The organism is Dyadobacter sp. BHUBP1, assembly GCF_050587785.1.
Classification (GTDB): Bacteria; Bacteroidota; Bacteroidia; order Cytophagales; family Spirosomataceae; genus Dyadobacter.
The window spans coordinates 979226-1036896 of the sequence record NZ_JBOBIH010000001.1 but is presented as its reverse complement, the minus strand read 5'-3'; the positions used below and the strand labels follow the sequence as shown (position 1 = coordinate 1036896).

General features: G+C 49.7%; 48 protein-coding genes (2 of these 48 running past the window's edge). 34 read left to right on the top strand and 14 right to left on the bottom strand.

Annotation, left to right across the window (positions count from 1 at the left end; all coding sequences use genetic code 11):
- A protein-coding gene (locus tag ACQ4MZ_RS04320) for a hypothetical protein (protein WP_430843303.1) crosses the window boundary here: on the bottom strand, positions 1-89 show its start. Its footprint begins 655 nt before the window's first position; only the first 89 of its 744 coding nucleotides appear in the window; the start codon lies at positions 87-89; the stop codon falls past the left edge of the window.
- 130 nt (positions 90-219) lie between these two features.
- Here ACQ4MZ_RS04320 and nuoB point away from each other — a divergent pair, with 130 nt between their 5' ends.
- The 5 genes from nuoB (at position 220) to carB (ending at position 8029) form a co-directional block, all read left to right on the top strand.
- Positions 220-750 carry an NADH-quinone oxidoreductase subunit NuoB gene (gene nuoB / locus ACQ4MZ_RS04315; RefSeq protein ID WP_430843301.1) on the top strand — a complete coding sequence of 177 codons (531 nt, stop codon included), beginning with the start codon at positions 220-222 and terminating at the stop codon, positions 748-750.
- A gap of 8 nt (positions 751-758) precedes the next feature.
- On the top strand, positions 759-1301 hold the full coding sequence (locus tag ACQ4MZ_RS04310) for an NADH-quinone oxidoreductase subunit C (protein WP_430843299.1): 543 nt from the start codon (positions 759-761) through the stop codon (positions 1299-1301).
- Between the two features lie 97 nt (positions 1302-1398).
- Positions 1399-3078 (top strand): hypothetical protein, encoded by a 1680-nt coding sequence (locus ACQ4MZ_RS04305; RefSeq protein WP_430843297.1) that lies wholly within the window; start codon positions 1399-1401, stop codon positions 3076-3078.
- A gap of 62 nt (positions 3079-3140) precedes the next feature.
- The gene (locus ACQ4MZ_RS04300) at positions 3141-4976 is read left to right on the top strand and encodes a hypothetical protein (RefSeq protein ID WP_430843295.1); all 1836 of its coding nucleotides are present in this window, start codon (positions 3141-3143) and stop codon (positions 4974-4976) included.
- A 209-nt stretch (positions 4977-5185) separates the two neighbouring features.
- On the top strand, positions 5186-8029 hold the full coding sequence (carB, locus tag ACQ4MZ_RS04295; RefSeq protein ID WP_430843293.1) for a carbamoyl-phosphate synthase large subunit: 2844 nt from the start codon (positions 5186-5188) through the stop codon (positions 8027-8029).
- A gap of 103 nt (positions 8030-8132) precedes the next feature.
- On the opposite strand, the gene ACQ4MZ_RS04290 is transcribed toward carB, so the two are convergent.
- Both ACQ4MZ_RS04290 and bshA read right to left on the bottom strand, forming a co-directional pair.
- Positions 8133-8390 carry a DUF4834 family protein gene (locus ACQ4MZ_RS04290; protein WP_430843291.1) on the bottom strand — a complete coding sequence of 86 codons (258 nt, stop codon included), beginning with the start codon at positions 8388-8390 and terminating at the stop codon, positions 8133-8135.
- Between the two features lie 127 nt (positions 8391-8517).
- Entirely contained in the window at positions 8518-9660 is a 1143-nt protein-coding gene (gene bshA / locus ACQ4MZ_RS04285; protein WP_106598535.1) for an N-acetyl-alpha-D-glucosaminyl L-malate synthase BshA, read from the bottom strand.
- Between the two features lie 181 nt (positions 9661-9841).
- Between bshA and ACQ4MZ_RS04280 the strand changes: the two genes are divergently transcribed.
- From ACQ4MZ_RS04280 to ACQ4MZ_RS04235, 10 genes are all read left to right on the top strand, one after another.
- Positions 9842-10723: a geranylgeranylglycerol-phosphate geranylgeranyltransferase gene (locus ACQ4MZ_RS04280; RefSeq protein ID WP_430843288.1), complete on the top strand. Its 882-nt coding sequence runs from the start codon at positions 9842-9844 to the stop codon at positions 10721-10723.
- A gap of 89 nt (positions 10724-10812) precedes the next feature.
- Complete coding sequence (locus ACQ4MZ_RS04275; protein ID WP_430843286.1) at positions 10813-11508, top strand: TapB family protein; 696 nt, start codon at positions 10813-10815, stop codon at positions 11506-11508.
- Between the two features lie 133 nt (positions 11509-11641).
- On the top strand, positions 11642-12211 hold the full coding sequence (locus ACQ4MZ_RS04270) for a phosphoribosylglycinamide formyltransferase (protein WP_430843285.1): 570 nt from the start codon (positions 11642-11644) through the stop codon (positions 12209-12211).
- 5 nt (positions 12212-12216) lie between these two features.
- Positions 12217-13131 carry a hypothetical protein gene (locus ACQ4MZ_RS04265; protein ID WP_430843283.1) on the top strand — a complete coding sequence of 305 codons (915 nt, stop codon included), beginning with the start codon at positions 12217-12219 and terminating at the stop codon, positions 13129-13131.
- A 24-nt stretch (positions 13132-13155) separates the two neighbouring features.
- Entirely contained in the window at positions 13156-14211 is a 1056-nt protein-coding gene (locus ACQ4MZ_RS04260) for a hypothetical protein (RefSeq protein WP_430843281.1), read from the top strand.
- A gap of 204 nt (positions 14212-14415) precedes the next feature.
- Complete coding sequence (locus ACQ4MZ_RS04255) at positions 14416-15057, top strand: porin family protein (RefSeq protein WP_430843279.1); 642 nt, start codon at positions 14416-14418, stop codon at positions 15055-15057.
- Positions 15058-15144: 87 nt separating this feature from the next.
- Entirely contained in the window at positions 15145-16542 is a 1398-nt protein-coding gene (locus ACQ4MZ_RS04250; RefSeq protein ID WP_430843277.1) for an ArnT family glycosyltransferase, read from the top strand.
- Between the two features lie 105 nt (positions 16543-16647).
- Positions 16648-17190 carry a hypothetical protein gene (locus ACQ4MZ_RS04245; RefSeq protein ID WP_430843275.1) on the top strand — a complete coding sequence of 181 codons (543 nt, stop codon included), beginning with the start codon at positions 16648-16650 and terminating at the stop codon, positions 17188-17190.
- Positions 17191-17259: 69 nt separating this feature from the next.
- Complete coding sequence (locus tag ACQ4MZ_RS04240) at positions 17260-18597, top strand: DEAD/DEAH box helicase (protein WP_430843273.1); 1338 nt, start codon at positions 17260-17262, stop codon at positions 18595-18597.
- A gap of 50 nt (positions 18598-18647) precedes the next feature.
- On the top strand, positions 18648-20438 hold the full coding sequence (locus ACQ4MZ_RS04235) for an ABC transporter ATP-binding protein (RefSeq protein ID WP_430843271.1): 1791 nt from the start codon (positions 18648-18650) through the stop codon (positions 20436-20438).
- 261 nt (positions 20439-20699) lie between these two features.
- Here ACQ4MZ_RS04235 and hemA read toward each other — a convergent pair whose 3' ends face one another.
- Complete coding sequence (gene hemA / locus ACQ4MZ_RS04230; protein WP_430843269.1) at positions 20700-21959, bottom strand: glutamyl-tRNA reductase; 1260 nt, start codon at positions 21957-21959, stop codon at positions 20700-20702.
- Positions 21960-22232: 273 nt separating this feature from the next.
- On the opposite strand from hemA, the gene ACQ4MZ_RS04225 reads away from it, so the two are divergent.
- Positions 22233-23516, top strand: coding sequence for a sensor histidine kinase (locus ACQ4MZ_RS04225; RefSeq protein ID WP_430843267.1), 1284 nt, complete (start codon positions 22233-22235; stop codon positions 23514-23516).
- A 4-nt stretch (positions 23517-23520) separates the two neighbouring features.
- Here the strand turns inward: ACQ4MZ_RS04225 and ACQ4MZ_RS04220 are convergent, their stop codons facing one another.
- Entirely contained in the window at positions 23521-24075 is a 555-nt protein-coding gene (locus ACQ4MZ_RS04220; RefSeq protein WP_430843265.1) for a hypothetical protein, read from the bottom strand.
- Positions 24076-24126: 51 nt separating this feature from the next.
- On the opposite strand from ACQ4MZ_RS04220, the gene ACQ4MZ_RS04215 reads away from it, so the two are divergent.
- The 5 genes from ACQ4MZ_RS04215 (at position 24127) to gloA2 (ending at position 29555) form a co-directional block, all read left to right on the top strand.
- Positions 24127-25182, top strand: coding sequence for an acyl transferase (locus ACQ4MZ_RS04215; RefSeq protein WP_430843803.1), 1056 nt, complete (start codon positions 24127-24129; stop codon positions 25180-25182).
- 226 nt (positions 25183-25408) lie between these two features.
- Complete coding sequence (locus ACQ4MZ_RS04210) at positions 25409-26008, top strand: gluconate 2-dehydrogenase subunit 3 family protein (protein WP_430843263.1); 600 nt, start codon at positions 25409-25411, stop codon at positions 26006-26008.
- 63 nt (positions 26009-26071) lie between these two features.
- On the top strand, positions 26072-27790 hold the full coding sequence (locus ACQ4MZ_RS04205) for a GMC family oxidoreductase (RefSeq protein ID WP_430843261.1): 1719 nt from the start codon (positions 26072-26074) through the stop codon (positions 27788-27790).
- Positions 27791-27917: 127 nt separating this feature from the next.
- Positions 27918-29123: an acyltransferase family protein gene (locus tag ACQ4MZ_RS04200; protein WP_430843259.1), complete on the top strand. Its 1206-nt coding sequence runs from the start codon at positions 27918-27920 to the stop codon at positions 29121-29123.
- Between the two features lie 42 nt (positions 29124-29165).
- On the top strand, positions 29166-29555 hold the full coding sequence (gloA2, locus tag ACQ4MZ_RS04195) for an SMU1112c/YaeR family gloxylase I-like metalloprotein (protein WP_430843257.1): 390 nt from the start codon (positions 29166-29168) through the stop codon (positions 29553-29555).
- Positions 29556-29570: 15 nt separating this feature from the next.
- Here the strand turns inward: gloA2 and ACQ4MZ_RS04190 are convergent, their stop codons facing one another.
- Positions 29571-30053: a hypothetical protein gene (locus ACQ4MZ_RS04190; RefSeq protein WP_430843255.1), complete on the bottom strand. Its 483-nt coding sequence runs from the start codon at positions 30051-30053 to the stop codon at positions 29571-29573.
- A 345-nt stretch (positions 30054-30398) separates the two neighbouring features.
- Between ACQ4MZ_RS04190 and ACQ4MZ_RS04185 the strand changes: the two genes are divergently transcribed.
- From ACQ4MZ_RS04185 to ACQ4MZ_RS04170, 4 genes are all read left to right on the top strand, one after another.
- The gene (locus ACQ4MZ_RS04185; RefSeq protein ID WP_430843253.1) at positions 30399-32690 is read left to right on the top strand and encodes a peptidylprolyl isomerase; all 2292 of its coding nucleotides are present in this window, start codon (positions 30399-30401) and stop codon (positions 32688-32690) included.
- A 95-nt stretch (positions 32691-32785) separates the two neighbouring features.
- Complete coding sequence (locus tag ACQ4MZ_RS04180; RefSeq protein ID WP_430843251.1) at positions 32786-34159, top strand: foldase protein PrsA; 1374 nt, start codon at positions 32786-32788, stop codon at positions 34157-34159.
- A 56-nt stretch (positions 34160-34215) separates the two neighbouring features.
- The gene (locus tag ACQ4MZ_RS04175; RefSeq protein WP_430843250.1) at positions 34216-35178 is read left to right on the top strand and encodes an AAA family ATPase; all 963 of its coding nucleotides are present in this window, start codon (positions 34216-34218) and stop codon (positions 35176-35178) included.
- A 103-nt stretch (positions 35179-35281) separates the two neighbouring features.
- A complete protein-coding gene (locus ACQ4MZ_RS04170) occupies positions 35282-36877 on the top strand; it encodes an aldehyde dehydrogenase (NADP(+)) (RefSeq protein WP_430843248.1) in 1596 nt (531 codons plus the stop codon).
- On the opposite strand, the gene truA is transcribed toward ACQ4MZ_RS04170, so the two are convergent.
- Positions 36867-37616 (bottom strand): tRNA pseudouridine(38-40) synthase TruA, encoded by a 750-nt coding sequence (gene truA, locus ACQ4MZ_RS04165; RefSeq protein ID WP_430843246.1) that lies wholly within the window; start codon positions 37614-37616, stop codon positions 36867-36869. The two genes, ACQ4MZ_RS04170 and truA, sit on opposite strands and share 11 nt — an antisense overlap.
- Before the next feature lie 104 nt (positions 37617-37720).
- Here truA and ACQ4MZ_RS04160 point away from each other — a divergent pair, with 104 nt between their 5' ends.
- The 3 genes from ACQ4MZ_RS04160 (at position 37721) to ACQ4MZ_RS04150 (ending at position 40622) form a co-directional block, all read left to right on the top strand.
- On the top strand, positions 37721-39391 hold the full coding sequence (locus tag ACQ4MZ_RS04160; protein ID WP_430843244.1) for a glutamine--tRNA ligase/YqeY domain fusion protein: 1671 nt from the start codon (positions 37721-37723) through the stop codon (positions 39389-39391).
- Positions 39392-39638: 247 nt separating this feature from the next.
- The gene (locus ACQ4MZ_RS04155; RefSeq protein ID WP_430843242.1) at positions 39639-39986 is read left to right on the top strand and encodes a hypothetical protein; all 348 of its coding nucleotides are present in this window, start codon (positions 39639-39641) and stop codon (positions 39984-39986) included.
- 111 nt (positions 39987-40097) lie between these two features.
- Positions 40098-40622: a ferritin gene (locus ACQ4MZ_RS04150; RefSeq protein ID WP_430843240.1), complete on the top strand. Its 525-nt coding sequence runs from the start codon at positions 40098-40100 to the stop codon at positions 40620-40622.
- A 53-nt stretch (positions 40623-40675) separates the two neighbouring features.
- Here ACQ4MZ_RS04150 and ACQ4MZ_RS04145 read toward each other — a convergent pair whose 3' ends face one another.
- Positions 40676-41269 (bottom strand): HPP family protein, encoded by a 594-nt coding sequence (locus ACQ4MZ_RS04145; RefSeq protein WP_430843802.1) that lies wholly within the window; start codon positions 41267-41269, stop codon positions 40676-40678.
- A gap of 245 nt (positions 41270-41514) precedes the next feature.
- Between ACQ4MZ_RS04145 and ACQ4MZ_RS04140 the strand changes: the two genes are divergently transcribed.
- From ACQ4MZ_RS04140 to ACQ4MZ_RS04130, 3 genes are read left to right on the top strand one after another with little or no spacing between them, the layout of a single operon-like run.
- A complete protein-coding gene (locus ACQ4MZ_RS04140) occupies positions 41515-43755 on the top strand; it encodes an FUSC family membrane protein (RefSeq protein ID WP_430843238.1) in 2241 nt (746 codons plus the stop codon).
- 1 nt (position 43756) lies between these two features.
- Entirely contained in the window at positions 43757-43966 is a 210-nt protein-coding gene (locus ACQ4MZ_RS04135; RefSeq protein ID WP_430843236.1) for a YwbE family protein, read from the top strand.
- Positions 43967-43975: 9 nt separating this feature from the next.
- Entirely contained in the window at positions 43976-44866 is an 891-nt protein-coding gene (locus ACQ4MZ_RS04130) for a DMT family transporter (protein ID WP_430843234.1), read from the top strand.
- On the opposite strand, the gene ACQ4MZ_RS04125 is transcribed toward ACQ4MZ_RS04130, so the two are convergent.
- From ACQ4MZ_RS04125 to ACQ4MZ_RS04115, 3 genes are all read right to left on the bottom strand, one after another.
- Complete coding sequence (locus ACQ4MZ_RS04125; RefSeq protein WP_430843232.1) at positions 44845-47244, bottom strand: PAS domain-containing sensor histidine kinase; 2400 nt, start codon at positions 47242-47244, stop codon at positions 44845-44847. The two genes, ACQ4MZ_RS04130 and ACQ4MZ_RS04125, sit on opposite strands and share 22 nt — an antisense overlap.
- Before the next feature lie 51 nt (positions 47245-47295).
- Positions 47296-47745, bottom strand: a complete 450-nt coding sequence (locus ACQ4MZ_RS04120; RefSeq protein ID WP_430843230.1) for a response regulator — start codon at positions 47743-47745, stop codon at positions 47296-47298.
- Positions 47746-47882: 137 nt separating this feature from the next.
- Positions 47883-50348: a TonB-dependent receptor domain-containing protein gene (locus ACQ4MZ_RS04115; protein WP_430843228.1), complete on the bottom strand. Its 2466-nt coding sequence runs from the start codon at positions 50346-50348 to the stop codon at positions 47883-47885.
- Between the two features lie 176 nt (positions 50349-50524).
- Between ACQ4MZ_RS04115 and ACQ4MZ_RS04110 the strand changes: the two genes are divergently transcribed.
- The 3 genes from ACQ4MZ_RS04110 (at position 50525) to ACQ4MZ_RS04100 (ending at position 54129) form a co-directional block, all read left to right on the top strand.
- Positions 50525-51853 carry an MATE family efflux transporter gene (locus tag ACQ4MZ_RS04110; protein WP_430843226.1) on the top strand — a complete coding sequence of 443 codons (1329 nt, stop codon included), beginning with the start codon at positions 50525-50527 and terminating at the stop codon, positions 51851-51853.
- 110 nt (positions 51854-51963) lie between these two features.
- Entirely contained in the window at positions 51964-53589 is a 1626-nt protein-coding gene (locus ACQ4MZ_RS04105; RefSeq protein ID WP_430843224.1) for an NADP-dependent glyceraldehyde-3-phosphate dehydrogenase, read from the top strand.
- A gap of 141 nt (positions 53590-53730) precedes the next feature.
- On the top strand, positions 53731-54129 hold the full coding sequence (locus ACQ4MZ_RS04100) for a hypothetical protein (protein WP_430843222.1): 399 nt from the start codon (positions 53731-53733) through the stop codon (positions 54127-54129).
- A gap of 54 nt (positions 54130-54183) precedes the next feature.
- Here ACQ4MZ_RS04100 and ACQ4MZ_RS04095 read toward each other — a convergent pair whose 3' ends face one another.
- From ACQ4MZ_RS04095 to ACQ4MZ_RS04085, 3 genes are all read right to left on the bottom strand, one after another.
- Positions 54184-54924 carry a thioredoxin domain-containing protein gene (locus ACQ4MZ_RS04095; RefSeq protein WP_430843220.1) on the bottom strand — a complete coding sequence of 247 codons (741 nt, stop codon included), beginning with the start codon at positions 54922-54924 and terminating at the stop codon, positions 54184-54186.
- A 55-nt stretch (positions 54925-54979) separates the two neighbouring features.
- Positions 54980-56803 (bottom strand): sulfatase-like hydrolase/transferase, encoded by a 1824-nt coding sequence (locus tag ACQ4MZ_RS04090; RefSeq protein WP_430843218.1) that lies wholly within the window; start codon positions 56801-56803, stop codon positions 54980-54982.
- A 129-nt stretch (positions 56804-56932) separates the two neighbouring features.
- Positions 56933-57671, bottom strand: partial view of an arylsulfatase gene (locus tag ACQ4MZ_RS04085; protein ID WP_430843216.1) — the end only. It continues 1571 nt past the right edge of the window; 739 of the gene's 2310 nt are visible here — the last part of the coding sequence; the start codon falls outside the window, past its right edge; the stop codon is at positions 56933-56935.

Below are 57671 nucleotides of genomic sequence, written 5' to 3'. Positions count from 1 at the left end.
AATATCCTGACGGTGGAGTCCGATTGGGCCGACGCTCCGCCGATACAAAAGGCCGAAAGCAGGAAACAGATGAGTAATTTTCGTTTCATATAGTTGATGGTTTGTGTTTGTTTTGTAACGCCGCCTGAAACGGTTTCTTGCCAAATATGGTTAGTTTTGCAGACGAACAATGTATTTTAAAGCAATATCCGTACCAAAATCCGGCATCTTCAAATATTCATGAGTGAACGAATCAAAACCGGCGACGGCGGTATTATCCTGACCAATGCAGAGGACCTGATGAACTGGGCCCGCCTGTCGTCGCTATGGCCAATGGGCTTCGGTTTGGCGTGCTGCGCGATAGAGATGATGGCAACCTACGCGGCCAACTACGATCTCGAACGCTTCGGTATTATGCCGCGGCCTTCGCCCCGGCAGTCGGACGTGATGATTGTGGCCGGGACGGTTACTTTCAAAATGGCCGACCGTATCCGGCGGCTGTACGAACAAATGCCGGAACCGCGCTATGTGATCTCGATGGGCAGCTGCTCCAACTGCGGTGGCCCTTACTGGGAGCATGGGTACCACGTCGTGAAGGGCGTCGACCGCATTATCCCGGTGGATGTATACGTACCCGGATGCCCGCCCCGGCCCGAGGCGCTTATCGGAGGCTTTATGAAGTTACAGGAAAAAATCCGCGGCAAACAGGAGGCCGTCCCGGGCCTCTTCCTTGAAATGGAAGCCGCAGGGTCACAAGCTGTTTTATCCTAATCCTACCTATGACTTTTCAGGAAATCGTCGATATTATTGCCGCCCAGTTTCCGGAATACGCCATCACGGCCGAAACCAGGAACCTGCAATCTGCGCTGAATGCCCCCGCGCAAGGTATCGCATCCATCTGCCGTTTTTTACATGAAGACGAAAGGCTGTATTTCGACTACCTGGCCTGCATTACAGCCATCGATAACGGTGCCGCAGCCGATACGATGGAACTGATTTATAACCTCACATCCATTCCCTACGGCCGGGACCTGACCCTGAGAACCGTTTTTCCAAGAAATACGACCAAGACGACCCTGCCGTCCGTGCCCACTGTGAGCCACATCTGGCGCACAGCAGACTGGCATGAGCGCGAAGCGTTCGACCTGATGGGCATTACCTTTGAAGGTCACCCGGATCTCCGGCGTATCCTGCTTCCCGAAGACTGGGAAGGCCACCCGCTTCGCAAGGACTACAATGCCCAGGAAAGGTACCATGGCATTTATGTTCGCTACGAAGATGGTAAGGCGCTGGAACCGTCCACTGATCCGGATAGGGCATAGCATATGTTTTCCGTGCATTCGGGCAAATAATCACGCATATTTGGTAGCATGAAAAAGCCTCGTTATTTTTCGTTACTAAATTTTAATGATCACCCGCATGCGCTTCATCATACTGACGGCCCTCTTTCTCGGCTCTTTGCAATCAGCACTCGCAGTCACCGACTCACTTATTATCAAGGGTCGGATCAATAACCTCAACGGACGGCTTTACCGTCAGGCTCCGTTTATCACCTTTTCACGAAACAATATCCTGCAACCCCAATCGGAACTGAGCAAACAGGCCGATTTACAGGCTGACGGGACTTTCCGCGTTTCTCTTCCTATGCTTTTCCCGCAGGAAGAAATTTATATGGATTACGGTGGAAAAGCGTTCACTACTTTTCTCGGATCGCCCGGGACCGTCGAAATTACTTTCGATGGAGATTCTATTGGCAGAGCTAAAAAGCTGTTCTATTTCGCAGGAGCCAATGCAGACGCCAACAATCAATATCCTTTATATCTGGCCGCGGAAAACCAGCGTTTGAACAGCAGCAGGACACTGGGGACCGATTTTTTCAAAACATTTTGGGAGAAAAGCCCGTCCGACGCCCGCTTTATCGCCGAGAGCCGCGGTGAACTGCGGCTCGGATCAGTCAAAGCGGCTACGCAAAGTACAGTAACATCGCCTGTTTTGTATAATTGGGTCAAATCGGTTACGGACGAGGAACAGTTGCAGATTTTGTATGAACACGCATTGAGCAATCAGTATCAGGTCAGCAAGGCGCTGCTCGACAGCCTTAAACGCCTCGACCGGGCACCGTTGACCGGACAGCGGGTGATTTGGGCCAACCGGTTCGGCAACTACGCCGACCAGTTGGTAGAAGGAAAAAAATTCGACAACCCCAGCAGAACCAATTCATTGCCGGTGAAATTAATGGCAGCGCTGATCCGCGACAATTCCAAAAGCCTTTCTGCGGACGACCGCCAGCACCTGAACCAGATCGCATCGAACGGCCTGGCCGAAAAAGGTGAGCTCGATTTCATGAACAAGCTTTTTGCCCGCAATGAAATGGTGTTGAACCTGCTTTTCAACTACGAGCGAGAGAGCCGCATTTACGGGGATTTGTTCGACAGCACCGCCACCGAGTTTCTCAAAGTCCGCTACCTCGCCAAAAACCTTTACAAATACACCTATCAGCAGCAGTTGTTACTCAATAAGCACATTCAATCCCGGACCGGCATACCGCAGTTCAGGCAATCGCTCGACGAGATCGTTCAGCTCGAAGTGAAGGACAGCGCAGATATCCGCAAGCTGGTGGATTTCAAAAATGCACGTACCGCACCGGTCGAGGCATTGCCCGGCTATTACCTCAGCGCTTCCAACGACCGCGGTACTTCCTGGTTCAACGGGATTGTCGATGGACTGAAAGGAAAAACAATCTACCTCGTCAAGTGGAATATCGAGGATGCCAAGAGCCGCGAGGAACTGGATTTCATCCCGACGTTGCAAGCCAGGCTGCCGGAAGATATCGTCTTCCTGTTCGTGCACTTTTCAACCGAAAATTATACGGTTTCGGATGCTTTGCTGCGGCAATACATTGTGCGGCACAGGTTAAAAGGCATTCACATGTCAGTAAACGATAGTCAGGCGATGGACCTGCTGTTCCGTCTCAATCCGCTGGATTTCGCGACATTTTCCATTATCCGGCCAAACGGCAAGTTCGCCACCAAAAATGCCCCGGCACCAAGCGAAACGGAAAAGACGGCCAAGGCGCTGATCGAGGTCAACAGCCAGTAGTTTTATACCTCGCATTGGTGCGTTTGCGTTAAGAAACAGTTGATTTGGAATCCGGATAGCCCATGTGCAAATATTTGCTGTTGTTTCTGATGCTTTCCTTCTGCGCGTCGGCACAAAACCCCGACAGCCTGGAAGTGCACAGCCGCGACAGTATCCGGTACACCAATCTCAAAGCCCGGATGTCCAAAACCAAGTTCTCGCGGGCGGTTTACCGGCTGCTATTCAGGGATGTGTACAACCAGGGCAAGGTAACCGAGGTCAAGGAGATTGAAACTAACCCGTTCACGCCCTACGAAGGCATGGTAATCCGGAAAATCTACATCCGACAGCTGAATATCCTGGGCGAATCGGTTTATGATACCACCCGGAAAGGCAACCAGCTTGAAAGGTTTTTAAGTAAAAGTGTCCATACCAACACACGGGAAGGTATTATCCGGAAATCTTTCCTGCTGTTTTCGGAGGGCGACGATATCCAGGCGCATGTGCTGAAAGATACCGAACGTCTTTTACGCTCCAACCGGATGTTCGTCGATGCGCGTATCATTGTCATTCCCCGAAAGGATGTGACCTGGATGGCGGACATTATCGTGCTCATTCAGGATTCGTGGTCGCTCAATTTCTCGGGGAGCTTCAGTTCGTTCAATAAATTCGGCATAGGACTTGAAAACATCAACGTGCGGGGAACGACGCATTCCCAGCGAACGGCTATTCGCTGGGATTCGAGGGACTCCGTGCGAAAGTTTCAGTTCCGTGCCATTTACACAGTCCCTTATATTGGTAAAACTTTCATCACTGCCCAAGCCAGCCTGATCTTCGAGCGCGACCTGCAAGAACAATCCATCCGGTTCAACCGCCGGTTTATTACAACCGAGACAAAGTACGCGGGTGCTTTGGAAATAGGTCATTACAATACAAGGCAGATCAAGCGGGAATTGCAATCGAAAGACTCGCTTACCCTCCTGCTGACCGATTACAAATACTACGATTTCTGGATCGGGCGGGCATTCAAATTCCCCTTTCCCGACAGTAAGCTGGCCCAGAACTCCCGGATCGTGACGGCATTCAGGCACAACAAATACAATTACGACGAACGCCCTGAGGTAGCCCCGAACCTCAATAAGAATTACTGGAACCGCACTGCGACGCTCGTCAGCCTGGGCTTCTCCAACCGGAACTATAAGCGCGACGTTTTGATTTACGGCTTCGGACGGACAGAGGACGTTCCGGTGGGTAGCTTGTTCGCGCTCACGATCGGGCGCGAGAACACGGAGTACGGCGCGCGTGGCTACGGCGGCCTTCAATTCGCGACAGGCAAATACCTGCCTCATAACCTGGGCTATTTCTACGGGCTGGCCAATTTGGGCACCTATTCCAAAAACGGTGTGGCCCAGCAGGGGGTTATCAATGGAGAGGTTACCTACATCAGCAATTTGATCCCATTCCGGTACAGCTTTTTCCGGCAGTTTGTCAACATCAGGTTTGCGAAAGGCATCAACAGGGACCCGCTGGATTATCTTAATATCAGCGGCGACAGAGGCATCCGCGGCATTAACAATGACCGGCTGATCGGTACCAAGAAGCTGACCATCGGAACGGAAACCGTATTCTTCTCCGACAAGAGTCTTTTGGGATTCCGTATCGCCTATTTTGTGTTCGCGGATTTAGGTCTCGTCAATGGCGTGCCGCATCTCTGGAAAAGCCCGCTATACCAGGGTTATGGGCTGGGCTTGCGGCTCCGGAACGAAAATCTTACCTTCAACACCCTTCAAATACGCTTCGGGTATTACGTCAATATTCCCGAGCTTTCCTCACCTACTCGTTTTGCTGCTTCGGGCAACGTTCCCCTGCGCCTGCGCGACTTCGACATCTCCGCACCGGCCATTGCGCCGTTTCAGTAGCGAACAAATCACTTCCACAACTATCTGATTACTTGGTCATTAATGATCTGATTTCAAAATTTTACAGTTATTTCAACCCACTTCCTGTCCTTTTTCGGATATGAGAATTAACTTTGTGGAATTTTTGGACGTACCCCTGCTCAAAATCGTCAGGCAACTGCCAAAAGTTGTTCAAGTATTTCCTTCATTTCTACAAATTACCATTTACTGTGCCCAAAAATACGAGTATCAAATCCGTTCTGATTATCGGTTCAGGCCCCATCGTCATCGGTCAAGCGTGCGAGTTTGACTATTCTGGCTCTCAGGCAGCCCGTTCACTACGCGAAGAGGGGATTGAGGTAGTTCTGATCAACTCCAATCCTGCAACCATCATGACTGACCCTATCAGCGCAGATCATGTGTACCTGTTGCCACTCGAAAAAAAGTACATCGTTGAGATTCTGGAAAAACACAAGGCGATGGGCAGGCCCATCGATGCGGTACTTCCCACCATGGGAGGCCAAACGGCGCTGAACCTGGCGATCGATTGCGATAAGGCAGGTATCTGGAAAAAGTATGACGTGGATATTATCGGGGTGGATATCAAAGCGATTGAAACGACCGAGGACCGGGAGAAATTCCGTCTGAAAATGCTCGAACTAGGCGTAAACGTGTGCCAGGGCCGCACAGCCCGCTCTTTCCTCGAAGGAAAAGAAATCGCACAGGAGATCGGCTTCCCGTTGGTAATCCGTCCTTCATTTACCCTCGGCGGTACTGGCGGTGGATTTGTGGAAAAAGAAGAAGATTTCGACAAAGCGCTCAACTACGGCTTGCACGCATCGCCTGTACATGAAGTATTGGTGGAGCAAAGTGTAATGGGCTGGAAAGAATACGAACTTGAATTGCTTCGCGACAGCAAGGGTAACTTCATCATCATCTGTTCGATCGAGAACTTTGACCCGATGGGTGTGCACACCGGCGATAGTATCACCGTGGCACCTGCGATGACACTTCCGGACACATTATACCAGCAAATGCGCGACCTTTCGATCAAAATGATGAATGGTATCGGCAAGTTTGCGGGTGGGTGTAATGTACAGTTCTCGGTGAACCCCGCGGACGACAAGATCATCGCGATCGAAATCAACCCGCGTGTATCCCGTTCATCGGCATTGGCTTCGAAAGCGACGGGTTACCCTATCGCGAAAATTGCCGCGAAAATGGCGATCGGTTACGATCTCGATGAGCTTATCAACCCGATCACCGGCAGCACTTCCGCATTCTTCGAGCCTTCGATCGACTACGTGATCGTGAAAGTTCCGCGCTGGAACTTCGATAAATTCAAAGGCGCCGATCGCTCACTGGGACTTCAGATGAAGTCGGTGGGAGAAGCGATGGGTATCGGACGTAACTTCCAGGAGGCATTGCAAAAGGCTTGTCAATCGCTGGAAATCCGCCGCAACGGCCTGGGCGCCGACGGTCGCGAGCTCCGCGACCAGGAAGCTATCAAGCACAGCCTGGCACATCCGAGCTGGGACCGCCTGTTCCACATTTATGATGCATTCAAAATAGGTCTGTCGTTCAAAACGATCCAGAACCTGACTAAAATAGATGCGTGGTTCCTCCGTCAGATCGAAGAGTTGATCGAACTGGAACACGAAATCGAGAAATACGACCTGGAAGACCTGCCGAAAGAACTCCTTTTGACAGCAAAACAGAAAGGTTACGCCGACCGTCAGATTGCACATTTGCTTGGTACTAAGGAAAGCAAAGTCTACGATCGTCGGAAAGCACTGGGTATCAAGCGTGTATACAAATGCGTTGACACTTGTGCGGCCGAGTTCGAAGCTAAAACGCCTTACTACTACTCTACTTTCAATACCTCCCAGGAATTCCCTGATAACGAGTCGATTGTCAGCAACCGCAAGAAAGTGATGGTACTGGGCTCAGGACCTAACCGTATCGGCCAGGGTATCGAGTTCGACTACTCCTGCGTACACGGGGTACTGGCCGCGAAAGAGGCAGGTTACGAAACGATCATGGTGAACTGTAACCCTGAAACCGTTTCGACCGACCCGGATATTTCCGACAAACTGTACTTCGAACCTGTTTTCTGGGAGCACGTTTTCGACATTATCGAGCACGAAAAACCAGAGGGTGTGATTGTGCAGCTGGGTGGTCAGACTGCCCTGAAAATGGCTGAGAAACTGGAAAAGTACGGTGTAAAAATCATCGGTACCGACTTCCACTCGCTCGACTGGGCGGAAGACCGTGGACGGTTCTCGTCGCTGCTCGAAGAGCTCGGCATTCCTTATCCGAAATTCGGAACCGTACGGACTTCCGACGCTGCCGTTGAACTTTCACGCACGCTGGGCTTCCCGCTGTTGGTTCGTCCAAGCTACGTTTTGGGTGGACAGAGCATGAAAATTGTGATCAACGAGAAGGAGCTGGAACAACATGTGGTGAAAATCCTGCAAGATATTCCGGACAACAACATTCTCCTCGACCACTTCCTCGAAGGCGCATTGGAAGCAGAAGCCGATGCAATCTGCGACGGCGAGGACTCTTACATCATCGGTGTCATGGAGCATATCGAGCCTGCGGGTATCCACTCGGGCGACTCTCACGCTGCATTGCCGCCATTCGACCTTACTGCCGACGAAATCCGTCAGATCGAAGAACATACCCGCAAAATCGCGAAAGCGATGAATGTAAAAGGATTGATTAATGTTCAATTCGCGGTGAAAGACGGCGTCGTGTACGTGATCGAGGCTAACCCTCGCGCTTCCCGCACGGTACCATTCATTTGCAAGGCCTATGAGGAGCCTTATGTGAACTACGCGACCAAGCTGATGCTTGGCGACAAGAAGGTGAAAGACTTCAACTTCAACCCGAAGAAAAACGGCTGGGCGATCAAGATTCCTGTATTCTCATTCAACAAATTCCCGAATGTGAACAAGGAGCTCGGCCCTGAAATGAAATCGACCGGTGAAGCGATTTACTTCATTAAGGATTTGGAAGATGAGTTCTTTCAGAGAATTTATGGCGAAAGAAATCTGTATCTGAGCCGGTAAGAATAACATTTACAAGGTGATCAAGCAGTAAAACACTTTCATACCAAAACAAATAAGCCCGGATCGCTCCGGGCTTATTGCATTATATCTATTTCTATTTCTTCTACTTCACTTCTTCATAATCCACATACTCCCCCCCTTTGAACCTCGACGACTCGCCGTTGTTTTGCGGAGCACTGTCAACCCGGATGCCCCCCGGTTTGGTGCGGGCACGCTCGGCCTGCTGTTGTGCACGGTATGCTTTCTCCTGTTGCTTGATCAGCTGCCTGCCCACAAGCAGGTGGAAAAGGAAGCGCCGGAAAAACGGCACGAATGCGATCAGGAGCAGGAATATGAATAATATATTAAATAGCACTTTCATCTTTCAACAATGTTTTTTACCTCAATCAATAACGTAAACCTAACATAATTAGCACACGAATATAAGGAAAACCGCATGAAAGACGAAACCGCAAACTGAGCGGCGCTATCCGTTTACCAACGGTTGCCTATGCAAGATCGACCGCTTTGCTGTTCTCCACGACGCGTTCGTAATAGGCTTCGTAATGCGGCAGGATCTTCGCCACATCGAATTCGCGGGCCCTTGCCAATGCATTCGCTTTAAAGGTAGGCAGGTTGGCATCGTCGAGAATGTAGGCAGCGTGTTTTACCATGTCTTCTACATCGCCCACGTCGCTCAGGAAGCCGGTTACGCCGTGCACGTTCAGCTCGGGCAAACCACCTGCATTGGAGGTGATGATGGGTACTTCGCAGGCCAATGCTTCCAGGGCAGCCAACCCGAAGCTTTCAGATTCGGAAGGCATCAGAAACAGGTCGGCTACGGAAAGTACCTCTTCGATTGCATCGAGTTTACCCAGGAAACGAACGTCCGAAAGCATATCCAGATCTTTACAAAGGCGTTCGATGCGCATCCGGTCGGGGCCGTCGCCTACGAGGAGCAACTTGCTCGGCAGCAATTTGCGCAGCTTTTCGAAAATCATGATCACATCGTCGATCCTTTTGACCTTCCTGAAATTGGAGGTATGGACGATCAGTTTCTCGTTATTAGGACAAATGGCGAGTTTGAAGTGATCTTTCTTCTGCCTGTTGAAACGGTCGAGGTCGATAAAATTGGGGATTACCTCAATATCCTTGGTGATCTTGAAATGATCGTAGGTATCCTTTCTGAGCGAGTCGGAAACCGCAGTAATACCATCCGACTGGTTGATACTGAACGTTACCACTGGCTCGTACGAAGGATCTTTTCCAACGAGGGTAATGTCGGTGCCGTGCAAGGTGGTGATCACCGGAATATGAATGCCCTGCGCAGCGAGGATCTGCTTTGCAAGGTACGCCGACGACGCGTGCGGGATCGCATAATGTACGTGAAGTAAATCAAGGCCCGCATTGGCCACTACATGTACCATTTCGCTCGACAGCGCCGACTCGTAAGGCGGGTACTGGAACAATGGATACGCAGGTATATTTACTTCATGATAATAGAGGTTCTCATTAAAAAAGTCCAGTCGTTGAGGCTGGGAATAGGTAATGAAATGAACCTGGTGGCCCGCTTTCGCAAGCGCTTTCCCAAGCTCGGTAGCTACCACACCGCTTCCTCCGAAGGTAGGATAGCATACGATACCAATTTTCATATTAGGTCAGCAAATGGTTGAATGTCCGGTATGAACAACCGTCCGGACAACGGTACAAATTAGCTAACAACAAATGCGCGTTTTTTATCCCACAAATGGATAAAGAAGTGAAGAATTGTCGTTAATGGTATAAAATGAATAATTTTATTGCCTAAACCTTCTTTTTCCAGCGTCAAACTTCATGAATGTGTCGGCCAGACCCAAGATTACAGCGTGGGATTATGTAACCGGGAGTGCGCGTCTTGTGCGCATGACCAACCTCGTCATTGTAGCTCTGACACAGTACCTTACACGCATCCTACTCATCGGTCCGAGGCATGAATGGAAATCGATCGTGTCGGACATTGATATGTTCGTTCTTTCGCTGTCAACGGTTTGCATTGCCGCTGCCGGATACATTATCAACGATTATTTCGACGTCAAGATCGACATCGTCAACAAGCCGGAAAGAGTGGTGGTGGGCCGTTACCTGAAACGCCGCTGGGCTATGGGTGCACACCAGGTCCTGAATGTTGTCGGTGCGATACTGGGCCTGGTGGTCAGCCCGTACGTGTTCATTATCAACGTATTCTCGATCACGTTGCTCTGGTTCTACTCTGAGCGTTACAAGCGGCTGCCGTTCATCGGGAACTTCATTGTTTCGCTGCTAACGGGGCTTACATTGCTCATACTCACCGTGCACTACCCCGCCAACAGGCATTTGGTGTTCATTTACGCGGTATTTTCCTTTTTCATTTCACTGATCCGCGAGGTAGTGAAAGACATGGAAGACATTCGCGGCGATGAAGCGCACGGTTGCCGTACGCTACCGATTATCTGGGGCATCCGCCGGACCAAAACATTCCTCTATTCGGTTATTATCATTTTTGTACTGACGCTCTTCGTCATGGCGCGTGCATTGCAAAACAACTTGCTCACCCTCCTCTTCCTACTGCTCCTGATCCCGATCGCATTGCTCGTGCTTCGCCTGTACCAGGCCGACACGCGTCGTGATTTCAAGGATATCAGCAGCCTTTGCAAGATCATTATGCTGCTCGGGCTGATTACCATGATCTGGACCTGACACACCGATTAATTTAACATTCCATGCCGCTTGATTAACCGGTTGAAAAGTTATATTTGGTCACCCCAAACTAAATCGCTATTACCAATATGAAAAAGTTCATCCTATGGAGCATCGCGTGCATGATGATGCTCAGTCTGAGGGCCTATGCCCAGGAATGCGCCGGTTTTGCCTTTAAAGAAGGAGGAGGATTCGAAATGAACAACTATGACGGCAAAGGCAAGGCGCTCGGCAAGCTCACCTATAAAATTGCCAAAGTAGCCAAAGAAGGCAGCAACACTGTCGTAACGATTGACATGGAATCTTTCAATACGAAAGGTAAATCCGAGCTAAAAAACACTTACCAGATAAAATGCGACGGGAATGTACTCACGCTTGATGCGGCTTCGATGATCAACCAGGAGCAGATGAAATCGTTTCAGAATATGGAAATGAAGTTTACCTACGACAATATCGAGATCCCGTCCAAACTTTCGGTTGGCGACAAGTTGAAAGACGCGGCTGTGAAAGGCGAGGGAAAGTCAGGGCCGATGCCTGTAGTTTTCAATATGTTTATTAAAAACCGCACGGTGGCGGGCCAGGAAAAGCTTACCGTCGCGGCGGGAAGCTATGATGTTTACAAGATCAATTCGGATATGAATATGGAAATGGTGATGGGCTTTCCCGTGAAAATGGAGATGCAAACCGTTTCGTATCGCGCTCCCGGAGTGGTGTGGGACCTGAAAACCGAGACGTACCGCAAGGGGAAACTGATGGGATATAGCGAACTCTCCAAAATCTATTGATATCAGACAACTCTATATTAACATTTCCTTAAAGAACGGCTTCCGGTTCGTCGGCAAGCCGTTCTTTTATAGCTTTGCCCGGATATTTTCCCGAAGAAACTTCTTATCTATTATATATCAACTACGCTTAATAATGAAGAGAATTGCCATTTTTGCCTCCGGTTCGGGGTCCAATGCCGAAAAGATCTGCGAGCATTTCGCGGGCCGCGACGACGTGGATGTGTCGCTGATTTTCACTAACAACCCCATGGCCGGAGTGATTAAAAGGGCACTTAAATTACAGGTTCCGGTTGTGTTTTTTGACCGGAAAACCTTTTACCAAACCGGAAAAATCCCCCAGATCCTCCAAAACGAAGGGATCGATCTCGTTGTACTCGCAGGCTTTATGATGCTTGTACCACCGGTGCTGGTGGAAGCATTTCCCAATAAAATGATCAATATCCACCCGGCGTTGCTGCCGAAATACGGCGGAAAAGGTATGTACGGGCATTTCGTTCATGAGGCTGTGGTGAATGCGGGAGATACCGAATCGGGCATTACGATCCATTATGTGAACGAGCATTACGACGAGGGCGACATTATTTTCCAGGCTACGTGCGATGTCGCGCCCGGCGACACGCCCGAGGACGTCGCACGCAAAGTGCACGCACTCGAATACGCGCATTACCCGCGCGTGATCGACGAAATCCTTACAGGAAGATAAGCGCCATGCTGTTCTTCCTGCTAGCGGTTGTTTTTACGGTGATGCTCTACCTGATCATGCGCGCTTATCCGCGCTATCGGGTAGACTCGTTCCACGCCGTGGTTTTTAACTATTACTCCTGCGTGCTTACCGGCCTGGTTCTGACGCCCGACCTAGGCCTGTTCACGAAAGTGCAGTGGGCATCGGAGGGAACGATCCTTACTATGGCACTTGGAGCGATGTTTGTCATAGCATTTATGCTCATCGGGCTTACTGCGCAAAAAGTGAGTGTGACAGCCACGTCGCTGGCAGGTAATATGTCGTTGGTGATCCCGGTGCTGTTCGGGCTTTTTGTTTTCAGGAATAACAACAAGGACTTTACCCCGCTCAACTACCTCGGGCTCGTGCTTGCGCTGGTGGCACTGGCGTTAGGGGCGATCCAGCGTTCGCCCAGATCGTCCGATGCTGCCAATACGGGACAAGCCGCGAAGCAGGCATTATGGATTTTACCGATATTGACATTCTTTGCAACCGGCACCAACAATACACTGATCAACTTCTTGTCCTCCAAGTACTATCCTGCCGGGCAAATCACTGTTTTTATGATCATCGCATGCTTTGGCGCGGTAGTGATCGGCACTTCGATCCTCGTTTACCGCATCATTGCGTATGGTCATTCACTAAAACTCCGCAGCGTCGTCGGAGGGCTTCTACTCGGCGTACCCAACTTTTTATCACTCTATTTCCTTTTACTCGCACTTGCCGCGTTCGGAAATAGCGCAGCTTATGTTTTCCCGATCTATAATATCCTGACCATGCTCGTCTCAGCCCTTGCCGCCTGGGCATTGTACAAGGAGCGCCTCAATACACTGAATAAGTGGGGGCTGATACTTGCAGTGGCGGCCATTGTGCTCATTTCCTACCAGGAACTGAACCTGTAATCCCGCGAGCGCTGTTTATCGATCATGACTGACACCGCCATTCTGCATATTCCCGAGCAAGACAAGCCACTCAACAAGAAACAAAAGGAGTTTAACCTGCTTTCCGACACCATCGAGGCGCTCGACCGCCAGATTGCCGACCTTCGACAGGCGTATGACGAAATGCTGCGGCGAATGCCATCCGACCTGGATCCGCTCGTGCGGGAATACCAGGGCTATCGGGCCGATATTGTCAACCTGTGGGACCGGACCTACGAGGCGGAGCATTTCCGGAAAGCCTATCAAACCAAACTGGCCTTCCTGATTACCGAGAATGCCTACGACCTCATCAAAAACCACGCACTGTCCGAGCTGAAACCTGTTTTTAACAAATACAGCCCGGTGAACATCGACGTATTGCTCGAAGAAGAGCGAATGAGAGAAGTCTCCCGCATCAAAGACCCGGCTTTTTTGCTGGAAAGTGAATATGAACCTGAGCCCGAAGTATCATTTCATGAACTGCCGGAGGAAGAGCAGCAACGCATTAAAGCGGAAAGAAGGGAGCAGCGTCTGGACCAGCGGACGCGGGAAGCGCAGCAGGCAAAGACTACAAAATCCGTGCGGAGCGTCTACATGGAACTCGTAAAAACCTTCCATCCCGATCGGGAAACCGATGAGGCTGAAAAACTGCGTAAAACTGAGACTATGCAGCGCATTACGAAGGCCTATCAGGCCAACAATCTGCTCGACCTGCTGAAACTGCAAATGGAACTCGAACAAACCGACCGAACCGGCCTTGAAAATCTCAACAAAGATCAACTGAGCTATTACAACAAAATTCTGCGGCAGCAGATAGAAGAGCTGAATCAGCAGAAAATTGCGATCCAGCAGAGGATATCGGCCATTTGCGGCCTCCCCTATCAGCACGCCAATTCCCGGATCACCGTTATTGCGAAATTCAATGCCAATATCAACGAGTTGAAGGCTGAAATCAAGAATATTAAGCGGGTGTACAGGCACTGGCTCGTTCCATCGCAGCTCAAAGCCTATCTCAAACCCTTCCAAATCCCCAATCAGCCGGAAAAAGATTCGGATGAATAGCCGGAAAACGCCCGTTCTTTGCGGGAAACGTATACAATGCGTAGATGTTTTTCCACGATATTCACCATTCGGATAAATGTGATTTTATAAATATGGCTGTACACAATGCTAGTGTTTAGCTGGTTAAGCGAAAGGAGGCGCAAAATGCACCAGTGGCATATAATTTGTGTTTAGCGGGATTGACGCACCCAAACTCACATTTAGATGAAAAATTGCATTTTTTTGTTGCTCGCAGTCGTGTTTTGTAGCTCGCGGGCACAAGCTCAGGAAAACGTTTCCATCGGCCCGCTGGTAGGCTTATCGATTGCCAATTTCCGCGGCGATGTTTCGAACACCGACTGGAAACCCGGATTGACCATTGGCGGCTTCTACAATTACAGCTCCGAATCAGGCTTCGGTTTCAGCGGACAGCTGCTTTTTACACAGCTCGGCGCGCAAATCAACAACAAAACCAATGAAATTAACCTAAACTACATCCAGGCCCCATTGTTGGCTACTTTCTTTTTCGGGCGTTACGGTGACCGTTTACGCCCTAAGATTTTTCTTGGTCCCAACCTCAACTTCCTGGTTGGCGCAAGGGATAAGAACGGGAACAACATCAATGGAGATTCCAACAACCGAATTTACGCTCCGTTCGACCTTGGCCTTACCTTTGGCGGTGGATTGAACTACCGCCTGCAAGAGAAGATATGGCTGAATTTCGATGTACGGTATGGCGTAGGGTTGCTCGATGTAACCAGACTCGACAATTCTAAGGTTCGCAACAACAACTGGGGAATCAATGTGGGGCTGAGCTTCCCGCTCGGCACCTACAACAAACATACCGGAAGGCTACGTACGCGCTGACACACTATAATCCATGAACAGAAGGGCATCCAAATTTGAGTGCCCTTCTTTACTTTCCCTACCGGTAAGTTTTAACGCACACTGCCTATGCTTCAAAAGGATTTGCTGAAAATTACCAAATGGGGCCTGGGAACCGCCTTGCTGATCTGGATGATCGGCTGGCTGATGCTGATTCCCGAAGATTTATCTGCCCAAATAGCCGCAATCTCTGCCGAAGCGGTAAAGAATGGCCGTTTAAACGAACAGACGGGCATCTCAACGCCCGTCATTTCATTCTCCGTAGCCGCCATGCGGCTTTTCGGGATCAATCAGTTATCGCTGCACATTCCCGGCTTTCTGGCAATCCTTTTCAGCCTTTTTTGTACTTACCGTTTCACCCGTGCGCTTGCGGGTGCGGAGCCGGCCACCCTTTCCGTGCTGATATTGGGTACGTCGCAAGCCACATTCCTGGTCAATAATGAACTAGGCGATTCCAGTTACCTGGCGGCGTGCTTTGTTTTTGCAATTTGGCAACTCACCGCCTACCTCGAAAACCGGAAAATGATCAGCCTGCTGCTTTCCCTCATCGGTACCGCGGGTTTAGTATGGGTTAAAAATACGTTCCCCGACAGCACCAACGAATGGCCTGTCGACCCACTGTTGACGTTGCTGGTAACATTCTCCCCATGGACGATCTTCTTCATCCTGGCAATGATCGACCTCACCCAGAGGGTTATTTTCCCCGATCAGGGTAAGGACGAAAGGCATCAACTGATTTGCCTTCTCGCAATCATCATGCCTTTTATTTTCAGCTATCTCAACCCATTCAGGGCCACTTTTGACGTGTATATGGCCTATCCCGTAGCAGCGGTGGTTACGGCAATCTATATCATCCGTCGCCTCCAAAATGCCCCGGAAACATTCTCGGGCCTCCTGGCATATGTACACGCTGTGGCCGCATATGCCGCGCTCGCGCTGCTGTTTTGCCTGGTGTGGTTCACATTCCCGGCTGATAATTATTATGGTCTGGTCCATTTCATGGCACTCCTCAGTATCCTTACCTGGCTGATCTTCTTCTCTTCAGTCCGTAACAAGCTCATTGTCGGTTGTGTGGTATTCGCGATCGGGGCTAACATCGTGCTGACTACCTATTTTTATCCTAACATCTACGAGTACCAGGCCCCCGCCAAGCTCGGCATTATCGCCAGGGCCAATGGCGCCTCACAGGAACGGCTGTTCAGTTACCAGGCAGGGACACCTTACAGCCTGCGCTTTTACTCGGGTACGCAGGTGACCGAAATGGATGATTTTAGAAAACTTGTCGGCATGAAGAATTGCCTGGTTTACACGCACCAGAACTTCGTGGGAGAATTCAAGGCCATCCGCCCTGATCTGCAAATCCTGGGAAGCTGCGAGGAATATCCCAGAAGAATCCTCGATTTCCGCTTTCTGGATCCCAATACCAGGGCTTCGTATGTACAATCCAAAGTGTTGATCAAATTGTAAACTAAGCGATAAAAAGAATAGTCATATATTCCTGGCCAATTTCACTTTGAAATACAAAGTACTTTTATATATTTGAATTCAAAAACTTAAACGATCACTTGTCCTATGCAAACTATCAACACCAGATTATCGCGCTGGCATGTCGTTGCCGTCATTTTGCTCGTCCCCCTGCTCTTGACATCCCTCGCCTTGTGGCACTGGAAACCGGGGATTTTCGTGCTCACAGCTGCGCTTATACTTGGAGGCACACGTATCGCATACGAACTCATTATTATGAAAAAAATAGGTAACCGCGCCTACCAGCTGGCATTCGGACTGGCCATTACCGCCGTCCTGCTACTGGGTTGGATGAACGTAGCCGTCGGAGGTATTCTGGGCGACAATCCTGCCAATATGATGTATTTCGGCGTATTGCTAGTGGGTATGACGGGCGCGATCATCGCCCGCCTCGACCCAATGGGTATGTCGCACACATTGTCTGCGACGGCATTTGCCATGTTATTAGTACCGCTGGTCGCCTGGCTGATCGGAGTACCTGCATTCGCCAATGGCCTGGCGGCCGTTTTCGCATTACATGCCTGTTTCGCGTGGCTGTTTGCCGGGTCTGCATTGCTATTTCGTCGCGCGGCCCATTCCACGCATGAATAGATAAAACCGGCTGGCATAATGCGTTCATAGCGATTAGCCGTACCTTTGTAGTCTTTTACGAAATGCATTATGACTTTTGAAGATTTAAATCTCTCTAAACCGCTTCTGAAAGCGCTTTCAGAAGCGGGCTATACCACCCCTACCACGATCCAGCACAAGGTCTTTTCGGTTATGATGTCCGGAAAGGATGTATGCGGCATCGCCCAAACCGGTACCGGCAAGACTTTCGCCTATTTGTTACCTACACTCCGGCAGATTGAATATGCCAAAGATCGCCTTCCGCAGCTATTGATCCTCGTGCCTACACGCGAGCTCGTGGTGCAAGTGTTGGAGGAAGTCCGAAAGCTAGCGGCTTACACGACATTGCAAGCCGTGGGCGTGTACGGAGGAGGAAATATCAAAGTGCAAATGGCGGAGCTTCATGAAGGTGCCGATATAGTGGTGGCCACACCGGGCCGCTTGTACGATCTGGCACTGAATGGCTCTTTGAAAAGCAAAAACATTAAAAAGCTGGTGATCGACGAGGTGGATGAAATGCTGAACCTCGGTTTTCGTCCGCAACTGAAAAATATCCTCGATTTGCTGCCCCAACGGCGCCAGAACCTGCTTTTTTCAGCGACCATCACCCAGGAAGTGGAAGCGCTGATGAAGACCTATTTCAATGATCCGGTACGCATTGAAGCCGCCCCGGTGGGTACGCCGCTCGAAAATATCGAGCAGCAGGCATACGAGGTACCTAATTTTTACACCAAAGTAAACTTGCTCGACCTCCTGCTTGACCGGCACGAGGAAATGAATAAAGTCCTGATTTTTGTGGCCACCAAAAAGCTCGCCGACCAGCTCTACGGTCAGCTGGAACTCGGTTATATGAACAAAATCGGGGTGATCCATTCCAACAAGGACCAAAACCACCGCTTCAACACGATCCGACAGTTCCATGCCGGTAATTACCGCATCCTGATCGCAACCGACATTATCGCCCGCGGGCTCGATGTGGCCGAAGTATCGCACGTATTCAATTTCGACATTCCCGAAGTTCCTGAAAACTATATTCACCGGATAGGTCGCACCGGTAGGGCTGACCAGAAAGGTATTGCCATTTCCTTCATTACGGAGCGAGAGAAGCCATTTCAAGAACAGATCGAAGAATTAATGGATTTTGAAATACCTATTCTTCCATTGCCCGAAGGTTTGAAGATTTCGGAGGTACTGACGCCCGACGAAGAGCCCAAAGTTTTCATGAAAAACATCGAGCTGAAACGTCCTAAACGCGAGGATGTCGGCCCGGCATTTCACGAAAAGAAGGCTAAAAATCAGAAGGTTAATATCCGCCGCGATCATGCGAAGGAAAAAATGGCCAAATACGGCCGGCCTATCAAACGTTCGGGCAAAAAACCCAGGAAATAGTCAAGCGCCAGATATTCAAATCATTTTGCAGGATTTCGTGTTGATCCTGCATGAATATCTGGCAAATTTTTCAAAGACTGCGTCCTTTCGTACAGCCGTACCACCGGCAAATTGCGTTCGCATTATTCCTTACCCTACTCGGTGCCATCACCGCACAGGTAAACCCCTGGGTGCTCCGCTATACTGTTGACACGGTGCAATCGATGCTCGACAAGCATTGGGGCATCCTGCAAGGCAAGGAGCTGCTGTTACAAATCACGGCGATACTGTTCGTGAAAGAAATTGTGAATACTTTCATCGTTTTCGGACAGCGGTATTTTGGTGAAAAAATCCGTATTAAAGTCTCCAGCGATCTGGCTCAGAATGCCGTCAACCGCATTCTGACTTACAATCTTGCGTTTTTCAGCGACAACGATAATCAGAAAGGCAAGCTGCAAACCCGCATTGATCGTGGTGCGGAAAGTCTTACAAAACTGATCCAGAACTTTTTTATCGACATTCTGCCATTATTTGCCAATGCGGTTGTCGCGCTGGGCATTATGTTCTCGGCCAATTTCTATGTCGGCTGCATTGCATTGGCCATTCTGCCGGTTTATTTCTGGGTAAGCTACAAGCAGGCCGGTCAGTTGCAGGGCGTTCGCCGCAAATTGAAACGGCAGCGTGAGAACAAAAGCAACGGGCTGATCAACCTGATCGAGTCGGTGATTGTGATCAAATCCTTTGTGCGCGAGAAGCTGGAAGGTGAAAAACAGTATCGGCTACAAATGGAGTTAATGGATTCTCAGCTCAAAACGCGGAAGACTAACTTCACTTACGACGGCATCAAGAGCTTTATCGAGCAAATCGGCGTAGTATTGATCATTATTCTGACGGCCTACCTGGTGCTCGACCAGCAAATGTCCATCGGCGCGATCATGTTCCATATTTTGCTGTTCAATAACGTCTCCGCCCCTATTCGTCAGCTGCACCGCATTTACGACGAGATGAACGACGCACTTACCTATTCCGAAGGCTTCTTCGATATTCTCGACGCGAACGACTCCGTGGAAACAAGTGGCAAAACAGTGAAAGCACAGTTTCACGGCGATTACCATCTCCGCAACGTTTCATTTGCCTACCCTAATGGAACGAAAGCATTATCAGGTATCGATATGGAGATCAAATCGGGGCAGACCACCGCATTGGTGGGCCTGTCAGGTGCCGGCAAAAGTACGCTGATCAACCTGCTCGTAGGCTTTTATGCGCAAGATACGGGCGAGATCCTGCTCGACGGGCGACCGCTGAAATCCTACGACCTGTCCTCACTCCGAAATGCGATTGGTATGGTGCTTCAAAAGAACCACATTTTCAAAGGCTCCATTGCGGAAAACATCTGGTACGGCAAGCCCGACGCCTCTTGGAACGAGCTCGTGGAAGCGTCCAAAAGTGCCTATTTGCATGAACAGATTATGGAACTGCCCGGCGGATATGAAACGGACGCGCAACTGCTTTCGGGAGGCCAGCAGCAACGCATTGCCATTGCGCGCCTTTTTCTCAAAAATCCACCCATTATTTTCCTCGACGAGCCTACCGCCAGTCTCGACGCCATTGCCACCGAGCAGATCAAAAATAGCCTCGACGCGATCAAGAGAAACCGGACGGTCGTCATCATTTCACATAGCCTCGCACAAATTCTCGATTCCGATCAGATTTATGTCATGAAAAAGGGGCAGATCGTCGAATCCGGCAAACATGAGGATTTGTATGAGCAGAATGGTGTTTACAGACAGATTTTTAATGCTTCCGCCAGAAGCCTGAACCTCGGAAAGATGCTCGAAACCATGAGCCGCGACCAGGATTGAAAATTTTTAAAAATATTTTCTGGGATCAGTGATCTAAAGACATCCTTCCAATCGTATGTCGTTTCATACCGAGGAACAATCAATCCAAAACCGTTCAGTACAACGTTCGACGCCGGTGCGGATTTGAAGATACAATTTAATTATTGTGGAGGGTAAGGTAATACATAGAGAGGGTGGCAAATGTCACCCTCTCTTTTTTGAACATAAAAAAATCCCGGAGTGTGGTCCGGGAGTATGATATTGGAAGAGGTCTATGTGATATTAATGGCTTTCTTTCTCTTTCTCCAGATTGAACAGGTCGTTCAATACGTCGATCAGCGTTTCGGCTTCTCCTCTTTTGCAAGCGGCTTTCAATTGAAGTACCGGCAGTTTGAGTATTTTCTGCATCATGCTGGTGGTAATGCGTTCCACTTTTTCCAGCTCCGATTCAGTGAGGTTCTTCGTAAAGCGCCCCAACTCCTCTTTGCGGATCTGTTCGAGTGCCCCTTTCAGTTTCTGGATTGTCGGAGAAACGATCATCTCGCGGGACCAGTCATTGAATTCCAACACCGCTTCGTTGATGATCTCCTCCACATGCGGAACAGAATCCAGGCGGCGCTGCAATGCTTCGTCGGCTTTCGAGCGAATCGAATCGATCGTGTAAAGCATCACCCCCGGCACTTCTTCCACTTCCGGCGATACGCTGCGTGGTACCGAAAGGTCGATAAAATATTTGAATGACATGCCACGAAGACGCACCATCATTTCCTTCGTGAAGAATGGCTCTTCGCGCTGGATGGACGATACGATAATGTCGGCATTGGAAATTTCGGTTTCAATATCTGCAAAATCCGCTACCCGGAAGCCCAGCTCTGCACCGAGTGCTTCGGCCTTGCTGCGGGTTCTGTTGAGGAGCGTTACTTCCGCATTAGTATTCTGCGAAAGGTTGCGGCACACATCCGTTCCGATCTCGCCCAATCCTACTACGAGAATCTTGGGGTTTGGCATCAGCCCTTCGAGCAATTCTACGGCTGCATAGGAAACAGAAGCAGCGCCATCGCGGAAAAATGTTTCCTGCGCTACGCGTTTGTTAGCAAAAAATATCGTGTGCAGCAGGCGGTGCAAAAACGGCCCGGCCATATTGAGGTCGGCCGACCATTGATATGCATGCTTGATCTGGTTCGGGATCTGCATATCTCCTACCACTTGTGACTGTAAGCCCGTGGCTACGTGGAACAGGTGCTGCACCGCAGCGTCACCTTCCGAAAACTGCTCAAAATAGGCTTTGAAACTTTCTACATCTTCAACCCCTTTTTCGATCAACAAAAGCTTGATAATGTCTTCGTTAAGGTCGTTGGCGGAGGAGTAATATATTTCAGTGCGATTGCAGGTGGAGACGGCAAGAACGTCGGAGATATCGAAAAAATCTTTAAGACGAAGCATCATGCTCTTTGCTTCCGCCTCATTCAATGCAAGCTGTTCCCTGATAGCAAGAGGAGCATTCCGATGTGATAAACTGACTGATTTGAACTGGTTATACATCACTTGGTCTAATTCGATTCACAAAAATACTGTACAAAAATCATAATATAAATGTGGAACTATGACCGTTCACTTATTTAGAAAGCATTTAAATAAAACTGCCATAAGTCATACAAATTTCACCCCTGGAACGGTCGGAAAACATGATCCTCGTCATATTCACAACTGACCCGTGAGGGTGATGAAAAACGGTCGTGAAGCCACTAAGCTTAAATTATTTGCGTTATTTGTAAACTATAACATTAACATCGGGATTATTGTGCCCGACCCGGAATGATCAGCGAAACCCCAAAAGAAAAACCACGTTTCAAGCTGCACCCTGTAGCCATCCTGAACAGCCAGCGCCTGCGCCGTTCGTTGATGGATACTTATGACCAGAAAAGCTTTTATAAATACGTGATCGGGATTATCCTGCTCATTCTGAGTATTGGTTCGTTGTTTTACACCGACAAACTGGTAGAGGAGCTGGAAGAGCGCGAGGAAAGGGAAGTTCAACTTTATGCAGAAGGGCTACGCTATGTCGTGAACAGCCCGCTGGACGAGAATTTCAACGTGATTTACCAGGTCATTGAGGATGCCGTGAATTTCTACCAGATCCCGGCCATTTACGTGGATGAGAACAACATCCCGAACCCCAACAAGAACATTAAATTCCCTGCCAAGGTTAGTCGCCAGGAGCGCGAACGCATTATCCAGGAAAAGCTGGAAGAAATGAAACTCGAACATCCGCCCATTCCAGTAGAGCTGGGTAAAGGCCGGGCGGGGAAAATCTATTACAGCAACTCGTTTTTGCTTACTCAGCTTCGTTACTACCCATTTTTACAGCTTTCCGTCATGCTCCTGATCGGCTATCTGGCCTATCTCGCATTCAGTTCGGCACGGAAAGCCGAACAGAACCGGGTTTGGGTCGGCCTGGCGAAAGAAACGGCCCACCAGTTGGGCACGCCGCTTTCCTCGCTCATGGCCTGGGTGGAGTACTTCCGCAGCGACCCTACGATAGATCCGTCCATTGCCGAAGAAATTGAAAAAGACGTAATACGGCTTGAAATGATCACGACCCGCTTTTCAAACATCGGGTCCATTCCAACCCTCCGGCAGGAGCCTATCGCTGATATTGTGACCCATTTTATCAACTACCTCGAAAAACGGGTTTCTTCCAAAGTAAAATTCGAAGTCCATAACCAGCTTGCCGAAGAGCAAACTACCCTGCTGAACAAGAACCTGTTTGAGTGGGTGATCGAGAATATCTGCAAGAATGCGGTGGATGCGATGAGCGGTGTAGGCGAGATCCACGTTACACTCCAGGCGCCTCCGCGCGCGAAGGAAATCTGGATCGACATTGCCGATACCGGCAAGGGTATGACCAAAGCGCAGGCCAGCAAAATCTTCAATCCCGGTTTCAGCACCAAGAAACGTGGCTGGGGTTTGGGACTAACACTTGCCAAGAGGATTATCGAAAACTACCACGCCGGCAAGCTCTTCGTCAAAAGCTCTGAGGTAGGAAAAGGAACGACATTCAGGATCATCCTGAATGCCGATATTGTGGAAGAATCTTAGATGATTATGGCAGAAGCGGTACTACCACGGTGTCTGTCGTGATCTGGTTGCTGACCCTAAGTGCACGATCGATAATCCTGACTTTGTACTTCACTGTGGTGGGCACGGTGCTACGCGACTTGAGGAAACGGGCATTCAGGTCGAGCTTCCCCTTGATCGGGCCCGCCTTTCCATCCAGTTTCAATCTGGGAAAAAATTTGAATTTATCGCCGTCGAGAATGCTTTCGGACCAGGAACCGTTTTTTTGCTTAATCATCGTTATCAACTCGTAGTTACCTTCCAGATTCCAGCCGGGTGCATTCTTATATTGCTTGGTAAAACCCACAGTATCCTGTACTTCCGCATTGGTAGCCCCCAGGTCTCCATCGCCATCTTCAAAATCAATCGTTATGGTTACAACTTCCGTTTCCCCCGACGGAGCACCATTGACACTGTCGATCTGCGTATCCTGTGAAATGCCGTTATAGTAAATCACCGGCGTATCACTGAAATCGGGGATATCGACGCATCTTGCTGATGCAAACGCCAATAGTATGAACAGGGAAACTTGCAGCTTCATATGAGTTCTATTTTTAACTTTGCTTTTTTAGTATCTACGAAAGTAAGAGGATTGGAACTTCAAAACAATAAATCGATTGCCGAAATACGGGCTGGGCTCCGGGAGCAGATCGTGACCTTCGAACCGGCCGATTTTGAGTCGCTTGCGCTCAGGGTTTTCCGCTTTCAGGCTGAGTATAATCCCGTTTACAGGGAGTATATCCGGCACCTGGGCGTTGAGCCGGCACGCATCACCGATTTGACCCAAATTCCTTTCCTTCCAATCCAGTTTTTCAAGAATCATCGCGTCGCTACGGGGCAATCTTCCGACGCGTCAGTTATTTTCCAGAGCAGCGGAACAACCGGTCAGACTACCAGCCATCATTATCTTTACGACGAGCCGCTTTACAAAGCAGTTTCCTATCGTATTTTTCAGCATAACTATGGCGATCCGAACCGCTTTCATATCCTGGCGCTGCTACCGTCATACCTTGAACGAAACAATTCTTCACTCGTGTATATGATGCAGCATTTTATTGAGGAGAGCGAATCCGAGTATTCGGGCTTTTACCTTAATAACACGGGCGAAATGCTGCATGTGCTACGCCACCTCGCCGACAATCCCGATGGCAAAGGCGTTCTGCTGCTGGGCGTTACGTTCGCATTGCTGGACCTCGCAGAAAGCAGTTTTGACCTTTCATTTTTGCAAAATATCGAACATTTCACGGTTATGGATACAGGAGGGATGAAGGGCCGGCGGAAAGAACTGCTCAGGGAAGAGGTCCACGATATCCTTACCGCCAGCTTCGGCGTGCCGGCAATCCATTCCGAATATGGTATGACCGAACTCCTTTCACAAGGCTACTCGCATGGCGGGGGCTTGTTCGTGCCGGGATACACGATGCGCGTGCTGTTGCGGGACATCAACGATCCGTTTGCGATCAGCGACCACAACCTCGGTTCTTCGAAAACCGGCGGCATCAATGTCATCGACCTGGCCAACCTGGATACATGCTCTTTCATCGAAACCCAGGATCTTGGGCGCTTCGGGGAAAAAGCAGGGACCTTCTACGTCATGGGCCGCTTCGACAACTCGGACATCCGGGGCTGCAATTTAATGGTACTCTGAATCGTTAAAATGACCGTGCTGCGCATAGCCTCGCGGTTACATTTTAATATAAATTTAATCCCTCCGACTACCCTCTAAAATAGCCTGATACAGCCCTGGCACCTATATAGAATCATTCTAACCAACATATGAGTCAGAATATTTCATAAATTAGCAGGCTGTTCAAAATTGCATTTATCGAATGCGGAATTTCACTTTGGATTGTTAACCTATATTAGTATATAAGATGAAAAGACGTGATGCCCTTGGTCGTGTGGCACTATTAATGGGTGGCACACTCTCCGCGCCCACCATGCTGGCTTTTCTGGAAGGCTGTAAATCTTCCACGGAGACCGCCTCTGCAATGACTTTCCCGTTCTCCATGGACCGTAAGGCGCTTGTTTCGGAGGTGGCTGAAATTATCATTCCCAAAACGGACACCCCGGGGGCAAAGGATGCCAAAGTGGGCGAGTTTATTGAAATGATGCTGAAAGACTGCTACGCGGCGAAAGATCAGGAAAGCTTTAACAAGGGCTTGGCAGAGTTGGAGAAAAAGGATTTTCTGAAAGCAAAACCGGAAGAACAAACCAAAATCCTGAAAGAAATGGAAGCCAGCGCGAAAGATGAGCTCGCGAAGGCAGGGGAGGAAAAGAAAAAATATACCGAAGCAGGGAAGGAATACACCGACGCCGGTGTGCCCTTCTTCCGCCTGATGAAAGAGTTGACACTTCTGGGCTACTTCACATCCGAACCGGGCGCTACCCAGGCGCTCGAATACGTTGCCGTTCCGGGTCGTTACGACGGCTGCATCGACCTGAAACCAGGCCAGAAAAACTGGGCAATGTAATCCCAAACAATCATGTAAGGGCCGCCACGGCCATATTCTAAAATTTTTTGAAGCATATTCATCATGAATCTGAACATAAAAGCAACAAAACAAGCCACTTACGACGCAATTGTGGTGGGTTCGGGTATAAGCGGCGGATGGGCCGCAAAAGAACTGACCGAGAAGGGTTTGAAAGTACTGATGCTCGAACGGGGCCGGGACATTAAGCATATTGTAGATTATAAAACTGCTACTCTCGCACCGTGGGAGCTCGAACACCGCGGCAGGGTTACTACCGTGGCGAAAGAGGAATACTGGGCAGGTATCCGTACAGGCTACACTGCCAACGAAGAGCACCGTTACCTCTTCGAAAACGACAAAGAAAATCCTTACCTGGAAACCCGTAAATTCGACTGGATCCGTGCATACCACGTTGGTGGCCGCTCCTTGCTGTGGGGCCGTCAGAGCTACCGTCTCAACCCGGTTGATTTTGAAGCGAATGCCAAAGAAGGCATTGGTGTAGACTGGCCGATCCGTTACGCCGACATCGCACCATGGTATGATTACGTGGAGAAATTCGCGGGTATCAGCGGTGCCAAAGATGGTCTCGACGTACTTCCAGACGGCCATTACCTGCCCCCGATGCAGATGAACTGTGTGGAAAAGCACGTCAAAGGCGAAGTAGAGAAGAAATTTGCCGGCCGCCACATCATCATGGGCCGTGCCGCGCACCTTACGCAGCCGCAAGCATTCCATACCGAGCTCGGCCGCGCGGCGTGCCAATTCCGTAACATGTGTATGCGCGGATGTCCGTATGGCGGCTATTTCAGCACGCAAGCGGCTACATTGCCCGCAGCGCAGAAAACAGGCAACCTCACATTGCTCCCGGATTCGATCGTTTCAGAAGTCATTTTCGATGATAAGCTGAATAAGGCGACCGGTGTACGCGTGATCAACCAGAATACCCTTGAAACCAAGGAGTATTTTGCTAAAATCATCTTCCTGAATGCGTCGGCAATCGCTTCGACATCGATTATGATGAACTCGAAATCAAAACGCTTCCCGAACGGATTAGGTAACGACAGCGATCAACTAGGCCGTAACATCATGGACCACCACCTGGCTGTCGGTGCGCGAGGAGATGTGGAAGGTTTCGAAGACAAATACTATTTCGGACGCCGCGCGAACGGTATCTATATTCCACGCTACCGTAACTGGGGCAACGACAAGCGTGATTACGTGCGCGGGTTTGGCTACCAGGGTGGTGCAAGCCGCGAAAGCTGGGGCCGTGGCGTAGGAACCGACGGTTTCGGTGCTGATTTCAAAAAACAAATGTCGCAGCCCGGCGGATGGACGATGAATATCGGTGGTTTCGGTGAAATGATCCCTGACGAGAAAAACCGCTTCACGCTGCACGCCACGGAAAAAGATAAATGGGGGCTTCCGCTAGTCGTTTTTGATGCGGCTTATGGTGAAAACGAGAAGAAAATGCGTCAGGACATGATGAACGATGCTGCTGAAATGCTCGAAGCGGCGGGTCTGAAAAACGTGACGCCGTACAACGACGAATCGAAACACCCGGGTATCGGTATCCACGAAATGGGTACGGCACGCATGGGTAACGACCCAAAAACGTCCGTTCTGAACAAGTACAACCAGGTTTGGGGCGCCGAGAACGTTTATGTTACCGACGGATCGTTCATGACCTCGGCATCCTGCGTGAACCCGTCGCTGACCTACATGGCGATGACCGCGCGCGCAGCCGACCACGCTGTGAAGGAGCTCAAAAAGATGAATGTATAACGGGCGCTGATCCGCATCGCTATAAAAACCTCGCAGGTAAATCCTGCGAGGTTTTTTCTTTTTGGGTGTAACCCTTTCCGCCCATTTATCAGTATTGCCTGTAAAACGTTCCCTAAACCGCATTGCTTTGAAAGAAACCGCTACCCTGCCGCCCCAACGTGTTTCGTCGGTCGACGCCTACCGTGGATTTGTAATGTTCCTCATGATGGCCGAAGTGCTGCGGCTTGGCAAAGTGGCCGAGGCTTTTCCCGAAAGTGCATTCTGGGCATTTCTGGATTTCCACCAGAGCCACGTTCCCTGGGTAGGATGCTCACTGCACGACCTGATACAGCCCTCCTTCTCGTTCCTCGTCGGGGTGGCGCTCCCCTATTCTATGGCCAGCCGCGTGAGCAAGAATCAATCGGTGACGATGATGTGGGCACACACGATCCGGCGGTCGCTGGTACTGATATTGCTGGGCATTTTCCTGCGTTCGATGCATTCGGAGCAAACCAACTTTACATTTGAAGATACGTTGACACAAATAGGTCTCGGATACCCCATTCTCTTTGCATTAGGATTCGGTTCAGAAAAGATTCAACGGAACGCTCTGGTCTGGGGGGTATTAGCGGTGATTTTAGTGGGTTATGCAGCCTTCTTTGCATTATATCCGCTTCCGGGCCCCGATTTCGACTGGTCGCAAACCGGTACCACGGCCGACTGGGAACATAACCTCAAAGGCTTCGCAGCGCATTGGAACAAAAATACCAATGCGGCCTGGGCATTCGACCGGTGGTTCCTGAACCTCTTCCCGCGCGAAAAACCGTTCGAGTTCAACCGCGGCGGTTACAGCACGCTAAGCTTCATTCCCACATTGGGAACTATGACATTAGGTTTGATCGCCGGCAAATGGCTCAAATCGGCAACGTCGTCGACGTTGCTGTTAAAACGCTTCCTGATTACAGCCGCAGTGCTTCTGGTACTCGCCCTGGCATTTCATTTCACAGGCCTTAACCCGATCGTGAAGCGCATCTGGACACCCGCCTGGACGCTGTTCAGCGGCGGTTGTGCGTTTTTGCTCCTTTCTGCATTCTATTTTGTGGTGGACGTGAAAGATTTGAAATCATGGTTTTTACCACTGATCGTGATCGGTACCAATTCGATTGCAGCTTATGTGATCGCCGATGGGCTTGGTAGTTTTATCCGAGAGTCATTCAAAATCCATTTGGGGCAGCATTACGACGCAGTTTTTGGGGAAGGTTATGCTTCGCTCGTGAGTGGGACATTGATCCTTCTGACAGAATGGTTGATCCTCCGGTGGATGTACAAAAAGAAGATTTTCATCAAGATCTGAGCTACGCCCCTATCTTTGGGGTTATTCTCAACTATTTTTCACATGCTGAAACTTCAAGCCGTACACCATATCGCAATCATTTGTTCCGACTATCGAAAGTCGAAACAGTTTTACACAGAGGTACTTGGGTTTACCATCGACCGGGAAGTCTTCCGCGAGGCACGCGACTCCTACAAGCTCGATCTTTCGCTGAATGGTCAGTACATTATCGAATTGTTTTCCTTTCCGTCACCGCCCGCGCGCGTTTCGCGCCCGGAGGCTTGCGGGCTCAGGCACATTGCTTTCAAAGTGGAAAACGTGGAAGATGCTATTGCCGATTTGAATGCAAAGGGCATTTTTCCGGAACCGGTCCGGATTGACGAGTTTACAGGAAAAAAATTCACGTTCTTCGCAGACCCCGACGATCTGCCCATTGAGTTGTATGAAATTTAACGGATGAGAACAAGATCAGGCAGCTGCCGTGAGACCATAGCTGCGTTGGTTGCCTGATTCCAGTTTGCAAAGCATTTCATAGAATTCCGAAGTGCGCGTAAGGTGCTCGTCCATCAGGCGTTGCGCCTCAGGTTCGCGGTCAAGATAATGCCGGAGCGATTTGTAGAGTTGAATAGTAGCCGCTTCAATCCTTTTGAGGCAGGAAGCTACTTCCTCTCTGCCTTTTGCATTTTCCAGCAGTTGCATGGAGGTATGGGAAGTGAACTGGTTCTGATCTGCCAGCTCCTTATCGGTGAGGAAACACTTGAAATAATCGTATACAGCACGGATTTCTTTCTGAAACAAAACGGCACTGAGATGTCCCTGGCTTAGCACCCGCCTGAACGGGCCCATACCGTCCATTTTCAATGCTTCCAGATACAGGACCTCCCTCTTCTTCTGCTCATTCCATAATGCCCTGATCATCTGAATGAACTCTTTGCCTTTGCTCTCCTCCATATGCTGTAAACGTTAAAACTTTGTAGAAGAAGTTCTTAAAAAATTGTACCCGAATTAGTTCCTGATTCTTGATTTACCGGTATTTAAACAGTATTTCCCATTTAAGTCATAAAATCGGTTTAATAAACTTTTTTCAAAATACCAGGTACAAAATCAGCACTGTTTTGTGGGCAAATTTTGCCATAGCTGTCGCCTGTGAAATGGGGAAATGGGGAGCGTGCAAACCACATACCGGAGTGCATTTTTTTGTCCTGACCAGAAAGCCGCTAACTTTGCTGGCTTTACAATATTTGAGCGCTATCGCGGTTTTTATTGAGCAGCGAAAGCCTAATACAAATTCTGAATATGTCCAAAATCAAATTTCATATTGGTCTCATTACGATTTCTCTTGTCAGCGCGTGTAAAACTACGGCCCCACCGAAGCAAGTAGTAGCCGAAACTCAGCCGCTTCTTGAAATTGGAAAAGAGCAATTCTCCCTCGATGATTACCAGGATTCTTACAATAAAAACAAGTTCGCATCCGATTCGACCAAGGCATTAACCCCGGAAGAATACCTTCCGCTTTATACCGATCTGAAAATCAAAGTACTTCAAGCAAAATCGGAAGGAAAAGATACCACACTCGATTACCGCGAGGAAATAGCCTCCTATCGCGACCAATTGGCAAAAAACCACCTTGTGGATAAAGAATTGGTCGAAAAGCTAACCAACGAGGCCTACAACCGCCTGAAACAGGAAGTGCGGGCGTCGCATATCCTGATCGGTGTCTCTGAGGACGCTTCACCTGCGGACACGCTCGAAGCCTACCGCGCCGCGATTGCCCTCCGCGGCCGCCTCGAAGAAGGTTCGGATTTCGCCGATATGGCTGCCCGCTTCTCCAAAGATCCTGCCGCAAAGACTACCAAGGGCGATTTGGGCTACTTCACGGCTTTCCAGACGCTTTACCCGATCGAAACCGCAGCTTACACATTGCCCGTTGGCAAAATATCACAACCGGTTCGGACAAAAGCGGGTTACCACCTTATTAAAGTCAACGATCGTCGGACCAACCGCGGCATGGTGCGCGTGGCGCATATCATGGTAAAGGTAGATACGGCAGGCACGGCGGCTCAGAAAGAATCGGCCAAAGCCCGGATCGAGGAGGCATATACGCAACTACAAAACGGTACCGAATGGAATACGGTAGTCGATAAGTATTCCGACGACCGCGAATCCAGAAAAAATGGCGGGCTGCTACCGTTGTTTGGCACCGGCCAGATGGTGCCGGAGATCGAAGAGGCCGCATTTGCGCTGACCCGCATACAATCCTACTCGAAACCAGTGCTGACGATGTACGGCTGGCACATTATCCGTCTGGTCGAAAAACGCCCGATTGAAACGCTGGCTAATATGGCACCATCGCTCCGCAAGAAAGTCGTAACCGATTCGCGCGGCAAGGTGATCGAGCAGGCCAATGCAAAACGGCTGCGCGAGAAATATGCCGTGCAGGAAGCCGCAGATCAGTGGCAGCAGGTTGCAGCATTGGCGGATAGCACATTGCGGGTGGGCAAATGGGATTACCAACGCGCCGTTTCTGCCGATTGGTCGACTGTTACCCTGTTCCGCATTGAACAGCGGCCTTACGACGCATTGTCGTTCCTGAACTACGTGAAACGCAAACAGACGCCACGCCCGAAAGACGCCTCTCCGGCGATTGTCTTCCGTCGCTATTACAATGATTATCTCACCGAATCACTCGTGGAATATGAAAAGGAGCATTTGGAGGAAACCAACCCGGAATTCCGTAGTCTTATGAACGAAATCCGCGAAGGTGTATTGCTTTCGCAAATTATGGAAGAACAGGTTTGGCAGCGCTCGCTCTCAGACTCCACCGGACAGCGTAGTTTTTATGAGCGGAACAAGGCGCGCTATAACTATCCCGAACGCGCATTCGCGACCATCGTAACGGCGAAAGACACGCAAACTTTGAACAGCGTGAAAAAAACCTTAGCTACCAGTCCCTACAAGCTGGAAAGAAAGTCGAAGGAACTGTTATTCCCCGTCAATTCCGCCGAAATCGGCAATCAGCAGCTGGAAGCGCTGAATGACCTTTATATTATCATGGAAAAAAATGCGGATTATGTGGTCGAGATCGCCGGATACCGTTCTGCCGACGAGCCGGAAATCATTTCTTCGACCCGCGCCCGCAATGTTGTGAAATATTTAAATGCACGAAACATCCCAATTCTGCGTATCATAGAAAAAGACTACGGTTCTTTCAGGCAATCGGCCGAGCAAGAGCGCAACCGAAGGGTGGCATTCCAGTTTTACAGCCAGTCGAAAAGCGACGTTGAAAAGGTTTTTAATGCTGACGCCCCGGGCTCGGTGACGATCCGGGAAGGCTATTTTCCAAAGGCAGATCCACTGTTCGCAGGTTTCAAATGGCAGTCGGGTGAGCAGACGGTAACCAGCGCCGGTAGCGTCTTGTGGGCGAATGTGGCGAAGATTGATCCGCCTCGCCCTAAAACATTCGCGGAGGCGCGTGGAACGGTGATTAACGATTACCAGAAAGAACTCGAAAAACAATGGCTGGCCAGGTTGCAGGAGAAATTCCCGGTTAAAGTCAACGCGCAGGAATTAGAAAAAATTAAGCGTTAGCCGTATTTTAGCATTTATAAATTGAATCTGTTTCATTTTTAGGAGTTTAATTCAATAAAACCCGCAATAATCCAAATCAGCATACAAGGAAAAATATGAAAGTAAATAAATGGATCGGGGCTCATTTGATAGCCGCTTTCATGCTGCTGATCAGCGTGATAAGCTACGGACAAGGTCAGAAGGGAGTGAGCCTGGACAAGATCATCGCCAGGGTCGACAACCACTACATCCTGAATTCGGAGCTGGAAGACATGTATAACCAGTACAAGGCCGAAGGGCGGCAGGCGCCTGAGAAATGCCAACTGCTGGAATCCCTCATCATCAACAAAATGCTCCTTGCCAAAGCGGAAATTGACTCGGTGACCGTCGAAGACAAGCAAGTGGACGGCGAACTGAATGCGAAGATGAATTACATGATCCAGCGCTTCGGTTCGGAAAAAAACATTGTGGAAGCCTACGGCAAAAGCATTGAAAACCTCAAAAATGAACTTCGTCAGCAGGTAAAGGACCAGAAAATCGTCGAGAAAATGCAGCAGACGATTTCCGGCAATGTTAAAATCACACCGGCGGAAGTACGCAAATTCTTCAACTCTATTCCCAAAGACAGCTTGCCTTACATTCCCTCGGAAGTGGAGGTTGGCCATATCGTCAAAAAAGGAACAGTAACCCGTGAGCAGAAAGAAAAACTGAAACAACAACTGCTGGACCTGAAAGCACGCGCTGAAAAAGGCGAAGACTTTGCCATGCTGGCGCAGATTTATTCGGAGGATTTGGGATCGGCCAAAGTAGGTGGCGACCTAGGCTTTGCCAAGCGCGGAGCAATGGTACCGGAGTTTGAAGGGGCCGCATTGGCACTCAAACCCGGTGAAATGTCGGGTGTGGTTGAATCCCAGTTCGGTTTCCACCTCATCAAACTCCTAGAAACAAGAGGTGCAGAATACCACGCAAGGCACATCCTGCTCCGCCCCGATTACAACAAGGGCACGGATATGACCGCGGCTACCCGCGCGCTCGATAGCCTCCGCACGCTCATTAAAAGTGACTCATTAAAATTCGCGAAAGCCGCTTTGGACAACTCCGACGATAAGGAAACTGCCGAATCGGGTGGACTTATACAAGACAGAAGCACCGGACAATCCAAGCTGACGCTCGACGCTTCCATGGATCCGGCGCTCTACTTCGCGATCGATACCATGAAAGTGGGTGATTTGAGTATGCCTATTTCGTACCGGCTTGAAGACGGCAGTAGCGCCATGCGTATCCTTTGGTATAAAAGCAAATCAGAACCGCATACGGCCAACCTGCACGACGACTACGAAAAGATGGCGCAGATTGTACTCAGCAACAAGCGTAACAACGCGCTGGAAGAGTGGTTCAAAAAGGCGCAGGGCGACGTTTACATTAGCATCGAACCCGAATACAGAAATTGCAAAGTACTTGGGCTGGCCGCCAACGCCGACGATTTATAGCGGTAAAACGGCGGTAATCATTGCTTTTAACGAGTGAAAATCTAACCAAACATAACGTGAAGTATTCATCGGACGTAGAAGCTGCCGAAGCTATGAAAGTAGCTTATGATAAAATCCGGAGTGAAATCGGAAATGTGATTATCGGACAGGATGAAGTTGTTAAAAGATTGCTCACCGCCATTTTTTGCCAGGGACATTGTTTGTTGGTGGGCGTTCCGGGGCTCGCGAAAACGCTTCTGATCCAAACCATCGCGTCTTCACTCGACCTGAACTTCAACCGGATCCAGTTTACGCCCGATTTGATGCCTTCCGATATTCTCGGTTCTGAAACACTCGATCAAAACCGGAATTTCAAATTCATCAAAGGCCCCATTTTCGCGAATATTATCCTTGCCGACGAGATCAACCGGACGCCGCCCAAGACGCAATCGGCGTTGCTGGAAGCGATGCAGGAATATTCGGTAACCATTGCGGGCGCCAAACATCCACTCGATAAGCCGTTTTTCGTACTTGCTACCCAAAACCCGATCGAACAGGAAGGTACCTATCCCCTGCCCGAAGCGCAGCTCGACCGTTTCATGTTTATGATCCAGCTCGATTACCCTTCGTATGCCGAGGAGGTAAATATCGTCAAGAACACTACCAGCGATAACCGGTACCAGGTTAAGAAGGTGATCAGCTCGGAAGAAATCACCGATTTCCAGCACCTGGTACGCCGCGTACCGGTGACCGACCATGTGATTGAATACGCAGTAAAACTGGTACACAAAACGCGTCCGAAGGGCAGTCTGGCTATCAAAGACACCAACGACTACCTCGAATGGGGCGCTGGCCCGCGGGCATCACAATCGCTCATTCTGGCCGCAAAATGCAATGCATTGCTTTCGGGAAAATATTCGCCGGATATCGAAGATGTGAAAGCCGTTGCATTGCCGGTATTGCGCCACCGCATTATCCGCAATTTCAAGGCCGAGGCAGAAGGTATTTCTGTCGACGATATTATCGGAAGGCTACTTTAAAACCAGTAAGAATTTACTTTTTCAACATTATAAGTTTGTGTCGTTCGCGGATGGCACAAACTTTTGTTTTTTTAAGGCAAACCAATCATTCCACATCATCACAATGACGACCATTCAAGGCAAAAACTTCATAGGGTACGCTCTTTCGTCTGAAGGTGAAAGGCAGTTTATGGCATACGCTCCGGCGGCAGACAACTACCTTCCTGAAACTTTCCACTGTGCGACTATCGAGGAAGTAAATAAAACAATGGTCCTGGCCGAAAAGGCATTCGACAGCTACTCGCAAGTACCGGCAGTTGAGCGCGCAGCCTTTCTGATCGCCATTACCGAAGAAATCCTTGCACTGGGCGACCAACTGATCGAGCGGGCCGGCCAGGAAACGGGATTACCTATTGCCCGACTACAAGGCGAACGCGCCCGCACAATCAACCAGCTTACCCAGTTTGCGGAACTTCTGCGCGAAGGTTCGTGGGTGGAAGCCTCCATCGACACCGCCCTACCCGACCGCTCGCCGGTCCCGAAACCCGATATTCGTAAAATGCTGGTACCTGTCGGGCCAGTCATCGTGTTTGGTTCCAGCAACTTTCCATTCGCCTATTCGGTAGCCGGCGTGGATACCGGACCCGCATTGGCGGCGGGTAACCCGGTGATTGTCAAAGCACACCCCGCCCATCCGGGCGTAAGCGACCTCACCGCGCAGGCGATCGTGCGTGCAGCCGAGCGCACAGGTATGCCTGAGGGAACGTTTTCAATGCTGTATGATGATGGATTTGAAGTCGGGACGGCATTGGTGAAGCATCCCGCAAGTAAGGCTGTCGGATTTACGGGCTCATACCGCGGCGGAATGGCGCTGTACCGACTTGCACAGGAGCGCGAGGAGCCGATTCCGGTTTTTGCTGAAATGGGGAGCGTGAATCCTATCGTGGTTTTGCCTCAATATCTGAAAAACAATGCGGTACAGCTCGGAAAAACACTGGCCAGCTCAGTAAGTCTCGGCGCGGGGCAGTTTTGTACCAATCCGGGATTAGTGTTTATTACAAAATCCGAGGGGCTGGAAGCGTTTCAGGATGCCTATAAAACTGAAATCCTGCGTACGCCTTCGGCCACCATGCTGACAGCAGGGATTTGCAAAACCTATTATAAACTACGCGGGGAGGCATTGGAGCAGCCGGAAGTTTCGGCACTGGCGATTTCCGATATCCATTCGGAGGGTCAAAATCAGGCGGAGGCATCCATTGCATTGGTTTCAGGGAAGAACTTCATTGCTAATCCTAAATTGCACGAAGAAGTTTTTGGGCCGTTCTCGCTGCTGATTGTCTGCGAGAATACCGACGAGTTGTACGAGGCAGTCGCGCATTTGAAAGGCCAGCTTACAGCCACATTGATCGCAGAAGAAGCTGAGGTAGCCCGTTATCCTAAAATCGTGCGTCAACTTGCGAAAATATCCGGCCGGTTTATCATGAACGGCGTGCCGACCGGCGTGGAAGTGTGCCCGTCCATTCATCACGGCGGGCCATTCCCGGCCACGGCGGATTCCAAATTCACATCGGTAGGAAGGCACTCGATCCTGCGGTTCGTACGGCCGCAGTCCTTCCAGAACTGGCCGGACGCACTTTTACCTGATGAACTGAAAAACAGTAACCCGCTGCGCATTTTCAGGCTGGTAAATAATGTTCAGACCAAAGAAGCTATTCGTTAAACAGCGATTCGGGATAACCGACTTCCACCAGAAACAAACCTTCTGCCGGGGCCTGTGCTCCGGCATTTTTTCTGTTACGTGAAAGAATTATCTGCTCAAAATCGGCGACTGTCATCTTGTGGCGGCCCACTTCCAGCATTGTTCCCACCAGCGCACGTACCATCCCTCTCAGAAAGCGGTTCGCTTTGACATGAAACACCAGCATTTCACCGGATTCCACCCACCGCGACTCGGTGATGGTGCATCGGAAGTTGCTGACATTCGTGTGGATCTTGCTGAAACTTTCGAAATCATTGTGAACAAGCAGCAATGCAGCAGCTTCATTCATTAGAGCCACGTCGAGGTTTCGCCGCATTAGAGTGGCCAGGTCAGTCAGAAAGGGATTTTTGTGATAGGTAATGCGGTATTCGTACTTCCGGTACGTGGCTGCGAACCTGGAATGTATTTCATCGCTCACGCGGATAATGCGCTGAACCGCTACATCTTTGGGAGTCAATGCATTCAGCTTATAAATCAGCAGGTCGGCGTCAGCAACCGCCTCAGTTAAATCAAAATGGGCAAATTGTTGTTCTGCATGGACACCGGCATCGGTACGGCTGCTGCCGGTTAACTCGACGGGCATTCTCAGCACTTTGCCGAGGGCCTCTTCGAGCACTTGCTGGATGCCCAATGCATTGTTCTGTTTTTGCCAGCCGTTATAGGCCGTGCCACGATAGCTGAATTCTAGGAAATAGCGCATTTTGCAAAATTAAGCCAAACCTCCGGATTTACGATTTCAACGGCCCGGTTGCGGAATTTGCAGGAAGAAGGTTAACTTTGAAAATTGGAAAATTTCATTTTAGTATGATTACGGAAGAGAAAAAAGAAGAGAAAAGCCTGAATTTTATCGAGGAGATTATTGACGCTGACCTGCAATCAGGAAAATATACCCGGATTATTACACGCTTTCCCCCTGAACCTAATGGCTACCTGCACATTGGGCATGCTACGAGCATTTGCCTGAATTTCGGTCTGACCAAGAAATTTCCGGGTTATACCAATCTGCGATTTGACGATACCAATCCGGTGACCGAAGACACCGAATACGTTGAGAATATCAAGAACGACATCCGCTGGCTTGGTTTTGAATGGGAGAATGAGAACTATGCTTCCGATTACTTCGATACCCTATACGGCTATGCAATCAAGCTGATTAATGAAGGTCTGGCTTATGTAGATGACTCTACGTCCGAAGAAATCGCGGCGCTGAAAGGAACGCCTACCGAGCCAGGCAAGGACAGCCCCTACCGCAACCGCAGCGTGGAGGAGAACCTTGCACTTTTCGAACAAATGAAAAATGGCGACTTCCCCGACGGAAGCCGTACCCTGCGCGCCAAAATCGACATGGCGCACATCAATATGCTCATGCGCGATCCGATTCTATACCGCATTAAGCACGCGCATCACCACCGTACAGGCAACAAATGGTGCATTTATCCGATGTACGACTTCGCGCACGGGCAAAGTGACGCCATCGAAACCGTTACGCATTCGATCTGTACGCTGGAATTCGCGCCACACCGCGAGCTATACGACTGGCTGATCGAAAAACTGGGTATTTATCCATCACATCAATATGAGTTTGCCCGGCGTAACCTCAATTATACCGTTACCAGCAAACGCAAATTGCTGCAACTGGTGCAGGAAGGACACGTAAGCGGCTGGGACGATCCGCGTATGCCGACCATCAGCGGAATGCGCCGTCGCGGGTACACCGCATTCGCCATCCGCGATTTCTGCGACCGCATTGGCGTTGCGAAACGTGAAAATATGGTAGATGTAGGTTTGTTAGAATTCTGCGTTCGCGAGGATTTGAACAAGCAGGCATTGCGCCGGATGGTGGTGCTCGATCCATTGAAAGTAGTGATTACCAACTTCCCGGAAGGCGTAACCGAAATGTGCCACAGCGAAAACAACCCGGAAGATATTTCAACCGGCAACCGCGAAATTCCGTTCAGCCGTGTGATTTTCATCGAAAAAGAAGATTTCATGGAAGTACCGTCAAAGAAATACTTCCGCCTGGCGCCGGGCAAAATGGTCCGCCTCAAGGGCGCCTACATTATCCAATGTGATGACTTCGTAAAAGACGAAAATGGCGAAATCACCGAGGTGCGCTGCACTTATATTGAAAACAGCAAGAGCGGCCAGGATACGACCGGCATTAATGTGAAAGGGACCTTGCACTGGGTTTCCGCTGCACACGCCGCGGAAATCGAAGTGCGTTTGTACGACCGCCTGTTCTCCGTGGAAGATCCGTCATCGGAGGATGGTGATTTCAAGGACTACCTCAACCCTGACTCATTGCACGTGATCACCGGCTATGCCGAACCGGCATTGCTGGAAGCGAAAGAAGGCGAATCGTTCCAGTTCCTAAGAAAAGGATACTTTGCCAAAGACCCGGATAGCACCGCCAATAAGCTGGTATTCAACAGAACATCGACCCTGCGCGATAACTGGGCAAAGGCTGGAAATTAATTCTATTTTCCCTATTCCCGATTCCCGTCGACTTAAGTCGACGGCCCAGGATTGAGACCCTGCATTTCAAATCTTTTCAAATGATCTCCATAAATTGATCTTCTTGCCGTCGACTTAAGTCGACGGTGGTTGATTGATTGATTTCATTTGAATCCATTTAATTAGATTGCTTACAAATAAACTTGCTTGAAAAGAAGTTTGGATTTATCTTTGTGCAACAATTTCCACGATTCAAATCTTGCTGTCAGTGAATACCCAGAATGAATTGTTCAGTACCGCTAAAGGTTACAGCGTACAGTGTGATTTAACTTCCCGTATTATCCTTCACTTTGGCGATATCAAAGCTCCTTTTAAAATCCTGGATTTTTTGAATTTCCGCCGGTTTATCAACAGCATCGACATTCGCAGCAAAATTTTCGACCTGTCGGACGAATCTGACTATGAGTTCGTTGAGGTGCCCCGCCTTAACATGGGCCACAAAATGACCCTTTGCGAAGTAATCCAATTACGTGAGCTGGTAAACGGAACGCACTTCGCGATCGAGCTTAATTCCATGCTTCACGAAGTTCTCTTCACAGAACAAGAATTAGTCTAAATTACTCATTCAGACTACATTAGACCGGTTCCAAATTTCTAAAACGATTTGGATTCATGAACTTTCGCATGATATTTGCACTTGTTAATACACGAATAAACAGGCAAAATCATGAAAGACTTACTTAGAGCACGTACTTCCCTTAAAGAGGAAATAGAGATACTTTTGAACAACCAGGTGAAGATGGAAGCTGAGGCTTCCGCTAAATATCTCGCTATGGCTTCATGGTGCGACCGCAACGGTTTCAAGCACAGCGCCAAGTATTTCATGCACCAATCCGACGAAGAACGCACCCACATGCTGAAAATCTTCAACTACCTGATGACAGTAGGCGGCACGGCGATCTCCCCTGAAGTTTCAGGCGTAAAACAGGAATACCCTACCTTCAAAAGCGTATTCGAAACAGCACTTCAAAGTGAAATCGCCGTAACCCAGTCAATCAACCGCATCGTTACAGCTGCACGTAAAGAAGAGGACTACGCGACTGAAAACTTCCTGCAATGGTTCGTGAGTGAGCAGATTGAAGAAGAAGACAATGCACGCCGCGCGATCGAGCTTTTCGATGTAATTGGCGAAGATGGAACAGGTTTGTATGTGATCGACAAGGCGATCGGCAAAATCGGTTCCGAAGAATAATACCAATTTCTTATCTACAAAAATAGCTGCCCGGAAGAGCAGCTATTTTTGTTTTAAACCCTGGTGAAATACTTGCGTTCCCACACTTTGTACCAGTTTCGGTTGGCCGGGTATTTTCGGTGCGCCGCAAAACGGTTCACCATCACAGCCACAAAAAGAAGCACTAAAACACCGCTCAGCACTGGGTTCAAAACATACATATAACCCAGCGCCTTGATCTTTTCCGAACCGATATTTGCAATCAGCGCCGTAGCGCCACCGGGCGGATGCAGGGTTTTGGTCACCTGCATTAAAACAATAGATATCGAAACTGCAAAAGCCGACGAGAGCCATACCTGGTCGGGAATAATTTTGTGCACCGTCACCCCCACGAGCGCGCATAGCACGTGCCCCCCTATGAGGTTGCGCGGTTGCGCGAGCGGACTGTTCACGATCCCATATATGAGTACCGAAGACGCTCCGAAGGAACCGATCAGGAATAGCGAATCAGAATCGGCGAATTGTTTGTCGTTGAGCAGGCCAATGAGACCGATGCCGAGGAATGAACCGATGAAGGTCCAGAAATGGTCTTTGAAATCAATCAGAGTCTCTTTGTAGACGACGTAACGAACCAATCTTGCGTTACGTTTAATCCTTTTTCTCAAAATAGGAAAGCTTTTGGTTGAAGTAGCATTAGAAATAGAACTATAACGGGATCGCGATGGTTCGTAAATTACGGAAAGATTCCAAATTTCCTCGGGTTCCTCTCTCCTAATCCCTTCCAAATATATAAAAAACGGCCCACCCCGGACGGATAGAGCCCCCTGGGCGGCCATTAAATTTTGGTACGCCTTTTGTTGGGTTGCGAAATTTAAAATAGTAGTATTGCAATAACACACCGTGACTTGATTCCATGAATTATCTCGACGAGTTCAAAAAGTTTATTTCCAGCCATTACCTGTCGACCGGTGTACGCCTAACCCTCGGGACGATCATCCCTAGCCTGATTTTTCATCACTACGGCATGTTGAGCGATTGGATCGCCTTTCCGCTCGGCACACTGCTCATCGGCGGTACCGACAACCCCGGCCCCTACCACAGAAGACGCAATGCCCTGCTCGTCGCTATTGTAACATGCTTTGTCGTAGCCTGCGTCACGGGGTACCTACGGCATTTCCATTTCATTATATTTCTTGAAATCATTGTATTCGGGATGTTTTTCTCGCTCGTCGGCGTATATGGCAACCGCGTGAATAGCATCGGGCTGATTTCGCTGCTCGTTTTTGTATTTAATATTGATGACCACCTCAGCGGCGACATGGTTTTGAGAACCGCTGCGATCTTCTCGGCCGGCGGGATTTGGTACTTCATATTGTTTATGGTTTTACAAAAACTGCTTCCCTACAAGCTCATTCAGCAGCTTTTGGGAGAGAACTTTGTAGAACTGGGCAAACTGCTGTCCATCAAAGCCGATTACTATTTCGCCAATCCCGACTACGATGAGCTGTTCAACCGGATGGTGCACCAGCAAGTGATCCTCCGCGAAAACCACGAAAACCTGCGTGAGATTCTGTTCAAAACCCGGGAAATCGTCACGGAATCTACGACCAAAAGCCGGATATTGATGCTGATGTTTCTCGACAGCATCGATCTTTTCGAAAGGATACTCAATTCGCAGCAAAACTACGCGAACCTGCACCGCGCATTCGACCATACGAAGGTCTTGCGGCTTTTCGGGACGTACATTACCTGGCTTGCTGCCGAAATACAGCAGATCGGCCTGGCGGTGCAGAGCGGTTACGCCTCCCACCCACGCCACGACCTCGACGAGGCGTTCAACAAATGCCAGCGGGCATTCGAGCGCATGCGTGAGCATAAGATGAACCATGATAATATGGAGGATTTCATCATGCTCCGGCAAATCCTCAATAGCTTGCAGGACGTCACCGAGCGCGTGAAAAAGCTGCACCGTGCTACAAAGTATGAAGCGGACGTAAGCAACGACTATAAGCTGACTGTCGAAGCCGAGGATTTTACGCCCAAGCAGGACTACCACCCGCGCATTCTGCTCGATAACCTTTCACTCAAATCGAGCCATTTCCGGCATGCGGTTCGGGTGACGCTGGGGTTGCTGTCAGGATATATTGCGTCGCTCTTTTTCGATGTGGGTCATGGTTACTGGATCTTGCTGACGATCGCCGTAATCCTGAAACCGGCTTTCAGCATTACCAAACAGCGAAACATCCACCGGATCGGCGGCACCATACTGGGCGTAGTCATAGGATTTCTGCTGCTCTACCTGATCCAGGAGAGCACGCCGCTATTCATCCTGATGATGATTTCGATGATACTGGCATACAGTTTCCTAAAAATCAATTACTTCGTGGCATCCACAAGCATTACCTTGTATGTAATCTTGTCGTTCCATTTTCTTAACCCGGAGCATGTGACCAATGTTCTGCAGGACCGCGTGGTGGATACCGTGATCGGCTCGCTGATTGCCTATATTATTTCTTCCTACGTTCTGCCGGTTTGGGAGCATTCGCAGATCAAGCAGTATATGAAAGAGGCGCTGGATGCGAACCGGAAGTATTTTGATATCGTAGCCGCCAAATTCACTGGAAAACAACTGGATATCAACGAATTGAAATTACTAAGAAAGAATGCGATCATTGCGATGGCCAACCTTTCGGACAACTTTCAAAAAATGCTTTCCGAACCCAAGCGCCAGCAGCTCAATATGGAAGAGTATCACCAGTTCGTCGCGACGAGCCATATGCTCACCTCCTACATTGCCTCGCTTTCAACTTACGCACAGACGTTGGAATACCTGGAATTTTCAGTTGAATTTGAAATGATGACCCGGCAAATCGACCGCCAGTTACAGGCTGCGATGGACATTATCGACGGGAAAACCGGTAACAGCCTTGAAATCGTGCGGGAATCTTTACCACAAAATCAGCGGCTACTCGAATTGCTCGCCGATCGCAAGAAACAAATCAAGGAACTGGGGATTGAAAAGGCCGATCAATCTCCGGTGCGCAAAATGTTATCCGATTTGAAAACGATCAATGGGCTGTTCGAGCTGATCAGCACCATTTCAATTGACGAAATCAAGATTCTTCAAAAAATTAAAACTGCGAAAGCTGCTTGACATGCCATCATTATCAGGAACCGAAAGAAAGAATATCGCGCCTGGGCTCTCTGTTTCCATTGTTCTCAAAAAAGATCAACGAAGCGGCAAACTGACGCAGGGCGTTGTGAAAGACATCCTCACGAAGGCGCCCGTGCACACCCATGGTATCAAAGTGCGCCTGGAATCAGGTGAAATTGGAAGAGTAAAGATCGTTGAAACCGAAGATTAGCCCCGGTTTATGTCAAATCCCCGCGTTAACCTGATTATCGGCATCATTAGCATCAGTATTTTCCCGGTGCTGGTGAAATGGGCACCGGTGTCGGGCGTTAGTTCTGCATTTTACCGGATGTTGCTCGGACTGCTGTTCCTGCTGCCTTATGTGTTGTTTCGCAGGAAATTCACATTACCCGGCAGTGCGCTCTGGTTTCCTATCGTGCTCTGCGGGATCATTTTTGCGAGTGACATAGCAGTCTGGAATCTCTCCATTCATTATTCCAATGCCACGCAGGCTACGCTGCTAACAAACCTCTCACCCGTGTGGGTGGGCGTAGGAACGTTTCTGTTTCTGCCCGATAAGCCCGCCCCACGCTTCTGGCTTGGTACACTCGTAGCGCTTATTGGAATGGTCATTCTAATTGGCACCGAGACATTTATGACCATGAAATTTGACCTGGGCTTTGCTTTGGCAATGCTCTCGGGAGTGCTTTACGCATCGTACATGCTCATCAGTAAAACGGTTTTGAACAAAATCGATATTGTCAGCTTTATGACGATCAGTATGGCCGTGTCGAGCATTTATCTTTTTGCCATATGCCTCATTTTCGACCAGCCTGTCTGGCATTTCGAACCGGTAATCTGGAGTGTTTTTGTTGTCCAGGGATTGATTTGCCAGCTCATCGGCTGGCTGACGATCAATGCAGCGATGAAGCAAATGGATGCCAAAAGCGTTTCACTCAGTCTTTTGAGCCAGGCGATTGTTACGGGAGTTTTTGCCTGGATTTTTATTGGAGAGAAAATAACCGTGCAAATGATCAGCGGCGGTGTGGTTATCCTCATCGGCATTGCTATTACGTACACCGGTCGCAAAAAGCCAGCCACTACTCGCGATCAGGATTCGATAGGCAGGTAAATAATAAATGTCGATCCGATGCCCGGCTTGCCGATGGCGTCGATCAGCCCCTTGTGGTTTTCCACAATCTTTTTACAAATCGCCAAACCAATGCCGGTGCCTTCATAAGCCGAGCGGCTGTGTAGCCTTTGGAATACCTGAAAAATGCGGTCTTTATACTGTGGATCAAAGCCAATGCCGTTATCGGCAAATGAAATATACTGATACAAGCGGCCAGCGTCAGCCCCCGCAAGCGGAATAGCAGCGCCCGGCACCTCTCCCGAACGGATCTCGATCACCGGAGTCCTGCCGGGGCCGATGAATTTGAGCGCATTCGCAATCAGGTTCATAAAGAGCTGCTCGAATTGGTACACGATCACCTCGCGCACAGGAAGCGCGTCACTCGTAATGACCGCATTCTCGGCCTGAATAAGGTCGCCTAACTGATCTTTTACATTTTGCAACACCTGGTTCAAATCAGCGCTCTCAAGGTGCTTTTCCGCCACATTGGCTCGGGAAAACGCCAGCAAATCGACGATCAGCTGCTGCATTCGCGTGGACGACGCCTGCATCCGGTTGAAGTAGTCCTTTCCCCGATCCGAAAGATTGTCCTTCTCGGTTTCGAGAATACGTGTGGCAAATGTCTGGATTTTCCGAAGCGGCTCCTGCAAATCGTGGCTGGCTACGTACGCGAACTGCGCTAGCTCCATGTTCGTGCGCACGAGCTCGTTGTTGACTACCTGAAGCTGTTGGGTACGCTCCTGCACTTTTGTTTCGAGTTGGTCAATAAACAGGCGGCTATCATGAATATCCAGACTCGTCCCCACCCACATTTCGATCGTGCCATCGGCGCCGTGCTGCGGAATCGCGCGGCATTGGTACCACCGGTATTCGCCGTCGGCACGTTTCAGCCGGTGTTCGAAGAGGTATTCGGTGCCCGCCGTGATCGATTCGATCCATAGCCTTACACTTTCGGCCACGTCGTCGGGATGCACGAGAGGCAACCAGCCTTCTTTTTCTATTTCTTCCGCCGAAAACCCGGAATAATCGAGCAGTGACCGGTTGAAATAGGTAATATTCCCTTGAGTATCGGCGGTCCAAACAAACTGCGGCATCGAATCCGCGAGAGTCCTGAATTTGCCCTCGCTGGTTTTCAGTGCGAGCTCCGACTCCTTACGGTCCGTAATATCCATCATAGTCCCAAGCATCCGCAGCGGCACATGCCCTTCGTCAAAAAACACCTTTCCCTGCGTCCGTATCCAGTGAACCGACTGGTCCCGGTGGATAACCCGCGCCTCATAATAGTAAATACCAGTTTCGAGCGCAACTTTAAATGCTTTTTCAACAATAGCCTGCCGGTCCTCGGGATGCACTCTGTCGCGCATTTCAGCGTGGGTGAGCACAGTGTCCTCACTATATCCTAAAATCACTGCCAGCCTTCCCGAATGAATGACTTCCCTCGTCTGGATATTCAGATCCCACGTAGCGAGACGCGTTCCGTCGGTGGCGAGCGAAAGCCGGTCGGCAGTCTCGGCGAACTGCTGCCGTAAAGTCACCTTGTCTGTTACGTCGTTCACCGAGGCCATTATGGCGGACACGCTGCCGTCAATTTCAAATATGGGCGCATATTGAAAATCGAGGTAGTGCTTTTTCAAACCACCCGGACCGTCGACATAAACGATCGCCTCATTTTCTCTGTAGATTTTACCACTTTGATATACTTCCTGTAAAAGCGTCAGGAATTTCTGACTCTTCAATTCAGGAAAAACATCGGCGAGCCTTTTCCCTTCGACCTCGTCCAGCCTGCGCCGCCAGATTTTGAGCATGCTTTCATTGGCAATGCTGACCACCAGTTCGGGGCCTTTGAGAATGGCTTTCGCAAACTGCGATTGCGTGACGAGGTTCCGGAATTGATTTTCACTGCGCTGCAAGGCTTGCTTGGACAAGACCTGTTGAGTTACCTCTGTAGCCACGACGATAATCCCGGACGGATGCTCCGGGTCCTCTTCAAAAAGCGGCTGATATACAAAGTTGAAATAGCAACGCTCCGGCTGTCCGAAACGGCGGATCGTCACTTCGAACTCGTTGCCGTGATAGGCAATACCTGTGCGCAAAACACGGAGAAGGATCGGCTCTACGTAATCACGCACTTCGGGAAGCCCAGCAAAAAGGGGTCTCCCAACGAACTCCTGCTCCAGGCGGTCAACGATTTGCAGATAGGCGTCATTGGCCATTTCCACCACGAAGTCCTCCCCGCGCAGGATCATCATTCCCACGGGAGCCTGCTTCACGGTGTTCCAAAACTTGTTTTCGCCCGCATACTCGACCCGACCCACCTGTTCAGGGTGATCTTCGCCATTTTCGGAAATATGCTGATTGAGTTGTTTCGACTTGCCCACCTGCTTTCACGGAAAATATATTTCAAAAATAGGTGGACAAGCCGTGAGAAGTCAATAGTGATAATGGAAGTTTTCTGGCGCGGGTGTCCAGCTGTGCTTGGTCCAGTCGATATCCAGGATTTGTTTGATAGCCTGTTTCAGCTTGGGAAATGACCCTGGTTTGCGAATAAAGAAGTTGGCGCCTTTTTCATGCACCTTCCGTACCATTTCCTCTTGTCCGGTGGTAGAGAAAATTACCACCGGTATGTGCGCCCAGGCTTTGGTTTGCCGGATCAGATCCAGACATTCAAAACCGTTTTTACGGGGCATATTCAGATCCAGAAAAATGACGTCCGGCGGAGGCGGTACCGTTTTCTCCATCAGGTCGATCAGCTCCACCCCGTCGCTCGCCGTCATCAGCTCGGTCGAAGTGCTCACTTCCCTGAGCGCGTCCTCGAACAACAGGCAATCGTCCTCATCGTCGTCGGCCAGGAAAATAGATTTATTTGGTTTTGTGCTCATAACCTGAATTTAAGTATTCATGAAATAACATATACGTTGCTCATACATTCAACCTAAACGAGGTACGGTAGCAATCAATTCCAGAGTAAGGATATACAAGGTAGGAAATAAAAACCGTATAGTAAATTTAATTTACATTAAAACTCGCCTTCCAGGCTCTCTTTCGGCTTCTTCTTCGCCTGATGCAAACGGTAGTTTAAGGTAAGATTAATCTGCCTCAGACGTCCCTGGGAGGTGTTACGGGTGTAGAAGTTGCCCCCCTCGGTGATCGACCGGTACTTTCTGGAATTGAAAACATCTACTACGGTGAGCGTCAGTGTGCCATTTCCTCTCAGAATATCTCTCGTCGCGGCCAGGTCGAGCGTTGCCAGTGCTTTCCGGCGGCCTTGCGGGGTTTGCTGCGGTGCTTCATAGTTTCCTCTCAACTGCACATCGGTATTTTTCCAGAGCGTAAAACGCGACATCGTACGGATAAACCAGCTGTATGTATCGCTTTTAAAGTCCTCGTCCACACCGGTTCCGTCGGTAATCGCACGGAAAAAGTTGGCGCTTCCATCGAGTTTCCACCAGGGGTATGGATTAAATGAGCCGGCAAACTCGGCACCGTAGGCATCTTCCGTTCCCAGATTTTCTGGACGGGTGTAGGAGCTCCCATCGTCCTGCACGGTGCGGATGCTGATAATCTTGCCGTTGGTATGACGGTAGTAGATCGATGACGTCAGCGAGCCTTTGTTCAGGTATTTGATATGACCGAACTCGAATGCATTGGTAAACTCCGGGTTCAGGTCGGGATTGCCGCTCCAATAATTGCGGTTGTCGCTGTAAGTCGCAAACGGACTGAGATCGTTGTATTGCGGCCTGCGGACACGGCGGCTATAACTCAGCTGAAAGGCATTCTGTTTGGCAAAATCGTAAGTCACATGCACACTTGGGAAGAGATTGGCATATTTGCGGGCGTTCACCTCGTTGGTGTTTCTTAATGTAGTGGTCACGCCGGTCCATTCCGCCCGAAGACCTCCCTGGTAGGAAAACTTACCGGTTTTATTGCCGACCATACCGTACAATGCATTGATATTCTCTTCATAAAGGAAATCGTTGGTAAGCCCGGGCAACGCTACCCAGCCGCCATCACTGTTCTGCTGTGTGACGGTGTAATCGTTGGTCATGTCCCGTGAGCTGCTCCTTCCCCCTGCCTCGATCTTGCCGTCTTTTCCGAAAGGATGTACATAATCGGCCTGGAAAAGCAATTGTTTCTCCGTTTCATAGTTCACCGCTCGCTGCAACAACGGCGGAATGCCTGACGGGCTGCCGTCCGGTTTGTATACATTTTCATGGTAATACTGGTCCGAATCCTCCCAGTTGTCGAGGTAACGCACATCGGCGGTAAACTCCTGCCCTTTCCGGTTGAATGTCCGCTTGTACGTTAGTGCATACTCCGAGTTCGGCTCCGTTTCAGTCTCATCCTGGGTCCGGCGCGTGTAGCTCATCATGTTATTGAGGTTCGACAGGTAATCGCGGTAATTGAGTGTCGAAAATCGCTTTCCCTTGCTGGTACGCCACGTGTAGGCGCCAGTGAGGACGTTTTTGGAATTGAAATAATAGTCGATACCGCCGCGGGCGCTGTTGGCCATACCTTTCAGGTTACTTTTCATATCCCGCTCCATGATGAATGTTGAATCATTGCGGTAAACCTCCTGGTATACGTAATTTTTGCCGGGAGTATTCCGGTACGACATGGTGTAGTTGATGAAGAAATTGAGATTCTTCTTCCGGTAATTCACATTCGCGGCGCCGCCAAAGTTGGTAGGATGGCCCGTAATAATATCGAACGAGCCGTTAATGCCCTCTTTCCGCTCTTTTTTCAAAACAATATTAATCACACCGCCCATACCTTCGGCTTCGTAACGTGCCGATGGATTGGTAATGATTTCCACGCGCTCAATCATGCTGCCCTGCAACTGCGCCAGTCCGCTCGCGCCTTTAATGCTGACCAGACCGGAAGGTTTGCCGTCGATAAGAATGCGCACGTTGCCGCTTCCCCTCAGACTTACATTCCCTTCAACATCCACCGCTACCGAAGGGACATTAGTCAGGATGTCCACCGCAGTACCACCCGCATTTGCCAGGTCTTTCCCAACATTGAATATCTTTTTGTCGAGCGATAATTCCATCGAACTCTTCTCTGCCTGGACAGTCACTTCGTCAAGCGTTCGGGCCGAGGCCGCCACTTTGATCGAGCCCAGGTCCAGCGGAGAATTAGCTGCACTCACTTTTATATTAGTAGTATAATTGGGTTTATAACCGATGAATTCCGACAATGCATAATAGGTACCGGCGGAGATATCTACTATGAACCCACCCGTCTCGTCGGTAATCGCACCGGAGACGAACGAACTGTCGGTTGTTTTGAAGAGCCGGATGCTCGCATAGCCCAGCGGCGCATTGCTTGCGCCGTCGACTATCTTGCCTGTAACCTTTAATTTCCCATTATTCTGCGCCACGGCGGGCATCATTCCCAACATCCCGAGAATCCATGCAAACCCCACAAAACCACGCAACTTCCGCGAACGGAAGCCCTTCTTCAAACTGCTTTTAATAGTCATTCTTATGTTGTAATATTTTCTCAAATGCTTTTAAAAATTGCTACCCATACAAACCGGTTTACCTTCCCGTTTTACTCTACTGTAATGATATATTAAAATGAACTTTCCGCCCGACGTTCCGAGGCTCCGTCGGATTTTTGTACCTTTGCAGTCTTTTTGCAGATCCACACAAAGCCATGAAACACGAAGCATCACAAACTTTAAGATTAGCATTCCCTATTATCATCGGTGAACTGGCCCAAATGGCGCTTCACCTTATCGACAGCGCCATGGTCGGCGCTATCAGCTACAAACAACTGGCCGCGGCCGCGCTGGTCATCAATGCAATGAACATTCCGTTCGTGATCGGGATCGGGATGACGATCTCCGTTTCGCAGATGGTATCCCTTGCCAACGGCCGCCGCGACGCCCAACAGGTTTCCCATTATCTGTTTAATGGTTTCTGCCTTTGTACGCTTACCGCCCTGGCAATTTCCATCACATTGCTCTTTGGAAAAGATTACCTGCATAACCTCGGACAGGACCCGGAGGTAGTTGAGCTCGCCATTCCGTTTATGCGGCTGATGGGCCTTTCCATTATTCCCATGCTGCTTTTTATGACTTTGAAGCAATTTGCAGACGGACTGGAACACACGCGCACCGCGATGATCTTCTCCCTGGCTGGTATGCCTGTCAATATTCTGCTCAACTGGCTGCTCATTTACGGTAATTGGGGCTTTCCGCGCCTCGAACTGGAAGGGGCAGGTTGGGCGACGCTCATCACCCGCAGCATGATGTTCCTTGCTTTGTTATTTGTGATTTTAAGACATAAAACTTTTGAAAAATACATTGCCGTAGGTCGCAATCAGTGGTATTTCAAATGGAAGACCTGGCGCGAACTACTGCATATCGGCGTGCCGAGCAGCTTGCAGATTGGCATGGAAGCGGGTGCATTCGCCGTATCGGGTATTATCATTGGCACCCTGGGTGCAGTAGCGCAGGCTGCACACCAGATCGCTCTGAGCAGCGCGTCGTTCACATTTATGGTATCGATGGGCCTCGCGCAGGCGGGCTCCATACGCGTGAGCAACGCGCTCGGGCGCGGCGACTGGGCGAAGATTTTTGTAATCGGCAAAAGCACGCTCGTCACCGCGTTGATCTACGGTACATTCTGCGCGATCACCTTCGGCCTTTTGCGGAATCACCTGCCGATGGCGTTCAATGACAATACCGAGGTCGTAACATTGGCTGCATTACTGCTCCTTTTTGCCGCCGTTTTCCAGATTTCGGATAGTACCCAGGCCATCGGCGCAGGTTTGCTGAGGGGCATTAAGGATGTAAAAACGCCCACGATTCTGATCGGGATCGCTTATTGGGTGATTGGTATCCCGGTTGGCTACACGCTTGCATTCCATTTCGAGATGGGAGCTTCGGGCATGTGGCTGGGGTTGATTCTGGGCTTGACGATGGCATCGATTTTCCTAATGACCCGCTTTTTCAAAATGACAAGAAGAAATCAGGTTTAGATAAAACTTCGTCAAAATCCGACTTGTTGATAAGGATATAAATGCGAAACTTCGTCATTAATCCAAGTGCGCTTTTTTTAATCAATTCTTATCCACAAAAATCTGATTCAATGGATTTCAATTCCACGTTAAGGAACATCTTTGTTGAAGAAAAGGACATTCCTGCGGAGTACAGCCTGCCATCCCTGATTCACCAGCGCGAGTACCTGTGCAATGGCGAAATGAAGGCCTGGGACGGTCCTTTCCATGAAGTTTTCTCACCGATTGCCGTACAAACCCCGAACGGGCTCGAACGCAAATTGATCGGCAGCTACCCTTTGTGTACCGCTACCGAAGCATCGGAAGCATTGGAAGCGGCTGTAACCGCCTACAACAGCGGCCGCGGCGAATGGCCTACCATGGGCGTAGCCGAACGCATTCACTGCGTCGAGCAGTTTACAGGCCGGATGATCGAGAAAAAAGACATTATTGTCAAGCTCATCATGTGGGAAATCGGTAAGTCATTCGCCGATTCGGTCAAAGAATTCGATCGTACTGTCGAATACATATACGCCACCATCGATTCCCTCAAAAACCTGGATCGCGACTCGTCCGGTTTCCATATTGTCGACGGCATCGCAGCACAGGTAAGACGCTCTCCGCTGGGCGTGGTACTTTGTATGGGGCCATTCAACTACCCGCTCAACGAAACGTTCACCACCCTGATCCCCGCGCTGATCATGGGTAACACGCTGCTGTTCAAACCGCCGAAATTCGGGACGCTGCTGCATTACCCATTGCAGGAAGCTTTCCGCGACTGTTTCCCAAAAGGCGTTGTGAACGTGATTTATGGCCGCGGTAATGCCATCGTTCCGGGATTAATGCAGTCGGGTAAAATCAACGTCCTGACATTGATCGGTTCCAGCAAAGTGGCCAATGAATTGAAGAAATCGCACCCGAAAGTGAACCGTCTTCGGGCAGTACTCGGTCTGGATGCCAAAAATGCGGCGATCGTCACGCCAGAAGCCGATCTCGACCTCGCCGTGAAAGAGATCATCACAGGATCGTTGTCGTTTAACGGTCAGCGTTGTACGGCTCTGAAAATCATATGGGTACACCGCAGCGTAGCCGATACATTCCTCGAAAAATTCAGCGCCGCGGTTGCTGAACTGAAATTCGGGATGCCGTGGGAGAAAGGCGTGGCGCTTACCCCGCTGCCGGAAACCAATAAAATCGAATACCTCAACGACTGCATCGCCGACGCGGAAGCGCATGGTGCGAAAGTGGTTAATGAAAACGGAGGCAAATCAGAAGGCTCGTTCTTCTACCCGGCGGTTGTCTACCCGGTAAACAGTAAAATGAAGCTGTATCACGAAGAGCAATTCGGACCGATCGTGCCCGTGGTACCATTCGATGACCTCGAAGAAACCATTCAGTTCCTGATCGACTCAACCCACGGCCAGCAGGTAAGTATTTTCAGTAACAACGCCGACGAAGTGGCCTCGCTGATCGACCCTCTGGTAAACCAGGTAAGCCGCGTGAACATTAACACCCAATGCCAGCGCGGCCCGGATGTATTCCCTTTCACCGGCCGCAAGGACAGCGCCGAGGGTACCCTATCTGTTCCCGATGCCATCCGCGCCTTCTCGATCCGCTCCCTCGTAGCCTTCAAAATGAACGCCGCGAACAAGCAGTTGATCAACGAAATCGTGCATGAGGATACTTCCAACTTTTTGAGTACGAAGTTTATATTCTAAGGTTTTTGCATTCATTTCAATGCAAGCCGCCCATTCAGGAAACTGGATGGGCTTTTTTTGTACCGGAGGATCATTTGTAATGAAAATAGGGATAGGAGGTTTGTAGAAGTTTGCTTTGGGCTTGTATAAGCACATTATTATATGAATAAAGAAATTTACCCTTTCTATCAGGCCGAAGACAATTCATTGTACTTTTTCATTAGAAAGGGCATTCACGGCGATATTCAAAAAGTTGTTTCGATCAGCAGGATTCCAGACGGCTCAGACTATCCTTCGAAGTCAGCATACAATCTGGGCTGGTCGGCTGCAAATAATTGTTTAACTTTAATACTATCACTGATAATCATGAGCATGGAAAAACACACCACCCAAGAGCATGAAGCTATTTTGGAAGAGCTTCTCAAAGACAAGGACAGAATTATTGAAGCAGTCAAAAATTCGCCTTTTCTGAAAAAGAAAAATGAAAAGGCAGCGGAAGACTTTGCTAAGCTGCCACCACCATTCCCCTGGGAAAAGGAAAAAACAGAAGCGGACTCATAACATATTTATAAGACGATCGGCCACCTCTCAATGGCCGATAGCATGTTGTGCTCTTCACAAATTCGCCTCCGCCAGCGCCCGCTCAATCTCCCCTTTCGGCGTCACGCCGCTTTTCTTCCATACCACCTGGTTACCTCTGTAAAGAATCAAAGTAGGTAGTGCAGTCACTCCCAGCTCTTTCGTAAGCGTTTTATTTTCATAAGCCTCGATATTAATCACTTTCACGGAGCTCGCTTGCTCGTGTTTGATGGAATCCACGATGAGTGCCAGGCGTTTGCAGGAATCACAATAGCGCGAACCGAAATCGACTAGCACGAGCTTGTCGGATTTCAGCGAGGCCTGATAGTCGGCCAGGGTTAGACCAGGGCCAACGGTGGAAACGACCGGTTTGCCCAAACCAATCCATTTGCTCAACCCACCCGGAAGTTCGGTAACGTCTTTGAACCCATTATCACGGAGATCTTTGGCGAGTTTGCCACTACGGCCGTTGGCGATGGAGTAAATGAAGGTCGGTTTGCTTTTGTCGAGTTTAGCAATGGCTTTCGAGAAATCGGCTTCATTGGCAACACTGAAACTCGTCGCGCCTTCGAGGTGGTTCTGCGCGTATTCCTCGGGCAAGCGGGCGTCGAGGATCTGGGCATTTTTGCCGGCTTTCGTAAGACGCGACTCAAATTCCTCGAATGAAACGAGGTCACGTCTTGGAACGATCTGGGAGCTCGGCGCAGTCTGCGCATGCAACGCGGTATGGACAAGGAGCAGCCACACCACTGCGAACAATGGTTTGAAAGTTTTCATTGAAATTGGTTTTAAAGTGATTACTGCTTTCGGTGGTTGGCCTCGGCTATCGACTTTATCTGGAATTCTTGAAGTTATTCAGCAACACTTTGGCTGCGCGGATATCATAATCGAACATTTCGGCCTTTTGCATCGAGATCTTCTCCGCTTCCGGAATGGCCGGCGCGGCATCTTTTCCCGTAAGATCAAGGACATTTAAGGCTTGCAGGCGGGCATACGGGTTGTCACTTTTCAGCGCGTCGGTTAATGCGGCTACGGCGCCAGGCTTGTCGATACCGGTTACGTACAAAGCTTCGGCGGCTGCAATGCGCACGGCTGGCTCGGGGTCTTTCAATGCTTTTTGTAATGCCTCTTTGCCAGCGCTCGCTTTCAGCACGGTCAGGCCGGTCGCACCCCAGTAGCGCACTGAAGGGTCTGCATCACCCAGTGCCCTAATAAGCGCTTGTGTGTTAGCCGTATTGCGCGACGACGCGAGGTCGGCAGTAGCAATTATTTTTTCAAAATTATACTTACCACTCCGCGCATAATCGTACAAAGGCGTGTTTTTAGCAATCTCATAAATGATGGCCTCCGGAATAAAACCGACATCCTTATAGCTCTTGATCCACCGTTCGTTGGCATTTCGCAACCGTTCCAGTTCTTTCTTGTATTTCGGGTCGCCGGCAAGGTTATGGATATTATGCGGGTCAGTGTCGACGTCAAACAACTCCTCTGCGGGCTTTGGCTCCCAAAATTTGGATTGCACCGCATTTAGTTTGCCAGCTTTGTGAAGGTCTTCCCAGGATTTCACCGAAGGCGCCCGCCAGAGATATTCCAGGTACTGACCGTATATTTTATTGGGCAGATAATTCCGGATGTACCGGAACTTCTTGTCCCGCACCGACCGCGACATATCAATCCGCTCATCCATCCTGCCCCTGAAACCGAATGCATATTGCGGCTCAGGCTTCTGTTGCTTCCCCAAAAACGCACCGCCCTGCATATAATCGGGCACTTTCACATCCACCAGACTGAGTACCGTCGGTGCAAAATCCAGGAAGGTAACCAGTCTGTCAGAGACGCTACCCTGTTTCTGATTGGCCAAATGCGCATATTTCGGCGGCAAATGGACGATCAACGGTACATGCAGGCCCGATTCGTACATGAACCGCTTGCTGCGCGCCAGCACGCCGCCATTATCAGCATAGTAAAACACGATCGTGTTCTCCGCCAAACCTTCGTCTTTCAACTCCTGCAACAGCTTTCCAAACTGCCGATCCATTTCTTCGAGCTTGTCGTAGTATTGCGCCCAATCGTGTTTCAGTTCGGGCGTTGCCGGGTGATAAGGTGGCAACGGCACTTTTTCCGGATCGTGTTTCAATACAGGCAGCGGCTCATGCAGCGAGCTTTCATGCGAGACATTCAGATTGAATACGGCGAAAAACGGCTGTCCCGGTTTGCGGTTTTTATAAGTCGCTTTGCCGCTCGACTCGTCCCACGCATCCAACTGATCCGGCGTGTTGTAATCCTTTTTCGCATTATTAGTGGTGTAGTAGCCGGCCTCGCGCAGGTATTTTGGAAAAAATTTCACGAACGCGGGCGACGGGTAAGTGCTCCGCATATGTTCGGTCCCGAGCGAGGGTGGGTACATACCTGTAATGAGCGTGTTACGCGACGGAGCACACACGGGCGCGGTCGAAAAGGCATTTTTATAACGAATGCTCTCCGTTGCGAATTGGTCCAGATTGGGCGTCGTCGCGAATTGGTCGCCATAACTGCCTAACAGAATGGTATTGTCCTCGCTCACAATCCAGAGGATGTTGGGACGGTCCTGCGCCATGGCCGGGTGTAATGCGATGGTTAATATCGCCAGAAGGAGTTTGTGGGCTAATTTATGCATTTGCATGGTTGTTACATCGCTTCGCGATTTTCAAAACACTCGTTTTGTTTCGTTTCTACCAATATTGCGTCGCTACGCGACTTGCGGGCTTTGAAATGCCGTCAGGCATGTAACAACAAATCCAAAATCCTACTTCGCGTTCAAATGTGCCTGCTGCGCCGGTGCGAGGTCGATGGTGACTTTGTTGATTTTGCCTGTGAATGCAAAAGGCACCTTATAAGTATCCCCTACCGGTGTCAGATCGTCGAAAGCGACATTCACACCTTCATGCAAATACAATGCATCCGAAGTCTTGCCTAGCGTTCCCTCTCCTGCCTTTGCATTATTGACATACAAAGTCACCACTCCGCCGCCATTCTGATCATATTGCACGCTGGCTTTCAGTTCCACTTTACCCGCAGGCAATGTCGCATTCGCCGAGCTTACCACGTATTTGTTACCATCGCCTACCGCATAAACAAATTGTAGTTTCTGATTTTGAATGAAAAAACTCAAACCGCCCGCCGCACCGCCTCTCGACAGAATCACCCCTTCCGTTTCCACACCCGACAATACCACGTCCGCAACGATCGAGAATGAACGCTTCAATGCGAACGGGCTCGCCACGTCTATGATCGTCGATTGGCCCGGATAAAGCACTACTCTATCCACGCTATTGTAAGCCGTAGGCAGCGTAAACGGCTCCGTACCGTCTTTCAGCGGATATACATTGTATTTCAAAGCCTCGCTATCGAACAATGCTTTCAGTTCCTTTAACTTCGCTGGGTTCGAAGCGGCAAGATTATTGGTTTCATTAAAATCCTCATTCAAGTTATACAGCTCCCAACGGTCTTTTTCAAAATCCTGGCCTTTCACATGCAGGGAACCG

Excerpts from the sequence above, each read along its gene's own strand:
- nuoB (WP_430843301.1), top strand. The coding sequence starts at position 220 with ATGAGTGAACGAATCAAAACCGGCGACGGCGGTATTATCCTGACCAAT.
- ACQ4MZ_RS04310 (WP_430843299.1), top strand. The coding sequence starts at position 759 with ATGACTTTTCAGGAAATCGTCGATATTATTGCCGCCCAGTTTCCGGAA.
- ACQ4MZ_RS04305 (WP_430843297.1), top strand. The coding sequence starts at position 1,399 with ATGCGCTTCATCATACTGACGGCCCTCTTTCTCGGCTCTTTGCAATCA.
- ACQ4MZ_RS04300 (WP_430843295.1), top strand. The coding sequence starts at position 3,141 with ATGTGCAAATATTTGCTGTTGTTTCTGATGCTTTCCTTCTGCGCGTCG.
- ACQ4MZ_RS04290 (WP_430843291.1), bottom strand. The coding sequence starts at position 8,390 with ATGAAAGTGCTATTTAATATATTATTCATATTCCTGCTCCTGATCGCA.
- bshA (WP_106598535.1), bottom strand. The coding sequence starts at position 9,660 with ATGAAAATTGGTATCGTATGCTATCCTACCTTCGGAGGAAGCGGTGTG.
- ACQ4MZ_RS04280 (WP_430843288.1), top strand. The coding sequence starts at position 9,842 with ATGAATGTGTCGGCCAGACCCAAGATTACAGCGTGGGATTATGTAACC.
- ACQ4MZ_RS04275 (WP_430843286.1), top strand. The coding sequence starts at position 10,813 with ATGAAAAAGTTCATCCTATGGAGCATCGCGTGCATGATGATGCTCAGT.
- ACQ4MZ_RS04270 (WP_430843285.1), top strand. The coding sequence starts at position 11,642 with ATGAAGAGAATTGCCATTTTTGCCTCCGGTTCGGGGTCCAATGCCGAA.
- ACQ4MZ_RS04265 (WP_430843283.1), top strand. The coding sequence starts at position 12,217 with ATGCTGTTCTTCCTGCTAGCGGTTGTTTTTACGGTGATGCTCTACCTG.
- ACQ4MZ_RS04260 (WP_430843281.1), top strand. The coding sequence starts at position 13,156 with ATGACTGACACCGCCATTCTGCATATTCCCGAGCAAGACAAGCCACTC.
- ACQ4MZ_RS04255 (WP_430843279.1), top strand. The coding sequence starts at position 14,416 with ATGAAAAATTGCATTTTTTTGTTGCTCGCAGTCGTGTTTTGTAGCTCG.
- ACQ4MZ_RS04250 (WP_430843277.1), top strand. The coding sequence starts at position 15,145 with ATGCTTCAAAAGGATTTGCTGAAAATTACCAAATGGGGCCTGGGAACC.
- ACQ4MZ_RS04245 (WP_430843275.1), top strand. The coding sequence starts at position 16,648 with ATGCAAACTATCAACACCAGATTATCGCGCTGGCATGTCGTTGCCGTC.
- ACQ4MZ_RS04240 (WP_430843273.1), top strand. The coding sequence starts at position 17,260 with ATGACTTTTGAAGATTTAAATCTCTCTAAACCGCTTCTGAAAGCGCTT.
- ACQ4MZ_RS04235 (WP_430843271.1), top strand. The coding sequence starts at position 18,648 with ATGAATATCTGGCAAATTTTTCAAAGACTGCGTCCTTTCGTACAGCCG.
- hemA (WP_430843269.1), bottom strand. The coding sequence starts at position 21,959 with ATGTATAACCAGTTCAAATCAGTCAGTTTATCACATCGGAATGCTCCT.
- ACQ4MZ_RS04225 (WP_430843267.1), top strand. The coding sequence starts at position 22,233 with ATGATCAGCGAAACCCCAAAAGAAAAACCACGTTTCAAGCTGCACCCT.
- ACQ4MZ_RS04220 (WP_430843265.1), bottom strand. The coding sequence starts at position 24,075 with ATGAAGCTGCAAGTTTCCCTGTTCATACTATTGGCGTTTGCATCAGCA.
- ACQ4MZ_RS04210 (WP_430843263.1), top strand. The coding sequence starts at position 25,409 with ATGAAAAGACGTGATGCCCTTGGTCGTGTGGCACTATTAATGGGTGGC.
- ACQ4MZ_RS04205 (WP_430843261.1), top strand. The coding sequence starts at position 26,072 with ATGAATCTGAACATAAAAGCAACAAAACAAGCCACTTACGACGCAATT.
- gloA2 (WP_430843257.1), top strand. The coding sequence starts at position 29,166 with ATGCTGAAACTTCAAGCCGTACACCATATCGCAATCATTTGTTCCGAC.
- ACQ4MZ_RS04190 (WP_430843255.1), bottom strand. The coding sequence starts at position 30,053 with ATGGAGGAGAGCAAAGGCAAAGAGTTCATTCAGATGATCAGGGCATTA.
- ACQ4MZ_RS04185 (WP_430843253.1), top strand. The coding sequence starts at position 30,399 with ATGTCCAAAATCAAATTTCATATTGGTCTCATTACGATTTCTCTTGTC.
- ACQ4MZ_RS04180 (WP_430843251.1), top strand. The coding sequence starts at position 32,786 with ATGAAAGTAAATAAATGGATCGGGGCTCATTTGATAGCCGCTTTCATG.
- ACQ4MZ_RS04170 (WP_430843248.1), top strand. The coding sequence starts at position 35,282 with ATGACGACCATTCAAGGCAAAAACTTCATAGGGTACGCTCTTTCGTCT.
- truA (WP_430843246.1), bottom strand. The coding sequence starts at position 37,616 with ATGCGCTATTTCCTAGAATTCAGCTATCGTGGCACGGCCTATAACGGC.
- ACQ4MZ_RS04160 (WP_430843244.1), top strand. The coding sequence starts at position 37,721 with ATGATTACGGAAGAGAAAAAAGAAGAGAAAAGCCTGAATTTTATCGAG.
- ACQ4MZ_RS04150 (WP_430843240.1), top strand. The coding sequence starts at position 40,098 with ATGAAAGACTTACTTAGAGCACGTACTTCCCTTAAAGAGGAAATAGAG.
- ACQ4MZ_RS04140 (WP_430843238.1), top strand. The coding sequence starts at position 41,515 with ATGAATTATCTCGACGAGTTCAAAAAGTTTATTTCCAGCCATTACCTG.
- ACQ4MZ_RS04135 (WP_430843236.1), top strand. The coding sequence starts at position 43,757 with ATGCCATCATTATCAGGAACCGAAAGAAAGAATATCGCGCCTGGGCTC.
- ACQ4MZ_RS04130 (WP_430843234.1), top strand. The coding sequence starts at position 43,976 with ATGTCAAATCCCCGCGTTAACCTGATTATCGGCATCATTAGCATCAGT.
- ACQ4MZ_RS04120 (WP_430843230.1), bottom strand. The coding sequence starts at position 47,745 with ATGAGCACAAAACCAAATAAATCTATTTTCCTGGCCGACGACGATGAG.
- ACQ4MZ_RS04115 (WP_430843228.1), bottom strand. The coding sequence starts at position 50,348 with ATGACTATTAAAAGCAGTTTGAAGAAGGGCTTCCGTTCGCGGAAGTTG.
- ACQ4MZ_RS04110 (WP_430843226.1), top strand. The coding sequence starts at position 50,525 with ATGAAACACGAAGCATCACAAACTTTAAGATTAGCATTCCCTATTATC.
- ACQ4MZ_RS04105 (WP_430843224.1), top strand. The coding sequence starts at position 51,964 with ATGGATTTCAATTCCACGTTAAGGAACATCTTTGTTGAAGAAAAGGAC.
- ACQ4MZ_RS04100 (WP_430843222.1), top strand. The coding sequence starts at position 53,731 with ATGAATAAAGAAATTTACCCTTTCTATCAGGCCGAAGACAATTCATTG.
- ACQ4MZ_RS04095 (WP_430843220.1), bottom strand. The coding sequence starts at position 54,924 with ATGAAAACTTTCAAACCATTGTTCGCAGTGGTGTGGCTGCTCCTTGTC.
- ACQ4MZ_RS04090 (WP_430843218.1), bottom strand. The coding sequence starts at position 56,803 with ATGCATAAATTAGCCCACAAACTCCTTCTGGCGATATTAACCATCGCA.